The organism is Nocardioides sp. (genome assembly GCF_041600255.1).
Lineage (GTDB): Bacteria > Actinomycetota > Actinomycetes > Propionibacteriales > Nocardioidaceae > Nocardioides.
On record NZ_JBFIKK010000007.1, the window covers coordinates 1 to 46,261 of the forward strand.

General features: G+C 71.6%; 44 protein-coding genes. 6 read left to right on the forward strand and 38 right to left on the reverse strand.

Features of this window, described 5'->3' with window-relative positions:
- The 6 genes from ABZE72_RS01570 to hisD form a co-directional block, all read right to left on the reverse strand.
- Nucleotides 1–219, reverse strand: a 219-nt coding sequence (locus ABZE72_RS01570) for a HisA/HisF-related TIM barrel protein (protein WP_372727255.1), incomplete at its 3' end; no start/stop codon positions are given.
- 118 nt (nucleotides 220–337) lie between these two features.
- Nucleotides 338–664, reverse strand: a complete 327-nt coding sequence (locus ABZE72_RS01575) for a hypothetical protein (RefSeq protein ID WP_372727256.1) — start codon at nucleotides 662–664, stop codon at nucleotides 338–340.
- 18 nt (nucleotides 665–682) lie between these two features.
- Entirely contained in the window at nucleotides 683–1,336 is a 654-nt protein-coding gene (hisH, locus tag ABZE72_RS01580; protein WP_372727257.1) for an imidazole glycerol phosphate synthase subunit HisH, read from the reverse strand.
- Nucleotides 1,333–1,944 (reverse strand): imidazoleglycerol-phosphate dehydratase HisB, encoded by a 612-nt coding sequence (gene hisB, locus ABZE72_RS01585; RefSeq protein WP_372727258.1) that lies wholly within the window; start codon nucleotides 1,942–1,944, stop codon nucleotides 1,333–1,335. The genes hisH and hisB overlap by 4 nt, the downstream gene beginning before the upstream one ends.
- Nucleotides 1,941–3,056, reverse strand: a complete 1,116-nt coding sequence (locus tag ABZE72_RS01590; RefSeq protein ID WP_372727259.1) for a histidinol-phosphate transaminase — start codon at nucleotides 3,054–3,056, stop codon at nucleotides 1,941–1,943. The genes hisB and ABZE72_RS01590 overlap by 4 nt, the downstream gene beginning before the upstream one ends.
- A gap of 4 nt (nucleotides 3,057–3,060) precedes the next feature.
- On the reverse strand, nucleotides 3,061–4,395 hold the full coding sequence (hisD, locus tag ABZE72_RS01595) for a histidinol dehydrogenase (RefSeq protein WP_372727260.1): 1,335 nt from the start codon (nucleotides 4,393–4,395) through the stop codon (nucleotides 3,061–3,063).
- 80 nt (nucleotides 4,396–4,475) lie between these two features.
- Between hisD and ABZE72_RS01600 the strand changes: the two genes are divergently transcribed.
- Both ABZE72_RS01600 and ybaK read left to right on the forward strand, forming a co-directional pair.
- Nucleotides 4,476–5,141 carry an LON peptidase substrate-binding domain-containing protein gene (locus ABZE72_RS01600; protein ID WP_372727261.1) on the forward strand — a complete coding sequence of 222 codons (666 nt, stop codon included), beginning with the start codon at nucleotides 4,476–4,478 and terminating at the stop codon, nucleotides 5,139–5,141.
- Nucleotides 5,142–5,148: 7 nt separating this feature from the next.
- Entirely contained in the window at nucleotides 5,149–5,649 is a 501-nt protein-coding gene (gene ybaK, locus ABZE72_RS01605) for a Cys-tRNA(Pro) deacylase (RefSeq protein ID WP_372727262.1), read from the forward strand.
- Here ybaK and ABZE72_RS01610 read toward each other — a convergent pair.
- From ABZE72_RS01610 to dnaE, 3 genes are read right to left on the reverse strand one after another with little or no spacing between them, the layout of a single operon-like run.
- Nucleotides 5,636–7,222 carry a DUF3352 domain-containing protein gene (locus ABZE72_RS01610; protein WP_372727263.1) on the reverse strand — a complete coding sequence of 529 codons (1,587 nt, stop codon included), beginning with the start codon at nucleotides 7,220–7,222 and terminating at the stop codon, nucleotides 5,636–5,638. The genes ybaK and ABZE72_RS01610 overlap by 14 nt on opposite strands.
- A 59-nt stretch (nucleotides 7,223–7,281) precedes the next feature.
- Nucleotides 7,282–7,851, reverse strand: coding sequence for a hypothetical protein (locus ABZE72_RS01615; protein ID WP_372727264.1), 570 nt, complete (start codon nucleotides 7,849–7,851; stop codon nucleotides 7,282–7,284).
- The gene (dnaE, locus tag ABZE72_RS01620) at nucleotides 7,848–11,405 is read right to left on the reverse strand and encodes a DNA polymerase III subunit alpha (protein ID WP_372727265.1); all 3,558 of its coding nucleotides are present in this window, start codon (nucleotides 11,403–11,405) and stop codon (nucleotides 7,848–7,850) included. The genes ABZE72_RS01615 and dnaE overlap by 4 nt, the downstream gene beginning before the upstream one ends.
- 148 nt (nucleotides 11,406–11,553) lie before the next feature.
- Here dnaE and ABZE72_RS01625 point away from each other — a divergent pair, with 148 nt between their 5' ends.
- Nucleotides 11,554–11,697 (forward strand): hypothetical protein, encoded by a 144-nt coding sequence (locus tag ABZE72_RS01625; RefSeq protein WP_372727266.1) that lies wholly within the window; start codon nucleotides 11,554–11,556, stop codon nucleotides 11,695–11,697.
- Nucleotides 11,698–11,733: 36 nt separating this feature from the next.
- On the opposite strand, the gene ABZE72_RS01630 is transcribed toward ABZE72_RS01625, so the two are convergent.
- The 23 genes from ABZE72_RS01630 to mraZ all read right to left on the reverse strand — a co-directional run bounded on the left by ABZE72_RS01630 (nucleotide 11,734) and on the right by mraZ (nucleotide 33,821).
- Entirely contained in the window at nucleotides 11,734–12,432 is a 699-nt protein-coding gene (locus tag ABZE72_RS01630) for a GNAT family N-acetyltransferase (protein WP_372727267.1), read from the reverse strand.
- Entirely contained in the window at nucleotides 12,432–13,370 is a 939-nt protein-coding gene (locus ABZE72_RS01635) for an RluA family pseudouridine synthase (protein ID WP_372727268.1), read from the reverse strand. Before ABZE72_RS01635 ends, ABZE72_RS01630 begins: the two co-directional genes overlap by 1 nt.
- Complete coding sequence (lspA, locus tag ABZE72_RS01640) at nucleotides 13,367–13,948, reverse strand: signal peptidase II (protein WP_372727269.1); 582 nt, start codon at nucleotides 13,946–13,948, stop codon at nucleotides 13,367–13,369. Before lspA ends, ABZE72_RS01635 begins: the two co-directional genes overlap by 4 nt.
- Entirely contained in the window at nucleotides 13,921–14,703 is a 783-nt protein-coding gene (locus ABZE72_RS01645; RefSeq protein ID WP_372727270.1) for a TraR/DksA family transcriptional regulator, read from the reverse strand. Before ABZE72_RS01645 ends, lspA begins: the two co-directional genes overlap by 28 nt.
- A gap of 168 nt (nucleotides 14,704–14,871) precedes the next feature.
- Complete coding sequence (locus ABZE72_RS01650) at nucleotides 14,872–15,630, reverse strand: DivIVA domain-containing protein (protein WP_372727271.1); 759 nt, start codon at nucleotides 15,628–15,630, stop codon at nucleotides 14,872–14,874.
- An 82-nt stretch (nucleotides 15,631–15,712) separates the two neighbouring features.
- The gene (locus ABZE72_RS01655; protein ID WP_372727272.1) at nucleotides 15,713–15,976 is read right to left on the reverse strand and encodes a YggT family protein; all 264 of its coding nucleotides are present in this window, start codon (nucleotides 15,974–15,976) and stop codon (nucleotides 15,713–15,715) included.
- A gap of 41 nt (nucleotides 15,977–16,017) precedes the next feature.
- Nucleotides 16,018–16,512, reverse strand: a complete 495-nt coding sequence (locus ABZE72_RS01660) for a cell division protein SepF (RefSeq protein ID WP_372727273.1) — start codon at nucleotides 16,510–16,512, stop codon at nucleotides 16,018–16,020.
- Nucleotides 16,513–16,572: 60 nt separating this feature from the next.
- Entirely contained in the window at nucleotides 16,573–17,286 is a 714-nt protein-coding gene (locus tag ABZE72_RS01665) for a YggS family pyridoxal phosphate-dependent enzyme (RefSeq protein ID WP_372727274.1), read from the reverse strand.
- Nucleotides 17,283–18,002, reverse strand: a complete 720-nt coding sequence (gene pgeF / locus ABZE72_RS01670; protein ID WP_372727275.1) for a peptidoglycan editing factor PgeF — start codon at nucleotides 18,000–18,002, stop codon at nucleotides 17,283–17,285. The genes ABZE72_RS01665 and pgeF overlap by 4 nt, the downstream gene beginning before the upstream one ends.
- 8 nt (nucleotides 18,003–18,010) lie before the next feature.
- Nucleotides 18,011–19,216, reverse strand: coding sequence for a cell division protein FtsZ (gene ftsZ, locus ABZE72_RS01675; protein ID WP_372727276.1), 1,206 nt, complete (start codon nucleotides 19,214–19,216; stop codon nucleotides 18,011–18,013).
- A 220-nt stretch (nucleotides 19,217–19,436) separates the two neighbouring features.
- Entirely contained in the window at nucleotides 19,437–20,207 is a 771-nt protein-coding gene (locus ABZE72_RS01680) for a cell division protein FtsQ/DivIB (RefSeq protein ID WP_372727277.1), read from the reverse strand.
- Nucleotides 20,200–21,630, reverse strand: coding sequence for a UDP-N-acetylmuramate--L-alanine ligase (gene murC / locus ABZE72_RS01685; RefSeq protein ID WP_372727278.1), 1,431 nt, complete (start codon nucleotides 21,628–21,630; stop codon nucleotides 20,200–20,202). Before murC ends, ABZE72_RS01680 begins: the two co-directional genes overlap by 8 nt.
- The gene (gene murG / locus ABZE72_RS01690) at nucleotides 21,627–22,706 is read right to left on the reverse strand and encodes an undecaprenyldiphospho-muramoylpentapeptide beta-N-acetylglucosaminyltransferase (protein ID WP_372727279.1); all 1,080 of its coding nucleotides are present in this window, start codon (nucleotides 22,704–22,706) and stop codon (nucleotides 21,627–21,629) included. The genes murC and murG overlap by 4 nt, the downstream gene beginning before the upstream one ends.
- A 22-nt stretch (nucleotides 22,707–22,728) precedes the next feature.
- Nucleotides 22,729–24,054: a putative lipid II flippase FtsW gene (gene ftsW, locus ABZE72_RS01695; protein ID WP_372727280.1), complete on the reverse strand. Its 1,326-nt coding sequence runs from the start codon at nucleotides 24,052–24,054 to the stop codon at nucleotides 22,729–22,731.
- A 5-nt stretch (nucleotides 24,055–24,059) separates the two neighbouring features.
- Complete coding sequence (murD, locus tag ABZE72_RS01700; protein WP_372727281.1) at nucleotides 24,060–25,547, reverse strand: UDP-N-acetylmuramoyl-L-alanine--D-glutamate ligase; 1,488 nt, start codon at nucleotides 25,545–25,547, stop codon at nucleotides 24,060–24,062.
- A complete protein-coding gene (gene mraY, locus ABZE72_RS01705) occupies nucleotides 25,544–26,629 on the reverse strand; it encodes a phospho-N-acetylmuramoyl-pentapeptide-transferase (protein ID WP_372727282.1) in 1,086 nt (361 codons plus the stop codon). The genes murD and mraY overlap by 4 nt, the downstream gene beginning before the upstream one ends.
- Nucleotides 26,626–28,041 carry a UDP-N-acetylmuramoyl-tripeptide--D-alanyl-D-alanine ligase gene (murF, locus tag ABZE72_RS01710; protein ID WP_372727298.1) on the reverse strand — a complete coding sequence of 472 codons (1,416 nt, stop codon included), beginning with the start codon at nucleotides 28,039–28,041 and terminating at the stop codon, nucleotides 26,626–26,628. The genes mraY and murF overlap by 4 nt, the downstream gene beginning before the upstream one ends.
- A gap of 5 nt (nucleotides 28,042–28,046) precedes the next feature.
- On the reverse strand, nucleotides 28,047–29,621 hold the full coding sequence (locus tag ABZE72_RS01715) for a UDP-N-acetylmuramoyl-L-alanyl-D-glutamate--2,6-diaminopimelate ligase (RefSeq protein ID WP_372727283.1): 1,575 nt from the start codon (nucleotides 29,619–29,621) through the stop codon (nucleotides 28,047–28,049).
- 25 nt (nucleotides 29,622–29,646) lie between these two features.
- Entirely contained in the window at nucleotides 29,647–31,461 is a 1,815-nt protein-coding gene (locus ABZE72_RS01720) for a peptidoglycan D,D-transpeptidase FtsI family protein (RefSeq protein ID WP_372727284.1), read from the reverse strand.
- Between the two features lie 13 nt (nucleotides 31,462–31,474).
- Nucleotides 31,475–32,071 (reverse strand): hypothetical protein, encoded by a 597-nt coding sequence (locus ABZE72_RS01725; protein WP_372727285.1) that lies wholly within the window; start codon nucleotides 32,069–32,071, stop codon nucleotides 31,475–31,477.
- On the reverse strand, nucleotides 32,068–33,045 hold the full coding sequence (rsmH, locus tag ABZE72_RS01730) for a 16S rRNA (cytosine(1402)-N(4))-methyltransferase RsmH (protein ID WP_372727286.1): 978 nt from the start codon (nucleotides 33,043–33,045) through the stop codon (nucleotides 32,068–32,070). The genes ABZE72_RS01725 and rsmH overlap by 4 nt, the downstream gene beginning before the upstream one ends.
- 9 nt (nucleotides 33,046–33,054) lie before the next feature.
- Entirely contained in the window at nucleotides 33,055–33,192 is a 138-nt protein-coding gene (locus ABZE72_RS01735; RefSeq protein WP_372727287.1) for a hypothetical protein, read from the reverse strand.
- Between the two features lie 197 nt (nucleotides 33,193–33,389).
- Nucleotides 33,390–33,821 carry a division/cell wall cluster transcriptional repressor MraZ gene (gene mraZ, locus ABZE72_RS01740; protein ID WP_372727288.1) on the reverse strand — a complete coding sequence of 144 codons (432 nt, stop codon included), beginning with the start codon at nucleotides 33,819–33,821 and terminating at the stop codon, nucleotides 33,390–33,392.
- Between the two features lie 420 nt (nucleotides 33,822–34,241).
- On the opposite strand from mraZ, the gene ABZE72_RS01745 reads away from it, so the two are divergent.
- The 3 genes from ABZE72_RS01745 to ABZE72_RS01755 are packed head-to-tail and all read left to right on the forward strand — an operon-like array spanning nucleotide 34,242 to nucleotide 38,852.
- Nucleotides 34,242–35,219: an AAA family ATPase gene (locus ABZE72_RS01745; protein ID WP_372727289.1), complete on the forward strand. Its 978-nt coding sequence runs from the start codon at nucleotides 34,242–34,244 to the stop codon at nucleotides 35,217–35,219.
- Nucleotides 35,212–36,480 (forward strand): DUF58 domain-containing protein, encoded by a 1,269-nt coding sequence (locus ABZE72_RS01750; protein ID WP_372727290.1) that lies wholly within the window; start codon nucleotides 35,212–35,214, stop codon nucleotides 36,478–36,480. The genes ABZE72_RS01745 and ABZE72_RS01750 overlap by 8 nt, the downstream gene beginning before the upstream one ends.
- Nucleotides 36,477–38,852, forward strand: a complete 2,376-nt coding sequence (locus ABZE72_RS01755) for a transglutaminaseTgpA domain-containing protein (protein ID WP_372727291.1) — start codon at nucleotides 36,477–36,479, stop codon at nucleotides 38,850–38,852. The genes ABZE72_RS01750 and ABZE72_RS01755 overlap by 4 nt, the downstream gene beginning before the upstream one ends.
- A 28-nt stretch (nucleotides 38,853–38,880) precedes the next feature.
- On the opposite strand, the gene ABZE72_RS01760 is transcribed toward ABZE72_RS01755, so the two are convergent.
- The 6 genes from ABZE72_RS01760 to ABZE72_RS01785 form a co-directional block, all read right to left on the reverse strand.
- Nucleotides 38,881–39,327, reverse strand: a complete 447-nt coding sequence (locus ABZE72_RS01760; protein WP_372727292.1) for a DUF3040 domain-containing protein — start codon at nucleotides 39,325–39,327, stop codon at nucleotides 38,881–38,883.
- A 125-nt stretch (nucleotides 39,328–39,452) separates the two neighbouring features.
- Complete coding sequence (gene dinB, locus ABZE72_RS01765; protein WP_372727293.1) at nucleotides 39,453–40,637, reverse strand: DNA polymerase IV; 1,185 nt, start codon at nucleotides 40,635–40,637, stop codon at nucleotides 39,453–39,455.
- Between the two features lie 18 nt (nucleotides 40,638–40,655).
- Nucleotides 40,656–41,420, reverse strand: coding sequence for a methyltransferase domain-containing protein (locus ABZE72_RS01770; RefSeq protein WP_372727294.1), 765 nt, complete (start codon nucleotides 41,418–41,420; stop codon nucleotides 40,656–40,658).
- A gap of 19 nt (nucleotides 41,421–41,439) precedes the next feature.
- Complete coding sequence (locus ABZE72_RS01775; RefSeq protein WP_372727295.1) at nucleotides 41,440–45,264, reverse strand: DNA polymerase III subunit alpha; 3,825 nt, start codon at nucleotides 45,262–45,264, stop codon at nucleotides 41,440–41,442.
- A gap of 24 nt (nucleotides 45,265–45,288) precedes the next feature.
- Nucleotides 45,289–45,738, reverse strand: a complete 450-nt coding sequence (locus ABZE72_RS01780; protein ID WP_372727296.1) for an SAV_6107 family HEPN domain-containing protein — start codon at nucleotides 45,736–45,738, stop codon at nucleotides 45,289–45,291.
- Nucleotides 45,739–45,748: 10 nt separating this feature from the next.
- The coding region (locus ABZE72_RS01785) for a DUF6504 family protein (protein WP_372727297.1) at nucleotides 45,749–46,261 on the reverse strand (513 nt) is incomplete at its 5' end.

The following is a 46,261-nucleotide window of genomic DNA, read 5'->3' on the forward strand; positions in this document are numbered from 1 at the left end:
GCCGACGATCTTCGCCTGGAGCTCCCGGTTGTTGCCACGGCCGAAGGCGGCGTCCAGGTCGACGAGGTGGATCCACTCGGCGCCCGCGTCCTGCCAGCGCAACGCGGCCTCGATCGGGTCGCCGAAGCGCTTCTCGGAGCCGGCGACACCCTGGACCAGCTGGACGGCCTGACCCCCGGCGATGTCGACGGCCGGCAGGAGCTCGAGGTAGGAGGACATGGCGGAAAGCCTAGGAGTTGCCACCGCGGTCCTCGACACGAGTCCCGGCGACCGGACGGATCGAGGCGGACGGGGCGAGGCGGAGGGGTCGAAGCACAGGGGCGACGGCCGCAGCCGGCTAGCGTCGTCGGAAGAGCAGCGTGTGCAGCACCGGGGCGGCCAACAGGCTCACCATCGCGATCACCACCCGGACCTCCCAGGCGGGTGTGGCAAACCAGACCAGCACGTTGAGCACCAGCAGCAGCAACGCCGTCATGGTGTTCTGCTGACGACGGCGCCGGGCCAGGACCCCGGGCTGCCAGTGCGGCCGGGGCACCCACCCGACCAGGGCGCGGCGACGCTGGCGGCGTCGAAGGGTGCGCTCCTCCTCGCGAGCGCGCGCGGCCATCCGGATCGCCTGCTCGCGCTCGCGCTCGGCACGCCGCTGGGCGCGCTCCTTGCTCATCCGGGGCTCATCGGGGGCTCATCGAGCGGCGATCGGCAGCGCCGCCACCCAGTTCCGCAGCAGGGCGGCACCGGCGTCCCCGGACTTCTCCGGGTGGAACTGGGTCGCGGTCAGCGGACCGTTCTCGACCGCGGCCACGAAACGGTCCCCGCCGTGCTCGGCCCAGGTGACCAGGGGCGCGCGGGTGCGGTTGTTCGTGACCAGGGTCCAGTCGCGCACGCCGTAGGAGTGAACGAAGTAGAACCGCTCGTCCTCGACGCCGGCGAAGAGCGCGGAGCCGTCCGGCGCCTCGACGGTGTTCCATCCCATGTGCGGCACGACCGGTGCCTGCAACCGCTCGACGACGCCCGGCCACTCGTCGCAGCCCTCCGTCTCGACACCGTGCTCGACGCCGCGGGCGAAGAGCACCTGCATGCCGACGCAGATGCCGAGCACCGGCCGGCCACCGGCCAGGCGACGCCCGATCAGCTCCTGGCCGCGTACGTCGCTGAGCCCGGCCATGCAGGCGGCGAACGCACCCACCCCGGGTACGACGAGACCATCGGCGTCCAGGACAGCGGCTCGGTCGGCGCTCAGCGTGACCTCGGCCCCCGCCCGTTCCAGGGCGCGCACGACCGAACGGAGGTTGCCCGAGCCGTAGTCGAGGACGACGACCTGGGGGCGTTCGCTCAAAGCGCGCCCTTGGTGGAGGGCACGCCCGTCTCCCGGGGGTCGAGCGCGACCGCGTCGCGGAAGGCCCGGGCGAACGCCTTGAACTGCGTCTCCACCAGGTGGTGCGGGTCGCGACCCGCGAGCACGCGCACGTGCAGGGCGATCTGGGCGTGGAAGGCGATCGTCTCGAAGACGTGGCGGGTCAGCGACCCGCTGTACCCCGGACCGGTGTCGCCGCCGATGACGACGTAGACCTGGCCCTCGGGCTCGCCGGTGTGCACGCAGTAGGGCCGTCCGGAGACGTCGACCACGGCCTGGACGAGCGCCTCGTCCAGCGGCACGGTGGCGTCGCCGAAGCGGCGGATCCCGGCCTTGTCGCCGAGCGCCTCGCGCAGCGCCTGGCCGAGCACGATCGCGGTGTCCTCGACCGTGTGGTGCGCGTCGATGTGGGTGTCGCCCTCGGTCTGCACGGTCAGGTCGACCAGGGCGTGCCGGGCGAACGCGTGCAGCATGTGGTCGTAAAAGCCAACGCCGGTGGAGATGTCGGCCCGGCCACTGCCGTCGAGGTCGAGCTCGACGACGACCTTGGACTCCTTGGTCTGCCGCTCGATCCGTGCGGTCCTGCTCATCGCGCGCCTTCTTCCGTTCCCATGACCTGGGTGCTCATCACTTCACTGAGTGCGTTCTGGAACTGTGCCATCTCGTCGGCGGTGCCGATGGAGACCCGCAGCCAGCCCTCAGGACCGACCTCGCGGATCAGCACGCCCCGGTCGACCATGCCCTGCCAGACAGCATGACGGTCGGCGAACGTGCCGAACAAGGCGAAATTCGCGTCGCTGTCGGCGACCCGGAGCCCCTGGCCCCGCAGCCAGTCGACCGTGCGATCCCGCTCGGCCCGGAGCTCGTCGACCTTGCCGAGCAGCTCCGGCGCGTGCCGCAGTGCGGCCAGTGCGACCGCCTGCGTGATCGCGGAGAGGTGGTAGGGCAGTCGCACCACCCGGATCGCGTCGGTGATCTCGGGGGCCGCCGCGAGGTAGCCGAGCCGGGCGCCGGCGAGCGCGAACGCCTTGCTCATCGTCCGGGTCACCACGAGGTTGCGGTACCGGGGCAGCAGCTCGAGGGCGCTGGGGGTGCCGGTGCGCCGGAACTCGCCGTACGCCTCGTCCACCACGACCAGTCCGTCGCCTGCGGCCTCGCAGAGCACCGAGACCGCCTCCGGCGGCAGCGCCGTGCCGGTGGGGTTGTTCGGCGAGGGCAGCAGCACCACGCTCGGCCGGTGCTCTAACACCAGCGTGCGAGCCGCGTCGAGGTCCAGGGAGAAGTCCGTCTCACGACGCCCCTGTACCCAGGCGGTCGAGGTGTCCCGGGCGTACTCGGGATACATCGAGTACGTCGGAGCGAAGCTGAGGGCCACCCGTCCCGGACCACCGAAGGCCTGGAGCAGCTGGAGCATCACCTCGTTGGACCCGTTGGCGGCCCACACCTGCTCCGGTGCGATCCCCTGGGGCGCGTCGCGGGAGAGGTACGTCGCCAGCGCGACCCGCAGGTCGGTGAACTCACGGTCGGGATAGCGGTTGAGCGTCGTGGCGGCCTCGGCGACCGCCCGGGCGATCTCCGCCACCACCGTCGCCGACGGGGCATGCGGGTTCTCGTTGACGTTCAACTGGACAGGGACGTCGAGCTGCGGGGCACCGTAGGGCTCGAGGCCCTGCAGCTCCTCGCGCAGAGGAGGAAAGGTCATCGGCTCAGTCCTCGAACCTGACCCGCACCGCGGCGCCGTGACCGGGCAGGTCCTCGGCCTCGGCGAGCGTGACCACGTGGTCGGCTACCTCGGCCAGCGCGTCGCGGGTGTAGTCCACGACGTGCATCGCCTTGAGGAAGGAGCGCACCGACAGCCCCGAGGAGTGGCAGGCGCAGCCGGCCGTGGGCAGGACGTGGTTGGAGCCGGCGCAGTAGTCGCCCAGGGAGACCGGCGTGTACCCACCGACGAAGACCGCACCCGCGTTGCGGACCCGGGCGGCCAGCTCGGCCGCGCCCTCGGTCTGGATCTCGAGGTGCTCGGCGGCGTAGGCGTTGACGACGTCGAGACCCTGCTCGACGTCGTCGACCATCACGATCGCCGACTGACGTCCGCCCAGCGACGTGCGGATCCGCTCCACGTGACGGGTGGCCGAGACCTGCTTGTCCAGCTCGGCCTCGACCTCGGCCGCCAGGCTCTCCGAGGGGGTGACCAGCACGCTGGCCGCCAGCGGATCGTGCTCGGCCTGGCTGATCAGGTCGGCGGCGACGTGCGAGGCGACGGCCGTGTCGTCGGCCAGGATCGCGATCTCGGTCGGACCGGCCTCGGAGTCGATGCCGACGATCCCCTTGAGGATCCGCTTGGCCGTGACCGTGTAGATGTTCCCGGGCCCGGTGACCAGGTCGACCCGACGACACGGACCCGCGCCGTACGCGAACATCGCGATCGCCTGGGCGCCGCCGACGGCGTAGACCTCCTCGACCCCGAGCAGGGCGCACGCCGCCATGATCGTGGGGTGCGGCAGCCCGGAGCCGAACGTCTCGAAGGGCTCCTTGCGCGGCGACGAGGTGAGCGCGATCGACTCCACCCCGGCCACCTGGGCGGGCACGACGTTCATCAGCACGCTGGAGACCAGCGGCGCCAGGCCACCGGGGACGTAGAGACCGACCCGCCCGACCGGCACCATCCGGTGCGTCACCCGGGCGCCCGGGCCGAGGTCGGTGACGACGTCGCCCTCCAGCTCGGCGGCGCAGGTGACCCGCAGGCGCCGGATCGACTCCTCCAGCCCGGCACGAACCCCCGGGTCGAGCAGCTCCAGCGCGCGCTCCAGGGCTGCGGGCGGGACGACGATCCCGTCCGGGCCCTCCTGGGTGACGCCGTCGAACCTCGCCGCGAACTCGGTGATCGCCTCGACGCCGCGGTCGCGGACCGCGTCGCAGATCGGGCGGACGACATGGATCGCGGCCTCGACGTCGAACTCGGCGCGCGGGACGGCGGCGCGGTAGTCGACGGGCACGGCGCTGTCAGCAGCCGTGCCGCGCAGGTCGATGCGGCGGATCATGGGGCCGATTCTAGGTGCCCGCACCCACCACACCGTGCGGCGACCTCGTCGCTGGAACACCGAGGGCTAGTGTCGGCCGTGTGAACGCCACGCTCCCGATGTTCCCGCTGAACTCGGTCCTGTTCCCCGGGGTGAGCGTGCCGTTGACCGTCTTCGAGGACCGCTACCGCGCGCTGGTGCACCATCTGCTGCGGATCGAGGACCCCGCCGAGCGCGTCTTCGGCTCGGTGGGCATCCGTGAGGGGTACGAGGTCGGGGACCACGGCGCGCAGTCGCTGTTCCGGGTGGGCTGCCGGGTGCAGCTGACCGAGGTCGAGGCGAATCCGGACGGAACCTTCGACATCGTGGCCGTGGGGATGGAGCGGATCGAGCTGCAGAGCCTGGAGACCACCGGCCTCTTCCCGGTCGGCCAGGTGGTCGACCTGCCCGAGGCCCCGACCCCGGTGGCACCGGAGATCCTGGAGCGGGCCCGGGCCACGTTCACCGCGTACCGGGCGGCGTTGAGCGCGATCCGGACCGACCCCTACGCCGGCAGCCTGCCCAAGGACCCGACGTACCTGTCGTGGATGCTGGCCGCGATCGCGCCGCTGCCCCTGCAGGACCGCCAGGCCCTGCTGGAGGCCGAGGACGCCTCGCTGCGGCTGGTGATGGTGACCGACCTGCTGCGCACCGAGCTCCGGGCGATGAACGTGATCGCGTCGCTGCCGGCCACCGAGGTGGCCCGGACGCGCTGGTCCCCGAACTGAGCCGCCCGTGGCCAGACGGAGCTCGGGCGGCACGCCCGCGACGGTTGCCCTGAGTCGTGCGGGGATCGCCTTCACGCTGCACGAGTACCCGCACGACCCCCGTGCGGCGTCGTACGGCGAGGAGGCGGCTGCGTTCCTCGCCGACTCGCTCGGGGTCGCCCCGAGCCGGGTCTTCAAGACCCTGATGGTCTCCGTGGACACGCGCCTCGCGGTCGGGATCGTGCCGGTGACGGCACGCCTGGACCTCAAGGCCGTCGCCCGGGCCCTCGGCGGCCGCAAGGCGGAGATGGCCGAGGTCGCCCTCGCCGAGCGCGCGACCGGCTACGTCGCCGGCGGCATCTCGCCGATCGGGCAACGGCGCGCGCACCCGAGCGTGCTGGACGAGAGCGCGTGGACCTGCCCGACGGTCTTCGTCTCCGGCGGGCGTCGGGGCCTGGACCTCGAGCTCGCTCCCGCCGACCTGGCGCAGGTGACCGGCGCCGTGCGGGCGCCGATCAGTCGGTCGTGAGCCGCAGCAGGGAGTGCCCGACGTCGCCGTCCATCCACCCGCTGAAGCCGAAGGCATGCAGAGGCTCGAGGTTCTCCATCAGCTCGGGGTCGTCGGCCGACAGCCCGTTCAGCCAGGAGCCGCGGTCGAAGTTGACGAAGAGCACGAACATGGAGCGCTCGGACTCCGGCACCGCCTCGCGGTAGGCCTCCAGCTCGCCGAGCTCGCCTCCGGCCAGCACCGCCGCGCGGTAGTCGGGGTCGGGACCGATCACGCTCAGGTCGCCGTCGGCGTCGCTGCCCAGCAACCCGGCGGCGAGCGGGCCGAAGCGGCTGCCCACCCGGTCCAGCACGTCGGCCACGGCGTCGGAGTCGCCCTCCACCGACCAGGCGACCGGGACCTGCGGCGTCGCGGACCGCATCATCGCGTCGACGTCGAGGTCGCTGCCGACCGAGATCGCCACCGAGCGCCCGGTCAGGGTCTCGAGGTCGTCGGGCAGCTCGAGCCCGCTCTGCCGTGAGGCCTCCGCCAGCAGCGCGTCGAGGTCGAACCCGTCGCCGGCGCCCGCGGCGAACTGCTCCAGGAGCGCGTCGGTCCAGCCGTCCGACAGGCCCGCCCCCAGCACCATCGCGGTGTCGACGGGCAACCGCGCGGCAACGTCGTCACCGCGGTCGTTGTCGGCCCAGTCGACCTCGACGCCGGAGACGTCGGTCACCATCTCCAGCTCCAGCGAGTTGTCACCGAAACGCAGGGCACCGGCTGCGGCGCCGTACTGCTCCAGCGCGCCGGCGTAGGCCTCCGCGCGGGGATCGGCCGGCCCGAGCGAGCCCAACCCCTCCTGGATCATCGGGCCGATCCCGTCGGAGACGTAGAAGGAGACGATCCCGGCGCCGCCCGCCTTCTCGGTCCAGGTGCGGTAGTCGGCATCGTCGGCCAGGGAGGACTCGGCGGCGTCGTCGATGACCTGCTCGGCGATCTCGTCGGACTCGGCCAGGACCGCCCAACCGCCGGAGACGGCAAAGCCGAGCGGCTGGCTGCCCGCGTCCTCACCACAGGCCGAGAGCGCAGCCAGGCCGGCATCGGCGGCTTCTGCATCGGTGACCTGCACCGCGGCCACGGGTGCCGGGTCCTGGGTGTCCCGGTCGACGAGCGCCAGCGCCATCCGGTCACCCAGCCACGGCTCCACGTCATCGGCGTAGTCGAGGCCCGTGCAGGCCCCAGCCTCGGCCTGGATCTCCTCGAAGATCGCCTTGCGCAGGTCGTCGGTGGTGTCCAGCCCGATCTCGTCGCGGATGGCCGGGAACTGGCGCAGCATCTGCACGGCGGCGATCTTCTGCTCGCCGCTGGGGTCGAGGTCGACGCTCACGTAGGCGACGGTCGAGGCGGGCAGGGTCTCTGCCGGCTGGGGGCCGCTGGCGAAGAAGGCCACCGCGGCCCAGATGCTGACGCCGGCGAGGCCGAGCGCCGCGACACCGGCGGCGGCGAGCACACCACGCCGGACCCGACGAGGCTCGCGGGCCGAGCGCATCGGCGCTCCCCCGCCCAGCTCGAGGAGCTCGGGCTCCTGGGACTCGTCCGGCGTGTGGTGGGACATCGTTGCTCGACTCCAGTCGGGGGACACGGGCGCGCGGTGGCCCGAGAGGTCAGACCACCCTACTCGTGGCCGGTGGGTCGGTCAGCGGATCGCTCGCGGCGGGCGAGACCGAAGAAGACCACCAGCAACCCCACCGAGGACCCGACCGGGAAGGCCAGGAACGGGCTGAACCCGACCACCTCCAGCGCACCGGGCAGGGTGGTGCCGTCCTCGGCGGTGGCCGCGGCCACCGCTGGATCGGGCGGTGCCACCGCGAGCCCCACCCGGTGCATCAGCCAGGCGGCGAGCACCGAGCCGACGACCACACCGCCCAGGACGGCCAGCTCGGAGCGGTCGAAGACGACCGCCAGCGTCACCGCCACGAGCAGACCGGTCAGCGAGGCCACCGCGACGTACGTGCCGGTGCCGGAGAAGTCCTCGCGCAACCCCGCGCCGTCGGCGTACCACTGGTGGTCCACGACGTAGCCGGTCGGCGGGGTCCACCACCATTCCCAGACCAGACCGGCGACGACGGCCGCCAGGGCCATCGCGGCGAGCACGATCGCCGCGTGCCGCACGGAGCGACCCGCGGGGCGACCCGCGGGGCGGCCGTCGGGGTGGTCGAGGGGGTGCTCGAGGGGGCCGGTCACGCGTTGCCCAGGCATCCGGGGCCGAGCAGGTGCTTGAGGTCGGCGAAGAGCGCCGGGCTGGGCGTCACCCGCAGGCGGTCGTCGAGCTTCATCACCTTGGTGGCACTGCGGGTCAGCAGACGCAGCTGGACCTCGGTCATCCCCGGGTGGGCGCTGAGCACCTCGCGCAGCTGCTCGACCACGGGGGCCGTGCAGCGGGTGGAGGGGAGGCTGATCACGACCGGACCCGACGGCCCCTCGGAGATGTCGGGCAGCGAGATCTCCTGCCCCATGATCTCGGGCTGGTCCTTGCTGCGGGAGAGCCGACCCTTCACGGTGATGATGGCGTCCTCGGCGACGAGGTGGCCGGCCAGCTGCCAGGAGCTCGGGAAGAGCAGGACGTCGATGGCGCCGTCCAGGTCCTCGACGGTGACCATCCCCCAGGCGTCGCCGCGCTTGGTGATCTTGCGCTGCACCGAGGTGACCAGTCCGGAGATGGTGATGCTGGAGCCGTCCGGGCGCTCCTCGTCGAGCATCAGCTGTCCGATGGTGCAGTCGGTGCCGTTGGAGAGCACGTGCTCGAGGCCGAGCAGGGGGTGGTCGGAGACGTAGAGCCCGAGCATCTCGCGCTCGTGGCCCAGCAGCGTCATCTTGTCCCACTCCGGCAGGTCCGGGACGGCGACCGAGATCCCGAAGCCGCCCCCGGCGTCGTCGTCCAGCCCCCCGAAGAGCGAGTCCTGCCCGATCGCCTCGTTGCGCTTGATGTCGACGTACTGGTCGACGGCGGGCTCATGGATCGCGACCAGCGCCCGGCGGCAGTGCTTCATGTCGTCGAACGCGCCCGCCTTGATCAGCGACTCGATGACCCGCTTGTTGCAGACGTGGGCCGGCACCTTCTCCATGAAGTCGTTGAAGTCGAGGTAGCGCCCCTTCTCCTCGCGGGCCGCCACGATGCCGTCGACGACGTTGCCGCCCACGTTGCGCACGGCGGTCAGGCCGAAGCGGATGTCGTTGCCGACCGGGGTGAAGTTGGCCGACGACTCGTTGACGTCCGGCGGGAGCACCTGGATCTTCATCCGGCGGCACTCGTTGAGGTAGATCGCCGACTTGTCCTTGTCGTCCTTGGTCGAGGTGAGCAGGGCAGCCATGTACTCGGCGGGGTAGTTCGCCTTCAGGTAGGCCGTCCAGTAGGAGACCATCCCGTACGCCGCCGAGTGCGCCTTGTTGAAGGCGTAGTCGGAGAACGGCAGCAGGATGTCCCACAGCGTCTTGATCGCGGCCGCGGAGTAGCCGCGGCTCGACATGCCGGCCGAGAAGCCCTCGAACTGCTTGTCGAGCTCCTCCTTCTTCTTCTTGCCCATCGCGCGGCGCAGGATGTCGGCCTGACCCAGCGTGTAGCCCGCGAGCTTCTGGGCGATCGCCATGACCTGTTCCTGGTAGACGATCAGGCCGTAGGTCTCCCCCAGCACGTCCTCGAGGGCCTCGGCCAGCTCGGGGTGGATCGCCTCCACGGGCTCACGCCCGGTCTTGCGGCGGGCGTACTTGTTGTGGGAGTCCGCGCCCATCGGGCCCGGACGGTAGAGCGCACCGACCGCGGAGATGTCCTCGAACGTGTCGGGCCGCATCGAGCGCAGCAGCGCGCGCATCGGGCCACCGTCGAGCTGGAAGACGCCCAGGGTGTCACCGCGCTGGAGCAGCTTGTAGGTGGCCTCGTCGGTGAGCGGGAGGTCCTCGAGGACCACCGTCTCGCCGCGGTTGGCCTCGATGTTCTTGACCGCGTCGTCGAGGACGGTGAGGTTGCGCAACCCCAGGAAGTCCATCTTGATCAGCCCGAGGGCCTCGCAGGTCGGGTAGTCGAACTGCGTGATCATCGCGCCGTCGGCCGGGCGCTTGAGCATCGGGATGATGTCGAGCAGCGGCTCGCTCGACATGATCACGCCGGCGGCGTGCACGCCCCACTGGCGCTTGAGCCCCTCGATCCCGATCGCGGTGTCGACGACCTTCTTGACGTCGTTGTCGCCCTCGTAGAGCGCGCGGAACTCGGCGCCCTCACCGAAGCGCTTGTGCTGCGGGTCGAAGATCTCCTTGAGCGGGACGTCCTTGCCCATCACCGAGGCAGGCATCGCCTTGGTGATCCGGTCCCCCATCGCGAAGGGGTAGCCCAGGATCCTCGAGGAGTCCTTGACCGCCTGTTTGGCCTTGATCGTGCCGTAGGTGACGATCATCGAGACCCGGTCGTCGCCGTACTTGTCGGAGACGTACTTGATCACCTCGCCGCGACGACGCTCGTCGAAGTCGATGTCGAAGTCGGGCATCGAGACGCGGTCCGGGTTGAGGAACCGCTCGAAGATCAGGCCGTGCTGGAGCGGGTCGAGATCGGTGATCCGCATCGCGTAGGCGACCATCGAGCCGGCTCCGGAGCCACGCCCCGGACCGACCCGGATGCCGTTGTTCTTCGCCCAGTTGATGAAGTCCGCGACGACGAGGAAGTAGCCGGGGAAGCCCATCGAGGTGATCACGCCGACCTCGAAGTCGGCCTGCTTGCGGACGGCGTCCGGGATGCCGTTGGGGTAGCGCACCTTCAGCCCGCGCTCGACCTCCTTGACCAGCCAGGAGTCCTCGTTCTCCCCCGGCGGGCAGGGGAAGCGGGGCATGAAGGTGCCGTTGCCCTCGGTGAACTGGACGTCGCAGCGCTCGGCGATGAGCAGGGTGTTGTCGCAGGCCTCGGGCAGGTCCGACCAGAGCGAACGCATCTCGGCGGCCGACTTGAGGTAGTACCCGTCGCCGTTGAAGGCGAAGCGCTGCCCGGGGCCGTCACCGGCGGGGATGTCCATCGTGCTGCCGGAGTTGATGCAGAGCAGGTGCTCCTGCGACTTCGCGTCCGCCTGGTCGACGTAGTGGGAGTCGTTGGTGGCCAGCAGCGGGATCCGCAGGTCCTTCGAGAGCCGGAGCAGCCCGTCGCGGACCCGCCGCTCGATGTCGAGGCCGTGGTCCATCAGCTCGAGGAAGTAGTTGTCCGGGCCGAGGATGTCCTGGAAGTCGCCGGCCGCCTTGCGCGCGGCCTCGTAGTTGTTGTGCCGCAGGTGGACCTGGACCTCACCCGAGGGGCAGCCGGTGGTGCCGATGATGCCCTTGGCGTGCTGGGAGAGCAGCTCGCGGTCCATCCGCGGGTGCTTGAAGAAGCCGTCGCGCCAGGCCCCGGTCGAGAGCCGGAAGAGGTTGTGCATCCCCTCGGTGCTCTCCGAGAGCAGCGTCATGTGCGTGTACGCGCCGCGGTTGGAGACGTCGTCGGGGCCGCCGCCGTAGAAGTTGACGCCCTTGCGCTCGAACCGGGAGATGTTGGGGGCGAAGTACGCCTCGATGCCGATGATCGGCTTGACCCCGGCGCTCTTGGCCTTCTTGTAGAACTCGTAGGCCCCGAAGACGTTGCCGTGGTCGGTCATCGCCACCGCGGGCATGCCCATCTCGGCGGCCCGCTCGGTCAGGTGCCCCAGCCGTGCGGCACCGTCGAGCATCGAGTACTCGGTGTGCACGTGCAGGTGGACGAAGGAGTCGGACTTCCCGGTGGTCGACATGGTGGTCGGGATGCTCCTCGCAGGTCGAGATGGGAAGGGGCCAATCGTAACGCCCCGGGTCCGTCATCGTGTCAGGGCACACCGACAGAAGGCGGTTGCGGGACCCCGGGGCGAGGGCGGCCACCCGCCCGGCCGGTACCGTCGCCACATGGCTCCCGACGAACTTCCCCCCGAACTGCGCGGCGTCTCCCCCGACCCCACCCGGGAGTCGACGACCCCGGCCTGGGTGCGGCTGGTCGCACTCGTGCTGATCGTGTCGCTAGTCGGCTACTTCGTGATCGCGGCGCTCTGACGCATCGCCACGGCTCACGTGGGTCGGTGAACGCGCTCAGCGCTCCTCGGCGGCCGCGTCCAGGCTCTCGGTGATGATCGCGTCCACGATCCGGCTCAGTCGCTCGACACCGAGCTCGGGCGCCCGGACGGCCATCGCCTCGGCGATCCGTCGCTCCCGGACCGGGTCGCGGGCGGTGTCGTGCTTGTGGCTCTGGACCGCCCGGGTCAGCGCCGCCCGGCGCGCCAACAGGTCGCCGAGCTGGTCGTCGACCTCGTCGATCAGGCTGCGGAAGAACCGGAGAGGGTCGGCGCCCGGCCACGCCATCCGGACGTCCGGCGAACGCTCCTCGTTGGCGGAACCGTCGGTGTGCTCCAGCTCCACCAGGCCGCGAGCCGCGTAGAAGGACCGCGCCGGTCGATTGCTCGCGAACACCCAGAGGCTGAAACCGTCCGGGCGCAGCGCCTGGACCAGGTCCAGCAGGGCGGAGCCGACCCCCTGGCCGGTCCGGGCGGGATCGACGTACAGGTCGTCGAGCCAGGTGGCGGTCATCCGGGCATACCCGATGACGGCACCCTCGATCTCGGCGACCCACACCTCGTCGTCGCTGCGCAGGCGGGTCTCCAGCCACGCCCGCACCTCGTCCTCGCTGTGGACCGGCTCCGGCATGGGAGCGGCGCGACGCGCGGACAGGTGGATCTCGGCGATCCGGGCGGCATCGGCGGGTACGGCGGGACGCAGCTGCCACTGGTCCATCAGTGGGCCTCGCGGACGACCTCGAGGGCCGCAGCCAGGTCGTCGGGGTAGGTCGACTCGTACTCGACCGGCTGACCGGTGTCCGGGTGCTCGAAGCCCAGGCGGACCGCGTGCAGCCACTGACGCTCCAGGCCGACCCGCTTGGCGAGGACAGGATCGGCGCCGTACGTCAGATCGCCCACGCACGGGTGCTTCAGCGCGGCCATGTGCACCCGGATCTGGTGGGTGCGACCGGTCTCGAGGTGCACCTCGAGCAGGCTGGCGAAGCGGTGGGCCTCGAGAGTCTCGTAGTGGGTGACGCTGGCGCGACCGTCGGCCATCACGGCGAACTTGTAGTCGGCCTTGGGATGCCGGCCGATGGGGGCGTCGATCGTCCCCTCGAACGGGTCCGGGTGCCCCTGGACCAGCGCGTGGTACGTCTTGTCCACGGTCCGGTTGCGGAAGGCGTTCTTGAGCAGCGAGTAGGCGTGCTCGGACTTGCAGATCACCATCACGCCGGAGGTGCCGACGTCGAGCCGCTGGACGATCCCCTGGCGCTCGGAGGCGCCGCTGGTGGCGATGCGGAAACCGGCTGCCACCAGGTGCCCCACGACGGTCGGTCCGGACCACCCGGGTGAGGGGTGGACGGCGACGCCCACCGGCTTGTCGATCACCACGATCGAGTCGTCGTCGTGGATGATCTTGATCCCCTCGACGATCTGGGGAACCACCTCGAGCGGGTCGATCCGGCTGGGAATCGTGACGTCGAGGACGGAGCCCGGCATCACCCGGTCGCTCTTGCCGACGCCGGCGCCGTCGACGTGGACATGGCCCTCGGCGATCAGCTCGGCCGCACGGGTCCGGGACAGACCGAACATCCGCGCCATCGCCGCGTCGACGCGCTCGCCCGCCAGCCCCTCGGGAACGGACAGGACGCGGTGGTCGGAGCTGGTCATCATGCGTCCCCCTCAGGAGTCTCGTCAGACGTCGTGCGGGTGCCGTCGAGCCGGACCCCGCGGAACGCCTGGACCAGGATCAGCACCGCGGCGGCGTTGATGCAGATGTCGGCCACGTTGAAGATCGGCCAGTTCGGCAGCATCAGGAAGTCGATCACATGGCCCCGCAGCACACCCGGCGACCGGAACAGCCGATCGGTCAGGTTGCCGGCGATGCCGGCCAGCAGGAGGCCGAAGGCGATGGCCCACACCACGCTGCCCAGGCGTCGGCTCAGGTAGAGAACGACGAGGAGCGCGGTGATCGCGATGCAGGTCAGCGCCACGGTGTACTCGGTGCCGGTGCTGAACGCCGCGCCCGGGTTGCGGGTCAGGTGCAGCTGCAGCAGGTCACCGACCAGCGGGTAGCTCGCCCCGGGCTCCAGCCTGGCCACGGCCAGCACCTTGGTGCCCACGTCGACGACGTACGCCGTCAGGGCTATGCCGGCGACCAGCCCGATCAAACGGGCAGGAGAGGGTCGCCGGGCGGACGGTGGTGTGGTGGTCTCGCTGGAGTTCAGCGACGTTCCTCGCGCTGCTTGCATGTCAGGCACAGTGTGGCACGGGGAAACGCCATCACCCGCATCTTGCCGATGGGGTTGCCACAGGCCTCGCACACCCCGTAGGTGCCGTCGTCGATGGCGGCGAGAGCCCGGTCGATCTGGGCCAGCTTGTCGCGCTCGTTGTTCAGGACGCTCAGTTCGTAGTCCCGCTCGAAGCTGGTCGCGCCCATGTCGGCCTGGTCATGGCCGGCACCGTCACCTGCGTCACGCATGAGGCCGTTGAGCTCGGCCTCCTGGGTGTCGACGATCTCGGTGCTGTGGGCTCGCTGCTCGTGCAGCTCGGCGAGCACCTCGGCGAGCTCGCTCTTGGTCCAGGCGGTCTCGCCCTGCTGGACGGCGAGCGAACTCGCGGGCGCCTTCTTGGCGGCCGGCGCCTTGGTGGCGACGGTCGTGGCCTTCTTCGTCATGGGGGCCTTCGTCTTGGCGGGAGCCTTGCTGGCAGAAGCCTTCCTCGCGGGAGCCTTGGTCGCCGGGGCCTTGGTTGCCGCAGCCTTCTTCGCAGGAGCCTTGGTCGCCGGAGCCTTCTTCGCAGGAGCCTTCTTCGCGGCGGTCGTCTTCGCGGGGGCCTTCTTCGCGGCGGCTGTCTTCGCGGGAGCCTTCTTCGCGGGGGTCGCCTTCGCGGGGGTCGTCTTCTTCGCGACCGGCTCGGGGTCGGCCTTGGCCGACCTGCGTGAGATGACCTTGCGAGCTGCCGAGGCGGCGTGCCCGGCGAGCGACCTGCGCGTACTACTGGCCATGATGTCTGGTTCCCCCTCGAGCCGAGCCACGTGGCGAAGGCCACAGTGTCGCCGAAGGTTAGCCCTTGACGCGGGACGACTCAAAGTCGCCGCACCGCAGGAAAGCAGATCGGCCGGCCCCCGCGTGGGGGCCGACCGATCGTCAGGCGTCAGTGCGGGAGGAGGATCTCAGCCCTCGTCCTCACCCAGGATGGAGCGCAGCCGCTTGGGCGCCGGCGCGTTGTCGCCGCTGGGACCCGCGGTCTCCGCGGTTCCGTTGAGCGCCTCGAGCTGCTGGGTGAAGTAGCTCTTCAGCCGCGAGCGGTACTCGCGCTCGAAGGAGCGCAGGTTCTCCACCTCGGCGTTGAGCTTGTCCCGCTCCTTCTCCAGGTCGCCGAACATCTGCTGGCGACGCTCGGAGGTCTCGGAGTCCAGCATGCCCGCGCGGGTCCGGGCGTCCGCCTCGAGGCGGTCCGCCTTGGCCTTCGACTCGGACTCGAGACGCTCGGCCTTGGTGCGGGCCTCGCCCACGATCCGGTCGGCGTCGTTCTTGGCCTCCTCGACCAGCTCGTCGGCGTTGCGCGTGGCGATCTCGAGCAGACGGGCCGCAGCGTTGGACGCCTGCGGAACGGTCTCGACGCGGATCGTCTCGGCCGGCGATGCCGCCACGGCGACCGGGGCGGGAGTGGCGACCGGAGTCGGCTCCTCGACCTTGGGCTCCTCGGCCTTCGGCTTCTCGGGCGCCTTCTCGGCCGCCACAGGAGCACCCTGCGCCACGGACAGCTTCGACCGGAGGTCGTCGTTCTCCTTCGTGAGCCGCGCGAGCTCAGCCTCCACCTCATCGAGGAACTGGTCGACCTCCCCCATGTCGTAGCCCTCTCGGAGCCGGACAGGAGTAAAGCGCTTGTTGCTCACGTCCTCAGGCGTCAGCGGCATGACCTCACCCATTCATAGATCGTCAAAGAAACTGTCGGTCGAACAATAGCGCCTGCTGGTGGCCCCGGGTTACCCGCCGGGACCGATGTCCGGGTCAGGACAGCAGGATGCTGCGGTTGAGCTGCAGCAGGACGTAGGCGCCGATCAGGACGATCAGGAAACTGAGGTCCAGGGCGACGCTGCCCAGGCGCAACGGCGGGATCACCCGACGCAGCGCTTTCACCGGCGGGTCAGTGATCGAGTAGACCACCTCGAGCACCACCAGGATGGGGCCGCGGGGACTCCACGAGCGCGCAAAGACCTGGACCCAGTCCACGACGAACCGGATCCAGAGGAGCGCGATGAAGAACCACAGCAAGCCTTCGATGACTTGTCCTGCAATGTGCACGTGTCAACAGCTCAGCTCTGGTTGAAGAAACCGCCCTCGGCGATCCGCTGCTTGTCCTCAGCGGCCACCGTCACGTTCGGCGGCGAGAGCAGGAAGACCTTGTTGGTCACTCGCTCGATGGTGCCACGGGTGGCAAACACGAGACCTGCCGCGAAGTCGACCAGACGCTTGGCGTCGTTGTCGTCCATCTCGGAGAGGTTCATGATCACCGGCACGCCGTCGCGGAAGTTCTCTCCCACGGTGCGTGCCTCGTTGTAGGTGCTCGGGTGCAGGGTCGTGATCCGGGACAATTCGGCTACCACTCCTGTGGGCCCCGAGGCCGGACGACGGCGCTCGGAGAGGTCGGCGACGGGTGCCGGACGGGAGTCTCGCACCCGGGGCGCTCGACCCGAGGCGGCCACGGGCACGTCCTGGGTCTCGTAGTCGCCGTCGTACTCGTCGTCGTACCGGGCGGTGTCCTCGAGCAGGCCGAGGTACTCGCCGATCTTGCGCATCGCGCCGCTCATGACTGTGTCCTCCGGAACTCCGGCATCCCCGTCCGGGGAATGCTTCTGGTGGTCGTGACCCTACTTGATGCGAGGCCTCAGTCCGAGGATCGCGCTGCCGACACGCACGTGTGTCGCGCCGACGGAAATCGCCTGCTCGAGGTCCCCGCTCATCCCGGCCGACAGCCAGCCGGCCGACGGGTGCTCGCGCAGGAACTCCGCACGGATGGAGGCGAGCCTCTCGAACGCCTCGATCGGCTCCTCCCGAGGTGGCGCCACCGCCATCAGTCCTCGCAGGGACAGCGACTCGTGAGCGGCCACGAGCTCGGCCAGCCGGGCCAGCTCGTCGGGCTTCGCCCCGGCGCGCCCCCGGGCCTCGGGCGGATCGAGGCTGACCTGGAGCAGGATCTCGACCGGACCCCCGCGCTCCTGGGCACCCCTGGCCAGCGCGGCGACGAGCTTGGCGCGGTCGAGGGACTCCACCACATCGGCGTACCGGGCGACGGCTGCCGCCTTGTTGCTCTGCAGAGCGCCGATGAAGTGCCAGCGCAGCCCGAGGTCGGCGCACTCGGCCGCCTTGGCCTCGGCCTCCTGGTGGCGGTTCTCCCCCACGTCGCTCACGCCCAGCTCCGCGAGCAGCCGGAGGTCGGAGGCGGGGAAGAACTTCGTCACCACGACCAGCTGGACGTCGTCGGGCCCGCGGCCCGCGGCCTGCGCTGCGCTCGTGATCCGCTGTCGCACCCGGGCCAGCCCGGCCGCCAGCTCGGTGCGCCGGTCCAGGGGGGCCGGGCTCACGGCCTGATCCTGACCAGGCCGGCCAGACGCCCGGCGGAGCTGCCGTCGCGACGGTAGGAGAAGAGGTCCGGGCTCTCCCGGGTGCACCGGGAGACATCGACCACGCGGACGTCGAGACGCTCCAGCTGTGCTCGCACCCCGGCACCGAGGTCGAGGGCGGGCGTCCCCCAGGAGGTGACCGAACGGCTCGCCGGCTCCAGGGCCGCGACCTCGGCCTGGAGGTCGGTCGGCACCTCGTAGCAGGCGCCACAGACGTGCGGACCGATCCAGGCGGTCAGCGGGCCGGCCCCGACATCGCGCATCCGGGCGACCGTCGCGGGCACGACCCCGGCCGCCAGCCCCGGCCGGCCGGAGTGCACGGCGGCCACGACCGTGCCGGCGTCGTCGGCGAGCAGCACCGGCACGCAGTCCGCGACCCTGACCACCAGCACGGCGCCGGGGGTGGTGGTGACGATCCCGTCGGCCTGCGGCCGCTCGGACGTACGCCGCTCCTCCACCACGTCCACCTCCGCACCGTGCACCTGGCGCAGGTCGAAGACGGCGTCATCCGGGGCGAAGTCGTCGATGACCAGCCGGAGATTGGTCGCGCAGACCTCGGGATCGTCGTCGCCTTCGAGCGCAAGGTTGAGGGAGTCGAACGGAACTCCGCTGGCCCCGCCGTGCCTGTCCGTGAAGGCCAGGTCGACGGGGCCGTGCGAGGTGCGGAACGCGTACAAGCGCCCGACTACTTGAGGAAGTCGGGGATGTCCAGGTCGTCGTCGTCGAACTGGACCTGACGAGGAGCGGGCTTCGCGACCGGGGCGGGTGCGCGCCGCTCGGTCTCCGGAGCCGCGGGAGCGGACGGACGGAAGGTCACGCCGGCCGGCACCTTCTCCTCCGCGCGACGGGTGACCACCTGCTGGGCGGCCGCCCGGGTCTCCTCCTGGGTCTGCTGCGGCTTGGGCTCACGCCGCAGCACCGTGCCCTCGTCCCGCTTCTTCGGCATGCCGCCGTCGAAGCCGGCCGCGATCACGGTCACCCGGACCTCGTCGCCGAGCGCGTCGTCGATCGTCGCGCCGAAGATGATGTTCGCCTCGGGGTGGGCCGCCTGCTGGACCAGTGCCGCCGCCTCGTTGATCTCGAAGAGACCGAGGTCGGAGCCGCCGGCGATCGAGAGCAGGACGCCATGGGCACCCTCGATGGAGGCCTCGAGCAGCGGGCTGGAGACCGCCATCTCGGCTGCCGCCATCGAACGGTCCTCGCCACGCGCCGAGCCGATGCCCATCAGCGCGGACCCGGCGTTGGCCATCACCGACTTCACGTCGGCGAAGTCGAGGTTGATCAGGCCCGGGGTGGTGATCAGGTCGGTGATGCCCGAGACACCCTGCAGCAGGACCTGGTCGGCCTGCTTGAAGGCGTCGAGGATCGACACGTTGCGGTCGCTGATCGAGAGCAGCCGGTCGTTGGGGATCACGATGAGGGTGTCGACCTCCTCGCGGAGCTGGGCGATGCCCTCCTCGGCGGAGTTGGCGCGACGACGACCCTCGAAGGCGAACGGGCGGGTGACCACACCGATCGTCAGGGCGCCCAGGGAGCGGGCGATGCGCGCCACGACCGGCGCGCCACCGGTCCCGGTGCCACCGCCCTCGCCTGCGGTGACGAAGACCATGTCGGCGCCCTTGAGCACCTCCTCGATCTCGTCGGCGTGGTCCTCGGCCGCCTGTCCGCCGACACTCGGGTCGGCGCCCGCACCGAGGCCGCGGGTGAGCTCACGCCCGATGTCGAGCTTGACGTCGGCATCGCTCATCAGGAGCGCCTGCGCGTCGGTGTTGATGGCGATGAACTCGACCCCCTTGAGGCCGACCTCGATCATCCGGTTGACGGCGTTGACACCACCACCACCGATGCCCACGACCTTGATGATGGCCAGGTAGTTCTGTGCTGCTGCCACGGCGAATTCGCCTCTCGCTGATCATGTCCGACGAATCGGACCCTTTGATGTCTGGTCGGCCTGGGGAAGGCGGTGAGACCGGGAAACCGTAACCCTGAACCTGAGGGTTATAGTTATGTCAACCTCTCCATGTGAAGGACAGTAAGGAAAGGCAGAGGGTCGATCCAGCGACACGCCACGCGTGTCGGACGATTTCTGGATTGGTACGTCGGGGACGGTCTCAGCCGGCGGTCGTCGGCTGGGCCGGCACGCTGACGTCGTAGGTCTGGGCGGGTCGGTCGAGCAGGACCTCGATCACCCGCGCCTTCTGCTCCGACTCCTCGGCACTCCCCCACACGACCCTGCGGCCGTCGCGGAGCACCAGCTGGATCTGGTCGACGGTCTCGACCTCGACGTGGTCGACCTGGACCACCAGGCCCGCAGGCAGGGCCCGGATCACCTGGGCCGCCTCGGCCAGGGCGTCCGTGCGCGTCCCCGTGGAGGTCCGCACCCGGGGCAGGTCCTCCGGAGGCCGGTCGTAGTCACGGAAGACCACGCCGGCCTCGTCCATCCCCCGGATCCGCCCGCCGATGTCGACGACCGCGACCGCCACCCGCTCCTCGACCGAGATCAGCAGCCGGTGCGGCCACTCGCGGGCCACCTCCACGCTCTTCACCGGGGCCAGTGCCTCGATCCGCGACCGCACCCGGTCCACGTCGACCCGGGCCAACGGATCCCCGATCGGCACGTCCGCGACCCGCCTGACCTCTCCGGCGCCGAGCACGTCGGTGCCCTCGACGTCGACGCCGGTGACGGTGAGCAGGCTGGAGAAGTAGACGGCCCAGACCGTCGCGGCCAGCGCGGCCACGGCCAGCACCGCGACGACGAGGTGCTTCCAGGCCAGCCAGCGGCGCGCCCACTGCCGGCGCACGAAGCGGCGACGGCTGAGCTCGGCCTGCTCCTCGGGGCCACGAGCAGCACGACGCAGTCGCAGGCGCGGCCGGCTAGGCACCGGACCCCTCGGTGGCGGACTCCAGCAGCGCCAGGACACGCGGACCGATCTCGGTGACCGATCCGGCCCCGAGGGTGAGCACCAGGTCGCCGGGGCGGGCCCGGCGTACCAGCTCGGCGGCGACGGCGTCGAAGTCCGGCACGAACGCCACCCGGTCCGCCGGCAGCGGCACCGAGCGCGCGACGAAGTCCCCGGTGACCTCGGGGTCGGCGTCCTCGCGGGCCAGGTAGACGTCCAGCACGACGACCTCGTCCGCGGCGCCGAGCGCCGCTCCCATGGCGGTGCCGAAGATCCGGGTCCGGGAGACCAGGTGGGGCTGGAAGGCCACCACCAGGCGCCCCTCGCCCGCCACGGCACGTCCGGCCTGCAGGTCGCCGGCGATCTCGACGGGGTGGTGGGCGTAGCTGTCGTAGACCCGGATGCCGGCCCGCTCGCCCTTGCGTTCCATCCTGCGGCGGGTGCCGGTGAAGCCCTCCAGTCCGGTGCGCAGGTCCGCGAACGAGTAGCCCAGGCGCAACCCGACCGCCAGCGCGGCGAGGGCGTCCAGGACGTAGTGCCGGCCCGGGATCTGCAGGGAGATCGTGCCGAGCAACTCACCGCGCTCGTGCACCGAGAAGGTGCTCGTGGTGCCCTCGAAGGAGAGGTCGCCGGCGCGCAGGTCGGCGTCCTCGGCCTCGCCCACCCCGATCACGGCCAGTCCGCGCGAGCGCGCCAGCTCCGCGAGATCGGCAGCGCCCTCGTCGTCGACACAGCAGACCAGGAAGCCGTGCGGGTCGATCCGGTCCACGAACTCGCCGAACGCAGCCCGATAGGCCTCCTCGGTGCCCCAGTTGTCGAGGTGGTCGGCCTCGACATTGGTGACGATCGCGGCGAACGGGCGGTAGACGAGGAAGGCACCGTCGCTTTCGTCGGCCTCGGCGACGAAGAGGTCGCCGCTGCCCTGCTGGGCGTTCGTCCCGGTCTGGGCCAGGTCGCCCCCGACGGCGTACGTCGGGTCGGCGCCGGCGGCCTGGAGGGCGACGGTCAGCAGCGAGGTGGTGGTGGTCTTGCCGTGCGTTCCCGCCACGGCCAGCACCCGCTGGACGTCCATCACCGACGCCAGCGCCGCCGAGCGCGGCAGCACCCGCAGGCCCTGCTCGCAGGCGGCGACGTACTCCGGGTTGTCCTCGCGCACGGCGGTGGAGACGACGAGCGTGTCGACGTCGTGCACGTGGGCGGCGTCGTGGCCGAGGTGGACCTCCGCCCCCAGCTCGCGCAGGGCGGCCAGGGTCGGCGAGTCGTTGCCGTCGCTGCCGCTGACCCGGACGCCCCGGGCCAGCATGATCCGGGCGATGCCGGAGAGCCCGGCTCCGCCGATGCCCACGAAGTGCACCCGGCCGAGCGCCTCGACCGGCAGGATCTCGTCGGGGACGGGGACCTTCACGACGCGGTCCCGACGCTGTCCAGGATGATCCGGGCGAGCTTCTCGTCGGCGTCGGCCGGGATCAGCCGGGACGCGGCGCGGCCCATCTCGGCCAGCCGGTCCGGGTCGGTGGCCAGCCCCGGAACGGTGGCCGCCACCCACTCCGAGGTCAGGGCGGCATCCGCGACCAGCAGCCCGCCGCCGGCGTTCACCACCGGCCGCGCGTTGTGCTCCTGCTCGCCGTTGCCGATCGGCAACGGCACGAAGACGGCCGGCAGACCGACGGCAGCGGCCTCGGTGACGCTGGAGGCGCCGGCACGCGAGACGATCAGGTCGGCGGCCGCATAGGCCAGGTCCATCCGGTCGACGAAGTCCACGACGACGTACGGCACCTGCCCGGCCTCGGGGGCGGCGTGACCGTTCGGACCCGCCACGTGCAGCACCTGGACCCCGGCGGCGGCCAGGGCGGCGGCCGCACCCGAGACGGAGTCGTTGAGCCGGCGGGCTCCCTGGGAGCCGCCGGTCACCAGCAACGTGGGCCGGTCGGGGTCGAGCCCGAAGTGGGCGCGCGCCTCGGCCCGCAACGCCTCACGGTCGAGCTGCGAGATCATCCGCCGGATCGGCAGGCCGACGTACTCGGCGTGCGCCAGGGGGGTGTCGGGGAAGCTGACGGCGACCCGCTGAGCCAGCCGGGCGCCGACCTTGTTCGCCAGGCCGGGCACCGCGTTCTGCTCGTGCACCACCAGGGGCAGCCTGCGACGCCGAGCGGCCAGGTAGGCCGGCATCGACACGTAACCGCCGTAGCCCACGACCACGTCCGGGCGGATCCGGTCCACGATCGCCAGGGTCTCGCGCACCGCACCGCGCAGCCGGCCGGGCACCCGGGCCAGGTCGGCGTTAGGACGACGCGGCAGCGGCACCGGCGGGATCAGCTCGAGCGGGTAGCCCGCCGCGGGGACGACCCGGTTCTCGAGCCCGCGCGGGGTGCCGAGGCAGGTGATCTCGATGTCCGGGGAGAGCCGACGCAGGGCGTCGGCAGTGGCCAGGAGGGGGGACGTGTGGCCGGCGGTGCCACCGCCGGCAAGAAGGACGCGCATCGGATCCAGCCTAGGAGACGAGTCAGTGGCCGCGACGGTCGACCCGGCCCGCGGAGAGACCGGCCGAGCGGGACCGACGACGTTGCGCGAGAGCACGGGCGGCCTCGGGCTCGCGACGTGCGAAGCCGATGACCAGTCCGAGCGCCACGAGGGTCGGCACGAGGGAGGAGCCGCCGTACGAGATGAGCGGCAGCGGGATGCCGATGACGGGCATCAGCGCGAGCACCATGCCGACGTTGATGATCATCTGACCGAGCAGCCACACCACGATCCCGAAGGTGGCGTAGCGGACGAACGGCTGCTGGGTGTCGCGGGCCACCCGCAGGGCCGCGTAGGCGATGGTCAGGAAGAGGACGATGACGAGCAGCGTGCCGACCAGTCCGAGCTCCTCGCCCAGCACCGCGAAGATGAAGTCGGTGTGCGCCTCCGGCAGGTCGCCCCACTTCTGCTGGCTGGCGCCGATGCCCTGACCGAACCAGCCGCCGCTGGAGAGCGCGTAGAGGCCGTGCCCGGCCTGCCACCCGCTGTTGTGGAAGTCCTTGAAGGGGTCGGCGAAGTTGGTGATCCGCGACAGCCGCTCACTGCTGGTGGAGGCGAGGTAGATGGCCCCGACGCTGACCAGGGAGATGCACAGCACGAAGAACCGGGCCGGCGCACCCACCACCCAGAGCATGCCGAGCAGGATCGCGAAGAGGACCAGCGCCGTGCCGAGGTCACGACCCACGACGACCAGGCCGGTGGCCAGCAACAGGCCCGGCACCACCGGCATCATCACCTGGTGCAGGTTGCCCAGCCGACGGTCCTTGTTGGCGTAGACGTGCGCCGCCCACAGGATCAGGGCCAGCTTGGCGATCTCGGAGGGCTGGATCACGATCGGGCCGAGCGCGAGCCAGTTGGTGTTGCCGTTGATCTCCTTCCCGAACAGGGCGGTCAGCAGCAGCAGGCCCAGCGAGACGAAGTACCCCGGCCAGGCGAACCTGCGGATCCACTGCGGGGAGAGCCGGCTCGCGATCCAGGCGCTCGGAACGCCGAGGACGACCCACATCAGCTGCCGCTTCACCACGGCGTACGAGTCACCGTCGCTGACCTTGAACGAGTAGACGCTCGAGGCGCTGAGCACCATGATCAGGCCGAGGGTGAGCAGCAGGGCCGAGGCGCCGAGCAGCAGGTAGTAGGCCGTCAACGGCCGGTCCAGGGCCTCGCGCAGGGAGGCGAGGTGCCCGGAGCCGCGACGGGCGCGCGGTGCGGGGTCCGCAGTGGGGTCCGCGGTGGGGTCTGCGGCGGGGTCGACCTGACCCGGCGTCATCGTGGCGATGGCCGCACCCTTCCCGTCGGACGCCGCACCCACGGACGTCAGTGGCTTGAGCCGCCCGCCCGTGCCCGGACGGCCGCGGCGAATGCATCGCCTCGCTCGGCATAGTTGGTGAACATGTCCATGGACGCGCATCCGGGAGCCAGCAGCACCGTGTCTCCCGAGCGAGCCAACGAGGCTGCGGCTTCCACGACTCGTGTCATGGCACCGTGCCCACCACCTGTTGCGGCTCCAGTCTCGCGTTCGTCGACCACGATGACGGGCACATCGGGCGCGTGTCGCGTCAACGCCTCGGCGATGACGTCACGGTCGCGGCCCAGCAGCACCACGCCCCGCAACCGGTCCCGGGCCGCGGCCACCAGGTCCTCGAAGCGGGCACCCTTGGCCAGGCCGCCGGCCACCCACACGACGGAGTCGTAGGCCAGCAGCGACGACTGGGCGGCGTGCGGGTTGGTGGCCTTGGAGTCGTCGACCCACGTCACCCCGTCCACGGTCGCGACCGTGGCGATCCGGTGGCCGTCGGGTGCGAACCCGCGCAGGCCGTCGCGGACCGCCGCCTGGGAGACACCGTGGGCGCGCGCCAGCGCGGCTGCCGCCAGTGCGTTCTGGACGTTGTGCGGCGCGGCTCCCCCGGCGCCGTGCGTGGCCAGGTCTGCCAGGGTGCAGAGCTCCGCGGCGCTGGAGCCTCGCTCCTCGATGAAGGCCCGGTCCACCAGGATGTCCTCGACGACCCCGAGCATGCCGACGCCGGGCATGCCCAGGGTGAAGCCGATCGCCCGAGCGCCCTCCAGGACGTCGGCCTCGCGGACCAGCCGCTCGGTCTCGGGGTCGGCGACGTTGTAGACGCAGGCGCGTTGGACGCGCTCGTAGATCCGCCCCTTGTCGGCGGCGTAGTCGGCGAAGGAGGAGTACCAGTCCAGGTGGTCCTCGGCGACGTTCAGGACGGCGGCGGACTCGGCGCTCATCGAGTCGGTGTAGTGGAGCTGGAAGCTGGAGAGCTCGACGGCGAACACGTCGTACGGCTCCGGGTCCATCACCGCCTCGACGATGGGCAGCCCGACGTTGCCGACCGCGACGCTACGCAGACCGGCCGCCTTCAGGATCGCGTAGAGCATCTGGACGGTGGTCGTCTTGCCGTTCGTGCCGGTCACGCACAGCCAGGGCGTGTGGTGGTTCGGGTCGCGCAGACGCCAGGCGAGCTCGACCTCGCCCCAGATCGGTACGCCGCGCTCGCGGGCCTGCGCGAGCAGCGGCGAGGACGGCTTCCACCCCGGTGAGGTGACCAGGACGTCGACGTCGTCGGGCAGCAGCGCGGTCTGGCCCGCACCGAGACGCACCGTGGCGCCGAGCACCTCGAGGAGTTCGGCCTTCTCGGCCTTCTCGTCGCTGGTGGTCTCGTCGAGCGCCACCACGCTGGCCCCGAGGTGGTTGAGGTTGTCGGCGGCGGCGAAGCCGGAGACGCCGAAGCCGGCGACGACCGCACGCACCCCGTCCCAGGAGTCGTGCCGCCCCAGGTCGAGGGGGTTCAACTGCCTGCCACCCACTCGGCGTAGAAGACTCCCAGCCCGGCGGCCACGCAGAGACCGGTGATGATCCAGAACCGGATCACGACCGTGACCTGCTCCCAGCCGATCATCTCGAAGTGGTGGTGCAACGGGGTCATCCGGAAGATCCGCTTGCCCGTCCCGGTGAGGCGTCTGGTGGTCTTGAACCAGCTCACCTGCACCATCACCGACAAGGTGACGGCCACGAACAGCCCGCCCAGAATCACCAGCAGCAGCTCGGTGCGGGTCAGGATCGCCAGGCCCGCCAGCGCGGCGCCCAGCGAGAGGGAGCCGGTGTCACCCATGAAGATCGCGGCGGGTGAGGCGTTCCACCACAGGAACCCGAAGCAAGCGCCGGTGATGGCGGCGGCCACCACCGCGAGGTCGAGCGGGTCCCGGACCTCGTAGCAGGTGCCGCTGGGCGAGATCCGGCACGACTGGTTGTTCTGCCAGATGTTGACCAGCGTGTACGCCGCGAAGACCATCGCCGAGGCGCCGACAGCCAGGCCGTCCAGCCCGTCGGTCAGGTTCACCGCGTTGCTGGTCGCGGTGATCATCAGCCAGATCAGGATGATCACGACCACGGTGGGCAGCAGGAAGCTGTCGAAGTCGCGGATGAACGACAGGTGCCTCGAGGCCGGTGTCTTGCCCCGGTCGTCGGCCAGCGCCGGCGAGAGCGCCAGGATGCCGAAGACGACACCGACGATCGTCTGACCGACCATCTTGGCCTTGCTGCGCAGCCCCAGGCTGCGCTGCTTGACGATCTTGATGAAGTCGTCGACGAAGCCGACGAGGCCCATCCCGACGAAGAGGAAGAGCAGCAGCAGTGCCGAGGCAGACGGCGGCGACTGGGTGATGATCTTGGCGGTGAAGTAACCCACGACGGTGGCGGAGATGACGACGACGCCGCCCATCGTCGGCGTACCGCGTTTGGTGTGGTGCGTGGTCGGGCCGTCGTCGCGGATCTCCTGGCCGTAGCCCCAGTTGGTGAACATCCGGATCGCGACGCGCGTCCCCAGCAGGGAGATCAGCAGCGCGAGGCCACCACCGAGCAGTACCGCTCTCATCTCGTGGTCACCTCCCCTTTCGTCGGATCGTCCGTCGTTCCCTGTGGTGCGTCGTCGCCGAGCAGTGCGGCGACGACCACCTCGAGTGCAGCGCCCCTCGATGCCTTGACCAGCACGACGTCGGACGCCGCGACATTCTCCCGCAGCCAGGCCCGGGTCTCGTCGTGCCCCGCCGTGACGTGCGCCTCACCTGTCCAGCCGGACACCGAGCTGGCACCCTCGGCGATGCCGTGGGCCGGGGCGCCGACGGCCACCAGGACGTCGACGCCCGCCTCGGCCGCCAGCCGCCCGACAGCCCGGTGCGCGTCGGCGGCACCGTCGCCCAGCTCACGCATCTCCCCCAGGATCGCGACCGTACGCCGGGAGCGCCGCGAACCGATCGCGATCAGCGTGTCCACGGCAGCCGCCATCGACTCGGGGTTGGCGTTGTAGGCGTCGTTGATCACCAGCAACCCGTCGGAGCGCTCCGAGATCTCGGTGCGCATCCGGGAGGCGGAGCTCGCTGCGCTCAGACCGTCGGCCACCTGGTCGAGCCTCAGCCCGACGGCGAGCGCCATCGCGGCGGCCGCGGTGGCGTTCACCACCTGGTGGGCTCCCGACTGGGTCAGCCGCACCGGCCGCCACTCGCCGTGGTGACCGAGCTCGAACGTGGCCCGCCCGAGGTCGTCGAGCACCACGTCGCGCCAGGTGACGTCCCCGGTCAGGCCGAAGGTCAGGGGGGTGGCCACCGTGCGGGCGTCCATCACGCCGGTCATCTCGTCGTCGGCGTTGAGCACCGCGGTGCCCTCGGCCGGCAGGGCCTCGACGATCTCGCCCTTGGCCACCGCGATCGCCTCGCGGCTGCCGAACTCGCCGACGTGCGCGGTGCCGACGTTCAGCACGGCCGCGACGTCCGGGGGCGCGATCTCGCACAGGTATCCGATGTGCCCGATCCCGCGGGCGCCCATCTCCACCACCAGGTAGCGGGTGGAGGCGTCGGCGCGCAGCACGGTCAGCGGCACGCCGAGCTCGTTGTTCAGGTTGCCGGCCGTCGCGACGGTCGGGCCGTCGGTGGCGAGCACCTGGGCGAGGAAGTCCTTGGTCCCGGTCTTGCCCTGCGAGCCGGTGAGGGCCAGCACGGTGGGCCGCACGGTGTCCCGGACGTGGCGGGCCAACCGGCCGAGCGCGACGACCGGGTCGGTGACGATGACGCAGGGAGCACCGGTGGGCCGGCTGCCGAGCACGGCCGCGGCTCCGTCGCGGTGGGCTGCCTCGGCGTACGCGTGGCCGTCGGTGTGCTCGCCCACGACGGCGACGAAGAGCCCCCCGGGCACCACGGACCGGCTGTCCAGGAAGGCCTCACCACTCACCACAAGTGACGGGTCACCGTCGACCCGGCCGTCCACGACGGCCGCGATCTCGGCCAGCGTCATCGCGATCACGGGCTCACCCGTCGCGGCCCGGCGCGACCCGCGAGCAGCGCCCGCAGCACCTCGCGATCGTCGAAGGGGTGCACCACGCCGTTGATCTCCTGACCGGTCTCGTGGCCCTTGCCGGCCACCACCACGATGTCTCCGGGCCGGGCCCGGTCCAGGGCTGCCGCGATCGCGGCCCTCCGGTCGCCGATCTCCAGCACGTCCGCTTCCCCGGCGCCGACGCCCGAGAGCACGGCCGCCCGGATCTGCGCCGGGTCCTCCGAACGCGGGTTGTCGTCGGTCACCACGAGCACGTCGGCCAGACGAGCCGCGATCTCGCCCATCAGCGGGCGCTTGCCGGGATCCCGGTCGCCGCCGGCGCCGAGCACCACGATCACCTGGCCCGACGTCAGCGGGCGCAGCGTGCGGATCGCCGCCTCGACCGCGTCGGGCTTGTGGGCGTAGTCGACGACGACCACGAACTCCTGCCCGGCGTCGACCGGCTCGAGCCGGCCGGGCACTCCCCCGCCGAGCATGATGCCGCTGGCGACGCGGCCGACGTCGAAGCCGACCTCGCCGCACGCGGCGATGGCGGCCAGCGCGTTGGCGACGTTGAAGTCGCCGGGAATCGGTACGCCGGCCTCCACGGCGATGCCGTCGGGGCCGAGCACGGTGAAGGTGGACCGCCCGGCCTCCAGCTCGACCTCGACGGCCTGCCAGTCGGCGTCCCGACCGGTCAGCGAGAAGGTCCGCATCGCGATGGTGGCCTCGGCCAGCAGGCGACGGCCGTGCTCGTCGTCCACGTTGACCAGGCCGCGCCGGGCCCGCTCGGGAGTGAACAGCGAGGCCTTGGCCTGGAAGTAGTCCTCGAGGTCGACGTGGAAGTCGAGGTGGTCACGACCCAGGTTCGTGAAGACGGCCAGGTCGAAGACGACGCCGTCGACCCGCCCCATCACCAGTGCGTGGCTGGAGACCTCCATGGCACAGGAGACGACCCCGCGCTCGCGCATCATCGCGAACAGACCGTGCAGGTCGGGTGCCTCCGGCGTGGTCAACGAGGTCGGCAGGTCCTGACCGGCCACCCGGGTGCCGACCGTCCCGATCACCGCGGTCGGCACCCCCGCGCGCTGCAGGCCGCTCTCGATCAGCCGAGTGGTCGTGGTCTTGCCCTGGGTTCCGGTGACGCCGATCATCCGCAGCCCGCCGGCCGGCTCGCCGTACATGTGGGCGGCCAGGCGTCCCAGCACCGCGCGTGGCCGCTCGACCACGAGCAACGGCGGCAGGCTTCCACCAGCGGCACGGGCCCGTTCGGCGCCGTCGGGGTCGGTCAGGATCGCGACGGCGCCCGCCTCGGCGGCGGCGGCGGCGAACTCGATGCCGTGCACCCGCGCTCCTGGCAGGGCTGCGTAGAGATCTCCCGGTGCGATCCGCTGCGAACTGAGGGAGAGGCCGGTGAGCTCCACCTCCTCGGCGCCCCCGAGATCACCGCGGACCTCGGTGGTCGCGTCGAGCGCGCGCAGCCAGCCGACGAGGTCACCGAACGGCGTTCGCACGGGTCGCCGGGGGCGCGTCGCTGCCAGGAGGTCGTCGCTCACCACGCCGCGAGGTTACCGGTCGCGGACCTCACCACGTGACGGGCAGTCGTGAGGGCCGGGTACCGGTGGGTGGTACGGCGTAGCGGCGCAGCGTGTAGCTCATGATCTTGCTGAACGCCGGGCCGGCGACCGAGCCGCCGCCGCCGCCGTTGCGCGGGTTCTGCACGACCACGTAGATCGTGAAGCGCGGGTCGTCCGCGGGCGCGAACCCGGCGAAGGAGACGGTGAAGGTGCCGTCGTAGCAGCGGCACTCCGAGCCCACCCGCTGGGCGGTGCCCGTCTTGCCGGCCACTCGGTAGCCCGGGACGGCTGCGCGCGGGGCGACGCCGGCCTCGGGGTCCACGACCCGTTCCATCATCCGCGCGGTGCCCCGGGCTGCCTTCACGCTGACCACCCGGCGGGTGGTGGCGGTGTCGGTGCCGACGGTCTGGCCGTCGTCGGTGGTGGCGGTGCCACGGATCAGGCTCGGGGCGACGCGGACGCCGTCGTTGGCGAGGGTGTTGACGGCAGCCGCCATCTGCACGGCATTGACCGACAGCGACTGACCGAAGGCGATGCGGTCCTGGGTCTGGCTGGTCCAGACGCTGGGGTCGGGCAGGATGCCCTGGGTCTCGCCGCGGACCCCGATGTCGGTGCGCTGGCCCAGGCCGAACCGGGTCAGGTAGCTGCGGAACTGCCCGCGCTCGAACTTGTCGGCGGCGAGCACGGTGCCGATGTTGGAGGACTTCGCGATGACGCCAGCGAGGGTGAGCCGGATCAGGTCGTGCGGGAACCAGTCCTTGATCGACCGGTCCTGCCGGGACAGCCGCCCGGGCACCGTGAGCCGCGTGCGCGGGGTGACCTTGCCGGCGTCGATCAGGCCGGCGGCGGTCAGCACCTTGCCGACCGAGCCGGGCTCGTAGACGTCGCTCATCGCGCGCGAACCCAGGTCGGCCTCCGGCGACTCCAGCGGCGCGTTGGCGTCGAACGTCGGGTGGTCGGCCAGCGCGAGGATCTCACCGGTGCGGGTGTCCATCACGATCGCGATCCCGGAGTCGCCGCGGGAGTCCTCGACGGTCTGGCGCAGCACCCGCTGGGCGTACCACTGCAGGTCCTGGTCGAGGGTGGTCTGCAGGTCGACACCGTCAACCGCCCGGACGATGGTGCTGTCCCCCAGGGGGATCCGGTTGCCGCCGCCGATCTCGTAGCGGGCCGACCCGTCCTTGCCGGCCAGCTGCGCGTCGAAGGTGCGCTCGAGACCGCCGAGCGGCTCGTCAGTGCCCATGAAGCCGATCACGTTGGCCGCCACGTCGCCGGCCGGATAGTCCCGGATCGGGTCGCGGCGCATGCCGATGCCCTTGAACCCGGCGTCCGCGGCTGCGGTCACGACGTCCGTGGCCAGGGTCGAGGGCACCCGGCGAGCGATGTACTGGAAGCGGCTGTCCGGCGTGCGCAGGCGACGCAGCGTCGTGAAGTAGTCGACGTCGAGCTTGCGGGAGAGGAACTTCGCGAGCGCCGGCGCCTGGTCGCGGGTCATGTACGGGTCGGCGACGACCATCCGGCCGTCGACGGAGCCGGCCAGGGGCTCGCCGTTGCGGTCGAGGATGTCCCCCCGCTCGGCAGGGAGCTCCACCTCCACCATGCCATCGGCGGCCGCCATCGCGGCGTACGAGTTGGGGTCGATGCCCTGGAGCTGGACCAGGCGCGCACCGAAGACCGAGAGCACCATCGCGATGACGATGAAGCCGACCCTCAGCCGCAGGTGCGGTGAGCCGCGCAGACTGCCGCGCGGACCGGTCCGGCCGCGGCCCGCCGGGCGGGGCGCGCGCCGGCCGCTGCGCGAGGAGGGGGAAGTGGGACGCACGGGGTCTCCGGTCTCAGCGGCGGTTCTGGTGGGGCTGCTGGGTCTTCTGTGACGTGGAGCCATTCCTACCGTTTCCACGGCCCTCGCGGCCCGAGGACGCGCCAGAGCCACCTGAGGAACCGGCGGTGGTCGGGGGGTCGACGTAGACCGGAGGCGGGTTCAGGCTCGCCGGCATCGGCGGCGCCTTCGGGTCCAGGCGCAGCGCCTGGTCGCGGGTCGCGGGGACCGCTTCACCGAGAACCTGACCGGTGGCGAGGTCCAGGAAGGCCGGGGTGGGGGCGGTGACCATGCCCATCCGCTGGGCCTGACGAGCCACCCGCTGGGGGTCCCGCAGGACGTCGAGCTCCATCTGCAGCGTCTGCTGACGTGCGGTGAGCGTCGCAGCCTGCTGCTCCAGCGAGGTGGCCGCGAACGACGCCTGCTGCATCGACGTGTTGAACAGCAGCAGCCCCACGACGCCACCGAGCAGCACCAGCGACACCAGGGTCACGAACGGCACCCGGGCCGCCCGGACCCGGCGCCTCGGCACCACGGTGAGCCGAGCACGCTCGACGGCCGCCTCGGCGACGCGTGGCATGCGTGAGCGGAACTGATAGGCAGGACTGCTCATCGGGCGACTCCTCGTGCTGTGGTGCGGCGGGGGTGGACTCGTTCGATGGCGCGCAACCGGACCGAGGCTGCACGCGGGTTCTCGTCGATCTCGGCGGCGTTGGCCTTCTCCGCTCCGCGGGTGACCAGGCGCAGCTCGGGCTCGGACCCTTCCGGGACGAAGGGAAGGTCGTGCGGGACGGTGCTCGCGGTGACGGCGGTGAACGCCTGCTTGACCATCCGGTCCTCCAGGGAGTGGTAGGACTCGACGACGACCCGGCCGCCGACGCCGATCGCGTCGATCGCCGCCGGGATCGCGCGGCGCAGGACCGCCAGCTCGTCGTTGACCTCCATCCGCAGCGCCTGGAAGGTGCGCTTGGCCGGGTGCCCGCCGGTACGTCGAGCCGGCGCCGGGATCTCGGCGTACAGCAGCTCGACCAGGCGGCCGGAGCGGCTGAACGGCTCGACCTCGCGGGCCCGGACGATGGCGCCGGCGATCTTCTTGGCGAACTTCTCCTCGCCGTAGTCGCGCAGGACGCGCATCAGCTCGCGGGCGTCGTAGGTGTTGAGCACGTCGGCGGCGGTCGGCCCGGTGGTGGAGTCCATCCGCATGTCCAGCGGCGCGTCCTCGGCGTAGGCGAAACCACGCTCGCGCTCGTCGAGCTGCATGGAGGAGACCCCGAGGTCGAAGAGGACCGCGTCCACGGAGTCGAGCCCGAGATCGGCGAGGACCTGGGGCAGCTCGTCGTAGACCGCGTGCACGCCGGTGAAGCGCTCCCCGAACGGCGCCAGCCGCTCGCCGGCCAGCCGCAGCGCGTCGGTGTCCCGGTCGACCCCGATCACCCGAGCCCCGGGCACCCGGCTCAGCACGGCCTCGGAGTGACCCCCCAGCCCCAACGTGCAGTCCACCAGGACGGCTCCGTCACGGGTGAGGGCAGGTTCGAGAAGAGAAACGACCCGGTCGAGAAGGACCGGGACGTGGCGGGGGCTGCTCATGGTCGTGGCCTACCGACCCAGACTGGAGAGGAGGAGGAAGAGGACCGCGAGACCGAGGGACGTCGCGGCGGAGAAGGCCATCACCGCGAACGCGTCCTGCGCCTGGTGACGGACCCGGCGTACCGGTGCCACTGGTGTGATGCTCATGGTCTCGACCCCGCTCGGAGCGCTGCGTGTGTGTGACGGTGTGGGTGGTGATGCATCCGCCGGACCAGGTCCCTGCCCGCTCCCCATGTGGGAAGTTCGTTCTCTGGAGCCGGGGAAGTTGCCCCAGATGACGATCAGGGAGCGGGCTCGAGACCTCGTCCTGCGGATGCCTGTTCAGTTGTGGAGCTGGCCGGGGCTCACACCCCGGGGAAGACCTCTTCGCTGAGCTCGGAGAACTTCGTCTCCTGCTCCGCGGAGTACTGCGCCCAGCGAGCCGGGTCCCAGATCTCGATGCGGTTCATCACCCCGATCACCACCACGTCCCGTTCGAGCGAGGCGTACTCGCGCAACATCGGCGTGATCGTGATCCGGCCCTGCTTGTCAGGCATTTCCTCCGAGGCTCCGGCGAAGAGGAACCGCGTGTAGTCGCGGGCCCCCTTGACCGTCACCGGTGCTTCCTGGGCGCGGCGGGTGAGGTCCATGAAGTCGGCCATCGGCCACACCGTCAGACAGAACTCCTGCCCTCTGGTCACCACGAGCCCTTCCGTCAGCTGGTCCCTGAACTTCGCCGGGAGGAACAGCCGGCCCTTGTCATCGAGCTTGGGGGTGTAGGTGCCCATGAAGAACATCGAGCACCTCCAGTTCCCAGATCCTCCACTGCGCACCACTTTACTCCACTTCCCTCCACCGTCAACCACATTGCGCGTGTTGCGGGACCGTTCTGAGCGGGAGACGAGCGCGGGTCGGGGCAGGACCGGTCCGGCCGCGACACGCCGTGGAGAGGTCAAGGCACGTCGCTTCCAGGCGGGAATCGGGCTCCCGGGGCGCTCGGCGGGGGCTTCGCCGAAGCAGTCGTGGAGGAAAGTGGAGGAAAAGGTGGAGCGGAGTGGAGGAAAGCAACCCGAACGGCGGCCGAGGCGTCACAGAGAGGTCCGCACCGAGGCGCGGGCGCGTATCTTTCCGACACCACCTACGGTGGTGACCATCGACGCCGAGGGGTCGCACGGGCGACCCCAGGGGCATGCGCAGCACAGAGAGAAGGACCGGTCGTGGGCGATCCGCGGGCAGCAACTGCCGACCTCGAGACCCTGAGCCGGGTGGTGGCTCGCGTGCGGGCCAACATCGAGCGCGTGATCGAGGGCAAGCCCGACGTCGTCTCCTCGGCGCTCGTGGTGCTGCTGGCCGAGGGCCACCTGCTCATCGAGGACGTCCCGGGTGTCGGGAAGACCATGCTGAGCAAGGCGCTGGCCCGCAGCATCGACTCGACGGTCCGCCGGATCCAGTTCACCCCGGACCTGCTGCCCTCGGACGTCACCGGTGTCTCGATCTTCAACCAGAACACCCGCGAGTTCGAGTTCCGCCCCGGCGGCATCTTCGCCAACATCGTGGTGGGCGACGAGATCAACCGGGCCTCCCCCAAGACCCAGTCGGCACTGCTGGAGTGCATGGAGGAGCGGCAGGTGACGGTCGACACGACGACCTACCAGCTCGACTCGCCCTTCATGGTGATCGCCACCCAGAACCCGATCGAGATGGAGGGCACCTACGCCCTGCCCGAGGCGCAGCGGGACCGGTTCATGGCGAGGGTGTCCATGGGCTACCCCGTCGAGGCCGCCGAGATCGCGATGTTGAACGCGCACACCTCGCACTCCCCTCTCGACGACCTGGACGCGGTGACCGATGCCGCCGAGGTGCGCAAGCTGACCCGGATCGTCGGGCAGGTCCACGTCTCCGACGCCGTCCAGCGCTACGCCGTCGCCCTGGCCACCGCCACCCGCCGTTCCGACGAGCTGACCCTGGGCGCTTCGCCGCGAGCCACGCTCCACCTCGTGCGTGCCGCCAAGGCCTTGGCGGCGATCCAGGGGCGCGATTTCGTGCTCCCCGACGACCTGACCCGGTTGACCCGGCCGGTCCTCGCCCACCGGCTGCTGCCCAGCGTCGAGGCCGCGATGAGCGGGCGCTCGACGACCGCCATCCTGGAGAGCATCGTCGCCGGCGTGCCCGTCCCCGAGGGGACCCGTGCGTGAGGCCCTCGCCGGTCTGACCGTCCGCGGACGGGCGTTCCTCGCCGCCGGCGTGACCGCCATCGTCTGCGCCGTGATCCTCGGGCAGCCGGCGCTGACCCGAGTCGGGGTCCTGATCGCGGTCCTCCCCCTGCTGACCGCACTCGTGATCGGCCGCAGTCGCTACCGCCTCGCCCTGGTCCGTACGGTCACGCCCCAGCTCGTCGCCGCCGGCCAGCAGGCCCGGGTCAGCCTGACCCTGACCAACGAGGGGCGCACGCCCAGCGGCGTACTCCTGCTCGAGGACCAGGTGCCCTACGTCCTCGGCACCCGGCCCCGGTTCGTACTCGAGGGCATCGGCACCGGATGGCGGCGCCACGTCACCTACCCGGTCCGCTCGGACGTGCGCGGCCGCTTCGAGATCGGCCCGATGGCCGTCCGGGTCAGCGACCCCTTCGGCCTGGTCGAGCTCGGCCGCACGTTCCGGACGACGGCGTCGCTGACCGTCACCCCCCGCACCGTCCCGCTGCCCGCGATCCCGCTGGGCGGCGCCTGGACCGGGTCGGGTGACAACCGGCCGCGCGCCTTCGCCACCGGCAGCGCGGAGGACGTCACCGTGCGCGACTACCGCCGCGGCGACGACCTGCGGCGCGTGCACTGGCGCAGCTCCGCCCGGGTCGGCGAACTGATGGTGCGCCGCGAAGAGCAGCCCTGGCAGTCACGGGCCACGCTCTTCCTGGACAACCGGTTGCGCTCCCACCGAGGTCAGGGGCTGGCCTCGTCGCTGGAGGCCGCCGTGTCGGCCGCTGCGTCGATCGCGGTGCACCTGTGCCACCGCGGCTTCACCGTTCGGCTGGTCACGGCCGCCGGCGAGGACCCCGCCAGCGCCTGGCACCTGCGCGACTCCGATCTCAACACCGCCCCCCTGCTGGAGGCACTGGCCGTGGTCACGACCGTCCAACAGCCGCGGCTCGCCACCGGCTGGCTCGCCGAGGGCGCGCACGGCGGGCTCACCGTCGCCGTCTTCGGCAGCATCGAGTCGATGGACACGGCGCTGCTGCGTCGGATGCAGCACCAGGCCGGCTCCGCGCTGGCCGTGGCCCTCGACGTGGACGCCTGGGTCGGGAAGCCCGGAGCCGGGGACGGCACGGCGGGGCTGACCCAGCAGGGCTGGCGGGCCGTGTCGCTGGGTCCCCACGACCGGCTCGACGCGGTCTGGCAGGAGCTGGGGCGCTCGTCGGCGCGCACCGGCGCCGTCGGCGAACCGCCCCGGGTGGCGCGATGAGGGGTCGCGACCTGAGCAGTCAGCTGGCGCTTGCGCTGACCGCCGCGGCAACGACCTGGGTCGCCCTGCTCTCGTGGAGCGGCTTCACGGCGCAGCCCGGACGCTTCCTCGGCCCGCTCCTCCTGCTCGGCCTGGTCCTCGCCGGTCTGGGTGCCGTGCTGCGATCCTCGCGGGTGCCGGGGTGGGCAGTCGTACCGCTGCAGCTCCTGGCGGCGGGGGCGAGCGCCAGCTTCCTGCTCAGCGGCTCTCCGGTCCCGGCCGGCCCGGCCGGCGAACGCCTCGTCGAGACGCTCTCGGATGCCTGGGCCACCGCGGGCGAGTACGCCGCTCCGGTGCCCGCCTCGGTCCCCGGAGTGCACCCGCTGCTGATCCTGGGCGGGCTGGTCCTGCTGCTCCTGGTGGACCTGCTCGCCTGCACCCTGCGTCGAGCGCCGGTGGCCGGCCTGGTCCTGCTGGCGATCTACGCCATTCCGGTCGGTGCGGTGGGCGGCGGCGTCTCGTGGTGGGTCTTCGTCGCCACGGCGGCCGGGTTCCTGACCCTGCTGTTCCTGCAGGAGAGCGAGCAGGTCGGACGCTGGGGACGCCCCCTCGGCACCGACGCCGGCGAGGTCGATCCTGCGGGGTTCGGCGTCCGCACCGGCGCGATCCGTGGCAGTGCGGGCGGGATCGGGGCGGTGGCGATCGCACTCGCGGTGGCGCTCCCGCTCTTCATCCCGACCCTGCAGCTGCAGGTCTTCGACTTCGGTCGGGGGCCGGGAGGCGGCTCGAACATCACCATCGTCAACCCGATGACGGATCTGCGCCGCGACCTCACCCGGCCACGGGACGTCCCGCTGCTGCAGGTCAGGACCGACGACCCGGACCCGACGTACCTGCGCATCTCGGTGCTGAACCGCTTCTCGTCGAACGAGTGGAGCTCGGGAGACCGGAACGTCCCGCCCGACCAGGTCGCCGACGGCCGGATGCCTCCGATGGTCGGGGTGGCCTCGGGGGTCAATCGGACGAACCACGACTACGAGGTCCGGGTGGGCACCAACTTCGCCTCGTCGTGGCTGCCGACCCAGGCGCCGGTCAGCCGGGTGCGCGCGCCCGGGGACTGGCGCTACGACTCCTCGACCATGGACTTCATCGCCTACGAGCGAGGTCTGAGCACCGCGGGCCTGAGCTACGAGATGACCGCGACCAAGCTGGACATCCAGGCCGCCGACCTGGCCCGGGCCACCTCGTCGAGCGGTCTCGTCGACCGGTTGTTCACCGAGCTGCCCCCGGGTCTGCCGACCTCGGTGCGCAACATCGCGAACTCCGTCACTCGCGACGCTCCCACCCGCTTCGAGAAGGCGGTGGCGCTGCAGAACTGGTTCCGTCGCACCGGTGGTTTCACCTACGACACCGACGTGGCCGCCGGCAACGGCACCGACGAGCTGGTGGCGTTCCTGTCCGACACCCCGACCGGACGCACCGGCTACTGCGAGCAGTTCGCCTCGGCGTACGCCGTCCTGGCGCGGGTGCTGGGCATCCCGGCCCGCGTCGCTGTCGGCTTCCTCGAGCCCAGGAGCGTGGGACCGAGGACCTGGGAGTTCAGCGCTCACGACCTGCACGCGTGGCCCGAGCTCTTCTTCCCGGGCGCCGGCTGGGTCCGCTTCGAGCCGACGCCGTCGGGGCGCGCGAGCAGCGTGCCGCAGTACACCACCCAGGAGGTGCCGGCGTTCAACCCGACGGCGCAGCCCTCGACCGCGCAGCCGAGCGACCAGCTCCCGGATCGGGGCGAGAGCGGCGGACCGAGCCTGAGGCCCGATGAGGCGGGGCAGGGCGGATCGGGTGAGGCCGGGTTCCCGTGGCCGTGGGTGCTCGGTGTGCTGGGGGCAGTCGTCGGCATCGGCCTGCTGCTCCTGGTGCCCCGGGTTGTGCGCCGGGCACGTCGCGGCCGGCGACTCGACGCCGGTCCGGAGGCTGCCTGGCGGGAGCTCGCGGAGACCGTGACCGACCTCGGGATCCCGTGGCCTGCGGGACGCTCGCCGCGTCAGACGCGCCACCACCTGGTGGAGTTCTTCGGCGCTCCTGCGGATGGCCGTCGCCCGGAGCGACCAGCGCACGGTCCGGGGCTCGCCCCCGACGCCGTCCTGGCACTGGACCGCATCGTCGACCGGATCGAACGTGGTCGCTACTCCCGTGCGGGCGACGACGGCTGCTCGGTGCGCGCAGACCTCGAGGCCTGTCTGGCCGCGCTGGAGGCCGGTGCTTCCCGAGCCGCCGTGCGCCGGGCCCACTGGTGGCCACGATCAGTGGTGAGCAGGAGGTCGCGACAGGTGCGCGATGTCGACGCCGAGGTGTCACCGACCCGCGACGGTGGCGTGGTCGACCACGTCGGGTGAGCCCCCGGGCGTGGCCGGAGGCGATGCGTCAGAAGCCGCCGTTGCCTTCGCGGCGGTGGCGCCAGCGCTCTTCGAGGCGCTCCATGAACGACGTGTCGGACGACTGCCGGCGCTGGCGCCGACCGCGACCGGACTTGCCCCCCTCGATCAGGGTGAAGCCGTGGGAGGGGTGGTCGGCGGTGCGGGGGTCGCTGGCGGGGCTGACCCGCTGGGTGCGCAGGGAACTGACCCCGATCGTGGCCGAGGCCAGCATGATCACGAAGCCGAGGATGCCGACGAACCACCACTCGGTGATCGCCCCGGTCATCAGGACCACGACGCCCACGGTGAACGCGGCCACCGCCAGGAGTGCACGACGGCGGGCCGAACGGCGCATGGTGGTGCCGCGCAGGGCCGAGGCGAGCTTGGGATCCTCCTCGACGAGCGCGCGCTCCATCTGCTCGAGCAGTCGGAGCTCCTCTTCGGAGAGCGGCACCGTTCCTCCACTGGATCACGACCCGGGCCGGCTGTCGGGGCCTGGCGTTTCCTCAAGTCTAGGCAGCGGCTGCTGATCTCGGTAGGCGGGTTCGGAAATTGGTGGTGAGTTGTTGATCGGACCCGTCAGCCCAGGAGACTCGCCGGACGTACGGCGGCCGCCCCGAACCTCGACGTGGCCCGGTCCACGGCTCGATCCGCCTCGGACCAGCCCCGCTCCCGCTCCCCCAGGACCAGTTGGCGTTGGACCGTCCCGCGCTCCACGAGCCCCTCGACCCGGACCCCGACCAGACGGAGCCGGGCACGCTGGAGCCCGAGGGCGTCGTACAGGCGGGTGGCGGTGCGGTAGATCTCCTGGGTGACGTCCGTGGCCTCGGGCAGTGTCCGAGAACGCGTGATCGTGGTGAAGTCGGCGAACCGCACCCGGATCGTCACGGTCCGGCCCGCCACCCCCGCCACTCGCATCCGGGTGGCCACCCGGGCCGAGAGACGCAGCAGCTCACGCACGATCACCTCACGGTCGTCGGTGTCGCGACCGAAGGTCTCGTCGGCCCCCATCGACCGGTCGGGCTCGTCGTCACCCCGGCGTGGGGTGATCGTCCGCCGGTCACCGCCCCAGGCCAGCTCGTGCAGGCTGCTGCCCAGGCCGGCCCCGACGGCACGTTGGAGCGTGCGCAGCGGGGTGTGGGCGACGTCGCCGACCGTGACCAGGCCCAGCCGGTGCAGCATCGCCCTGGTCTTCTCCCCCACCCCCCACAGCTCTCCGACGTCGAGGGGGTGCAGGAAGGAGGTGATCGCGTCGGGCGGCACCATCACCACCCCGTCGGGCTTGGCCCGGCGGCTGGCCAGCTTGGCCACCGAGACCGAGGCAGCCAGTCCGACCGAGCAGGTGATGGCCTGTTCGTCGTGGATGGTGGCCCGCAGCTGTTCGGCGATCTCCCGAGGCGATCCGAGCCGGCGCGTGGAGCCGCGAACGTCGAGGAAGGCCTCGTCCAGCGAGACCACCTCCACCAGGGGCGTGATCCGCCGGAAGTTCTCCATCACCGAGGAGGAGACCCGGCTGAAGAGCTCGAAGTCGGGCGCCAGCACGACGGCCCCGGGGCACAGCCGGCGGGCACGGGTCATCGGCATCGCGGAGTGCACCCCGGACCGGCGAGCGAGGTAGTTGGCCGACAGGACCACGCCCCGGTGCCCCCCGCCGACGATCACCGGGTCGTCCCGCAGATCGGGGCGCTCCCGGGTGGCCACGGAGGCGTAGAACGCATCCATGTCGACGTGCAGGATCGGGCAGGCGTACGACGGGTCGCTCATCGGCGTCCCCCGCCGGGGTCAGTGCGCGAGCAGGTGGAGCTGGGTCGCGAGGGGGAGGTACTCCGGACGCTCGGAGACGGCGTGCTCCAGCTCGACCAGCGCTGCCGTGGCGCCGGGCTCGAGGTCGAGCAGGGAGCTGGGCACCAGGTCGGCGAAGACCCGGACCCCGTGCACGGCAGTGACCTCGAAGCCGGCCGCGTCCAGCAACCCGGTGATCTCGTCGTGGGTGAACCGGCGACCGGCGCGACCGGCGGGCGCGCTGTCGTCGAGCAGCGCCAGGGCCTGCGGGAAGTGCCCGGCCATGGCGCGGGCGACGACTGCGGCGTGGCGCTGGGCGAGCAGCAGGCTGAGCGTGCCGCCGGGACGCAGCACCGTGCGGATCGTGGCGAGAGCAGCCGCGGCGTCGTCGACGACCTCGAGCACGCCGTGGCAGAGCACCACGTCGGCACTGTCGGGCCCGGTGACCTCCAGCAGGCTGGAGAGGTCGCCCTGCTCCCCGGCGACCTCGACCCCGAGCTCACGGGCCCGCCGGGCCAGGGAGGCGAGGGCATCCGGGCTGGGGTCGACGACCGAGACCCGGTGCCCCTGCTCGGCGACACGCACTGCGAAACCACCGGTGCCGCCCCCGATGTCCAGCACGTCGAGGGCCGAGTCGGGCGCTGCTGCCAGCACCGGTCGCAGCGCCTCCCAGACCACTGCGGTGCGAGCGGCGCCACGCCGTTCGCTGGGACGCTCGCTGGGTCGCTCGAGAGGCAGATCCGTGGCCGGGTCGCTGGCTGGCATGTGCCACACCCTAGTGCGATCATCCGGGACTCCCCGGACTGCGGTGCCAGAGCTTGCGGTCCACCAGGTGGTGACCGTCCCTGGTCGACACACCGGCGGGCTTGATGTCGGCGTAGGGCGAGACCTTGAACCCGCTGGAGTGCACCAGCACCCGGCGCTCGCCCGGCGACTCGAAGCCTTCCGGTTGCACGGCCATCGTCGCCCGGACCGCCGCGAGGCCCTCGGCAGCCGTCGGCGACGAGCGCCACAGCGCGAAGAGCTCGGGCAGCTCCCAGCACCCGGTGGCCCGCAGGGAGACCCCGCGTCGGCCCGTCCGGCGCAGCTCCCCCCGGACGAGGAGCAGCCACGAGTGGAAGACCGTCGCCGCATAGGGCCCTTGGGCATCCTCGAAGAAGGTGGCGTCGACCGGGCCGGTGGCGTCGTCCAGGGTCAGGAAGACGACCCGGCGCCCCGACCTGATCGGGGGCGTCTGGGTCGCCACCTTGACCCCGGCCACCAGCACCTCGGACCGGCTGCGCTGCGACAGCAGGTCCCGGCTGCGGACCACCCCCAGACCGTCGAGGAAGGTGGCGTAGGAGTCCATGACGTGGCGGGTGGCGTCGAGGCCGAGGATCTCCAGCTCGGCCCGGAGCTGCTCCTCGTCGGTGAGCTCGGGCAGCCCGCTGACCTGCCCCTCCCCCGGCTGGTCACCCAGGTCGAGGGTGAGCTGCACCGAGTCCACCTCACGGGGCTCGGCGGTGGCCCGGGACTGGGCCGCCGCCTTCGCCCAGACCCCCTGGTCGGCGAACGGGTGCCGCTCCAGGGCCGGGGCGGCGTCTCGCTCCCGGGCGTCGGAGCTGTTGCGGGCGGCAGCGTCGGCGGCCCGCAACCGGGCAGCGTTCGGGGCGCTGCCCGCGGGACGCCGCCCGGACAGCCCACGTCCTCGACCGGCACGCTCCACCGCCCGCGAGTGCCGATCGAGCTCGGCCACCTGGAGCAGCAGGTCCCGCCGAGTGATCACCCCGCGTCGACGGACGCCCGCACTCGACCGGCCCTGGCCGATGGCGTAGACCGAGTCGAACCCTCCGGCCAGGACCAGACGCTCGACGGTCGGACGGGAGACCGCGGCACGCTGCCAGAAGTCGGTGAGCGAGTGGTACGGCCGGGCGGCCACAATCCGGGCGACCTCGGCACCGCTGATCCCCTTGACCTCGTCGAGCGCCAGCCGGATGCCGTAGCCGTCGTCACCGACCTTCTCCACGACGTAGGCCTGCTGGCTGGCGTTGACGTCGAGGCCGAGGATCACGATGCCGAGCCGTCGCGCGTCGTCGAGGATTAGGCGCTTGGGATACATCCCCGGGTCATGGGTGAGCACGCCGGAGAGGAAGTGGGCCGGCCAGTGCGCCTTGAGCCAGGCCGACTGGTAGGTCGGGAGGGCGAACGCCGCCGCGTGTGCCTTGCAGAACCCGAACGACGCGAAGGCCTCGAGCACCTTCCAGATCCCCTCGACCACGTGCACGGGGTAGCCGTGGCCGAGCGCCCGCGGGAAGAACCACAGCCGGGTCCGGGCCATCGACTCGGCGTCCCCGAGGGCGCGTCGCTTCTCGTCGGCCTCGGCGTAGGAGATCCGGGTGAAGCGGGCGATGATCTCGATCACCTGCTCGTGGAAGACCACGACGCCCTGGGTCTGCTGCAGGATCGGGCGCAGGTCCTCGTGGAGGTAGCTCGGAGACTTCCAGCCCTGCTTGGCGTTCAGGTACGGGGTGATCATGTCGCTCTTGACCGGCCCGGGCCGGAACAGCGAGATGTCGGTGATGATGTCCTCGAAGCTCTCGATCCCCGACTTGCCGACGAGCTCGCGCTGGCCGGGTGACTCGATCTGGAAGACCCCCAACGTCTTGGCCGAGGAGATCATCGCGAAGGTCGTCTCGTCGTCGAAGGAGATCTGCTCCTCGTCGTCGAGGTCGATCTCCGTCTCGTCGACGCGACGGATCTCGGTGACGGCGTGCGCCATCGCCGACTGCATCCGGATGCCCAGCACGTCGAGCTTGAGCAGGCCGAGGTCCTCGACGTCGTCCTTGTCGAACTGGCTCATCGGGAAGCCGGCGTAGCTGGCCTCGACCGGGGTCCGGTCGAGCAGGGTCGCGTCGGAGAGCAGGACGCCGCAGGGATGGACCGCGATGTGACGAGGCAGTCCGTCGAGGCGTTCCACCAGGTCGAACATCAGGTCCAGACGGGGCTCGGAGAGGCCGCCGGCGCGCAGCTCCGGCAGGTCGCGCATCGCACTGCGGGCGTCGCGGGCCCGGATGTGCGGGAAGGCCTTCGCGATCGCATCGATCTCCCCCGGCGGCATGCCGAGCGCAGCACCGACGTCCCGCACGGCGTGGCGGACCCGGTAGGTGTCCATCATCGAGACACACACGCAGCGCTCGCCGCCGTAGGTGTCGAGGATCGCCTCGTAGATCTCGAGGCGCCGGGCGGACTCGACGTCGATGTCGATGTCGGGCAGGGCCTGGCGCAACGGGGAGAGGAACCGCTCCATCAGCAGCCCGTGCCGGATCGGGTCGACCCCGGAGACCCCGAGCAGGTAGTTGACCAGGCTGCCGGCCCCGGAGCCACGGGCAGCGCTGCGCACCCCCATCTCCCGGATCAGGTCGGTGACGTCGCCGACGGTGAGGAAGTACGACGCGTAGCCCAGCCGACCGATCACCTCGAGCTCGTCGTCGAGCCGCTTCCAGATGCGCTGGCGGGGGGCGGAGCCGTACCGGTGGCCGATCGCTCCCTCGCACCGGGCCCGCAGCAGGGCGTCGGCCGAGGCCGAGGCCTCCGACGGACCGCGGCGGGTCAGGTCGAACTCGGGGAAGTGCACCTCGCCCAGACCGAGGTCCGCGCGCGGGTCGAGCGCGCACCGGTCGGCCACGAGACGGGTCCGGGCCAGGAGGTGGCGGGCCTCGCCGACCGGGTCGCTGCCGAGGCCGGCCATCCGACAGATCTCCTCGGCCACCTCCTGCATCTGCTTGCCCGACTTGAGGAACCCCTCGGCGTTGCCCCGGTCGACATGGCGCAGGTCCAGCGGCACCAGCCGGCGGGCCGCGTCGAGGACGTCGACGGTCGGCGCGTCGCGGCGGTCGACGTACCGGACGGCGTTGCTGAGCACGACGCCCAGACCGGCCTGCCGGGCCACCCCGGCCATCCGAGCGGCGTGGGCGGACGTGCCCGGACCCCATCCGCCCCCACCCCCGGCAGGCGCCGCGGGCAGTCGGTGCGAGACGAGCTCGACGACGAGGTTGCTGGCGGGCACCAGCTCGCGCCACGGCGCCAGCGCGGCGTGGGCCAGGTCGTCACGACGTCGGGTCGCCGCCAGTCCGAGCTCCGAGGAGGGACCGAGCAGGACGACGAGGTCGCCGGTGCCGAGCGGCTCGGCCAGGTGCTCGACGAGCTGCTCGAGGTCCAGGACGGGAGCACCGCGCTCACCGGCCAGGTGGACCCCCGAGACCAGGCGACAGATCGCCGCCCACCCGGCCCGTCCGCCGGCGGCCAGGAAGGTCGCCCGGGGCAGCCGGGCGTCGCGGAAGGCACCCCCGCGCACCGGGGTGCGCCCCGCCCCCGGCCGGACCGGTCCTCCGACCTCGAGACCTTTCAGGGTGGGCCGGTAGGCGAGGTCGACCCCCAGCACCGGGCGGATCCCGGCCGAGAGGCACTCCTTGGCGAACTTCACCGCGCCGTAGGTGCCGTCCCGGTCGGTCAGCGCGAGGGTGTCCATCTCCAGGTCGACCGCCCGCTCCACCAGGGCACGGGGGTGCGAGGCGCCGTACTGCAGGGAGTACCCCGAGGCGACGTGCAGGTGGACGAAAGGGTCAGGCATGTCAGCTCCTCGCCACGACTGACGTCAGGCCACGCCGGCGCGGTGGCCGGCGGCCACCACCCGCATCTGCACGGGCGCGTGCGGCACCAGCCCCAGGGACTGTTCGACCAGGGCCAGGAAGCGATCGGCGTCGCGGACCAGGTCGTCGGCCTCCCGCTCGGTCGCCGCCCGGGGCGACCCGGCCTCCGCCGCGGCCCGCTTGCCGGCACCGGCAGCGAAGAACTGTGCCCACTCGGCCAGCTCGGGAGCGACCTCGGCGAGCAGCACCCAGGCGTTCTTCTGTTGGCGTCGGCGCGCCGGGGCGGGGTGCGCCCGGGCAGCCAGCAGGGCGGCCGCCGCACGGAGGGCAGCGACGTGGGCGCAGGCGTACCTCGTGGGCACCTCGGTCGCCCCGATCGCCTCGCTCAAGGACTCCGCCGCCCGCTGGAGGTAGGAGTGGGTGGTGGCCGGCAGGGCATAGGGATTCAGGCTCATCATCGACACCTCAGTCCACACACCCGACGAGCTGCCAGTGCCCGTCGGACCAGTCGAAGGAGAGGTCGAAGACCCCGACCCCGTCCGCTCCGGTGGGCCCGAGACCACGACCGGCCTCGACGCGCCACATCTCCCGCTCGGCGACCAGGTCGAGGCCACCGACCGGCAGGGCCTCGGCCGCCGACTCACCGGGAGCCGCCTCCTCGGAGCCGATCACCGCCCGGACCCCGGCGGACTGCCACCACGGCGTCGTCTCCACCCAGTGCGCGAGCACGGCCCGCACCTTCCACAACCGCCCGCGCCACAGGAACTGCTCCGGGCCCTCCTGGCCCGTCACCCAGCCCTTGCGCACGTCCACAGGGTCGTCGTACCGCCTCATCGTCGTCCTCTCCAGCGCCACTCGACCCCTGCGACCGACCCCACGGGTGCTGCTCGAGCCACCCCACGAGGGGCGGCCGCACCCGGCGGGGACGGGGGTCGAGGTCGCCCCCGCCGAGTGCTTGTTCGAACACCTGTTCGAACA

Coding starts and splice junctions, on each gene's coding strand:
- ABZE72_RS01725 (WP_372727285.1), bottom strand. CDS start 32,071: ATGAGCAGTCCTGCCTATCAGTTCCGCTCACGCATGCCACGCGTCGCC.
- ABZE72_RS01650 (WP_372727271.1), bottom strand. CDS start 15,630: ATGGGTGAGGTCATGCCGCTGACGCCTGAGGACGTGAGCAACAAGCGC.
- mraZ (WP_372727288.1), bottom strand. CDS start 33,821: ATGTTCTTCATGGGCACCTACACCCCCAAGCTCGATGACAAGGGCCGG.
- ABZE72_RS01625 (WP_372727266.1), top strand. CDS start 11,554: ATGGCTCCCGACGAACTTCCCCCCGAACTGCGCGGCGTCTCCCCCGAC.
- ABZE72_RS01645 (WP_372727270.1), bottom strand. CDS start 14,703: ATGGCCAGTAGTACGCGCAGGTCGCTCGCCGGGCACGCCGCCTCGGCA.
- ABZE72_RS01775 (WP_372727295.1), bottom strand. CDS start 45,264: ATGCCTGACCCTTTCGTCCACCTGCACGTCGCCTCGGGGTACTCCCTG.
- hisD (WP_372727260.1), bottom strand. CDS start 4,395: ATGATCCGCCGCATCGACCTGCGCGGCACGGCTGCTGACAGCGCCGTG.
- mraY (WP_372727282.1), bottom strand. CDS start 26,629: ATGAGAGCGGTACTGCTCGGTGGTGGCCTCGCGCTGCTGATCTCCCTG.
- dinB (WP_372727293.1), bottom strand. CDS start 40,637: ATGAGCGACCCGTCGTACGCCTGCCCGATCCTGCACGTCGACATGGAT.
- ABZE72_RS01630 (WP_372727267.1), bottom strand. CDS start 12,432: ATGGACCAGTGGCAGCTGCGTCCCGCCGTACCCGCCGATGCCGCCCGG.
- dnaE (WP_372727265.1), bottom strand. CDS start 11,405: ATGTCGACCACCGGGAAGTCCGACTCCTTCGTCCACCTGCACGTGCAC.
- rsmH (WP_372727286.1), bottom strand. CDS start 33,045: ATGAGCAGCCCCCGCCACGTCCCGGTCCTTCTCGACCGGGTCGTTTCT.
- ABZE72_RS01735 (WP_372727287.1), bottom strand. CDS start 33,192: ATGAGCATCACACCAGTGGCACCGGTACGCCGGGTCCGTCACCAGGCG.
- murF (WP_372727298.1), bottom strand. CDS start 28,041: ATGACGCTGGCCGAGATCGCGGCCGTCGTGGACGGCCGGGTCGACGGT.
- lspA (WP_372727269.1), bottom strand. CDS start 13,948: ATGCAAGCAGCGCGAGGAACGTCGCTGAACTCCAGCGAGACCACCACA.
- hisB (WP_372727258.1), bottom strand. CDS start 1,944: ATGAGCAGGACCGCACGGATCGAGCGGCAGACCAAGGAGTCCAAGGTC.
- ABZE72_RS01755 (WP_372727291.1), top strand. CDS start 36,477: ATGAGGGGTCGCGACCTGAGCAGTCAGCTGGCGCTTGCGCTGACCGCC.
- ABZE72_RS01635 (WP_372727268.1), bottom strand. CDS start 13,370: ATGATGACCAGCTCCGACCACCGCGTCCTGTCCGTTCCCGAGGGGCTG.
- ABZE72_RS01780 (WP_372727296.1), bottom strand. CDS start 45,738: ATGAGCCTGAATCCCTATGCCCTGCCGGCCACCACCCACTCCTACCTC.
- ABZE72_RS01575 (WP_372727256.1), bottom strand. CDS start 664: ATGAGCAAGGAGCGCGCCCAGCGGCGTGCCGAGCGCGAGCGCGAGCAG.
- murG (WP_372727279.1), bottom strand. CDS start 22,706: ATGCGCGTCCTTCTTGCCGGCGGTGGCACCGCCGGCCACACGTCCCCC.
- ABZE72_RS01610 (WP_372727263.1), bottom strand. CDS start 7,222: ATGTCCCACCACACGCCGGACGAGTCCCAGGAGCCCGAGCTCCTCGAG.
- ABZE72_RS01770 (WP_372727294.1), bottom strand. CDS start 41,420: ATGCCAGCCAGCGACCCGGCCACGGATCTGCCTCTCGAGCGACCCAGC.
- ABZE72_RS01660 (WP_372727273.1), bottom strand. CDS start 16,512: ATGAGCGGCGCGATGCGCAAGATCGGCGAGTACCTCGGCCTGCTCGAG.
- ABZE72_RS01590 (WP_372727259.1), bottom strand. CDS start 3,056: ATGACCTTTCCTCCTCTGCGCGAGGAGCTGCAGGGCCTCGAGCCCTAC.